Origin of the sequence: Rahnella bonaserana, assembly GCF_019049675.1 — a bacterium.
GTDB classification, from domain to species: Bacteria; Pseudomonadota; Gammaproteobacteria; order Enterobacterales; family Enterobacteriaceae; genus Rahnella; species Rahnella bonaserana.
This window is the reverse complement of the sequence record NZ_JAFMOW010000065.1, coordinates 56966-113159: the sequence shown is the minus strand read 5'-3', so window position 1 is coordinate 113159 and position 56194 is coordinate 56966. Positions and strand designations below refer to the sequence as shown.

Here is a 56194-nt window from a genome sequence, read left to right as displayed (position 1 = left end):
TCCTGATCGACAGTCGCGATACCGAAACACAATCGCGCCTTGACGATCTGAACGATGCTTTCAGCGTATTCCGCTGCCACAGCATCATGAACTGTGTGAGTGTGTGTCCTAAAGGGCTGAACCCGACCAAGGCGATCGGCCATATCAAATCCATGCTTCTACAGCGTGGTGCCTGAGTGGTGTAGGTGACGCAACCAGCGGGAACTCAGGTTCCCGCTGTTATTTAGTTACCCCCGGTTTTGCACTTTCTTTAGTTACAAATGCGTTAACTGAGGCGACGATAGCAAATAAGTAATTTTTTAATAACAAAGTAGCAACAAGTGCAACAAAGTTGCGCCTGACTGGAGTAAGATAGCCGGGTCAAAATGAGGGGATAAAGGAGCAGTAAGGAGCAGAGAATAAAAAGCAGGGCAACTTCAAAAATCAGTCATGCATCTGGCGGATTTCTGAAGGTTCCTTGAAGAGCCAAACGCTCAACCAGCGAACTGTTTTAGTAAGGAAAACCGTTTTACCGCGGTGTATCACGGTCAATATTATTAACCACGGCGAAAACTAAAGCTTCAAAGCTTAAGGGATCACGATGCAGAACGGCGCAATGAAGGCCTGGCTGGATTCCTCCTATCTGGCGGGTGCAAACCAGTCTTACATAGAACAACTCTATGAAGACTACTTAACCGATCCTGGTTCCGTTGACGATAGCTGGCGTTCAATTTTTAAACAGCTACCAACAGTGGGTGTGAAACCAGAGCAACTCCATTCTCAAACACGGGACTACTTCCGCCGCCTGGCGAAAGACGCGTCACGTTATAACTCCTCCATCAGCGATCCGGAAACGGATGCCAAGCAAGTCAAGGTGCTGCAGTTAATCAACGCCTTCCGCTTCCGTGGCCATCAGAACGCGAACCTTGATCCCCTCGGCCTGTGGAAACTGGACGACGTACCTGATCTGGATCCTGCGTTCCATCATCTGACAGAAGCTGATTTCCAGGAGACCTTCAACGTCGGTTCATTTGCCATTGGCAAGGAAACCATGCAGCTCGGCGAGCTGTATAAAGCCCTGAAGCAAACCTATTGCGGATCCATTGGTGCGGAATATATGCACATCACCAACACCGAAGAGAAACGCTGGATCCAACAGCGTATCGAATCCGTGGCCGGGCGTGCGAATTTCACCAATGATGAAAAGAAAACCTTCCTGAAAGAACTGACCGCAGCTGAAGGTCTGGAACGTTATCTGGGCGCGAAATTCCCGGGTGCAAAACGTTTCTCTCTCGAAGGCGGCGATGCGCTGGTTCCAATGCTCAAAGACATGATCCGTCATGCCGGCAAAAATGGAACGCGTGAAGTGGTGCTGGGTATGGCGCACCGCGGTCGTCTGAACGTGCTGATCAACGTGCTGGGGAAAAAACCTCAGGACCTGTTCGACGAATTCTCCGGTAAGCATAAAGAACACCTGGGTACCGGTGACGTGAAATACCACATGGGCTATTCGTCTGATGTGGAAACCGAAGGCGGTATGGTTCACCTGGCGCTGGCGTTTAACCCGTCGCACCTGGAAATCGTCAGCCCGGTTGTCATCGGTTCTGTTCGTGCCCGTCGTGACCGTCTGGACGAAGCGCGCAGCAACATGGTTCTGCCAATCACCATCCACGGTGACGCGGCAATTACCGGTCAGGGTGTGGTTCAGGAAACCCTGAACATGTCGCTGGCACGCGGTTATGAAGTGGGCGGTACCGTGCGTATCGTCATCAATAACCAGGTGGGCTTCACCACCTCGAATCCAAAAGATGCGCGTTCTACCGATTACTGTACTGATATCGCGAAAATGGTGCAGGCACCGATTTTCCACGTCAATGCAGATGATCCTGAAGCGGTCGCTTTCGTGACCCGTCTGGCACTGGATTTCCGTAACACCTTTAAACGTGACGTCATGATCGACCTGGTTTGCTACCGTCGCCACGGCCATAACGAGGCCGACGAACCTAGCGCAACCCAGCCGCTGATGTACACCAAGATCAAGAAACACCCGACGCCACGCAAGATCTACGCTGATGTCCTGACTGAGCAGAATGTTGCCAGCCTCGAAGATGCCACGGAAATGGTCAATCTGTACCGTGATGCGCTGGATGCCGGTGAATGTGTCGTGGAAGAGTGGCGTCAGAATGACATGCACACTTTCACCTGGTCACCGTATCTGAATCACGAGTGGGATGAGCCATACCCGAATAAGGTTGAGCTGAAACGTCTGCAGGAACTGGCGCGTCGCGTCAGCCATGTACCGGATGCGATCGAAATGCAGTCGCGCGTTGCCAAGATTTACGGCGATCGTAACGAGATGGCTGAAGGTAATAAGAAATTCGACTGGGGCGGCGCAGAAAATCTGGCGTACGCTACGCTGGTAGACGAAGGCATTCCGATTCGTCTGTCCGGTGAAGATACCGGTCGCGGGACGTTCTTCCACCGTCATGCGGTTATCCACAATCAGAAAAACGGTTCCGTGTACGTGCCGCTGGCGAATATTCATAACAGCCAGGGCGAGTTCAACGTCTGGGATTCCGTGCTTTCTGAAGAAGCGGTACTGGCCTTTGAATACGGTTATGCCACAGCTGAACCGCGCACCCTGACCATCTGGGAAGCGCAGTTCGGTGACTTCGCCAACGGTGCGCAGGTGGTTATCGACCAGTTCATCAGTTCCGGCGAACAGAAATGGGGCCGCATGTGTGGTCTGGTTATGCTGCTGCCGCACGGCTACGAAGGGCAGGGGCCGGAGCACTCCTCCGCGCGTCTGGAGCGTTATCTGCAACTTTGCGCTGAGCAAAACATGCAGGTGTGTATCCCGTCTACCCCGGCGCAGGTTTACCACATGATCCGTCGTCAGGCACTGCGCGGTATGCGCCGTCCGCTGATCGTGATGTCACCGAAGTCACTGTTGCGTCATCCTCTGGCGGTTTCTACGCTGGAAGAACTGGCCGACGGCAGCTTCCTGCCAGCGATTGGTGAAATTGACGAGCTGGATCCAAAACAGGTTAAGCGCGTGGTGATGTGCTCCGGTAAGGTTTACTACGACCTGCTGGAACAACGTCGCAAAAACGAGCAAACCGATGTGGCGATTGTCCGCATCGAGCAGCTTTACCCGTTCCCGCACAAAGCGATTCAGGAAGTGCTTGAGAAATTCTCACACGTTCATGATTTCGTCTGGTGTCAGGAAGAGCCGCTGAACCAGGGCGCGTGGTATTGCAGCCAGCACAATTTCCGTGAAGTGATTCCTTTCGGGGCTTCTTTACGTTACGCAGGACGCCCGGCCTCTGCCTCTCCGGCAGTCGGCTACATGTCCGTTCACCAGAAGCAACAGCAAGATCTGGTTAACGATGCGCTTAACGTTAAATAACGCGTTGGCGTGAGTTAACACTATGGAACATAAGAAGGATTTATAATGAGTAGCGTAGATATTCTGGTCCCTGACCTTCCTGAATCCGTTGCGGATGCGACGGTTGCCACCTGGCACAAAAAACCGGGCGACAGTGTTGAGCGTGACGATGTACTGGTAGAAATTGAAACCGATAAAGTGGTTCTGGAAGTCCCGGCAAGTGAAGCCGGTATTCTGGACAGCATCATCGAAGACGAAGGCGCCACCGTGATTTCCCGTCAGATTCTGGCGCGTATCCGTCCTGGCAACAGCTCCGGTAAGCCAAGCACTGAGAAAAGCTCCGAAAAAGAAGCGACTCCTGCGGCACGCCACACGGCAGCACTGGAAGAAGAGAACAATGACGCACTCAGCCCGGCTATCCGCCGCCTGATTGCTGAACATTCTCTGGATGCCAGCGCCATTAAAGGCAGCGGTGTCGGCGGTCGTCTGACCCGTGAAGATATCGAACAGCACCTGGCGAAAGCCAAAGACGCCAAACCGGCAGCCGCGCCAGCCGCAGCTCCGGCCGCCAGCGCCGCGCCTGCTCTGGGTTCACGTAGCGAAAAACGTGTTCCTATGACCCGTCTGCGTAAGCGTGTTGCCGAGCGTCTGCTTGAAGCGAAGAACAGCACTGCGATGCTGACCACCTTCAACGAAATCAATATGAAGCCAATCATGGATCTGCGTAAGCAGTACGGTGATGGTTTCGAAAAACGTCACGGCGTGCGTCTGGGCTTCATGTCTTTCTATCTGAAAGCTGTGGTTGAAGCGCTGAAACGCTATCCGGAAGTGAACGCTTCTATTGATGGCGATGATGTGGTTTACCACAACTATTTCGATGTCAGCATCGCTGTATCAACGCCACGTGGTCTGGTTACGCCAGTCCTGCGTGACGTAGATACCCTGGGCATGGCTGATATCGAGAAGCAAATCAAAGAGCTGGCGATTAAAGGTCGTGACGGCAAACTGAAAGTGGAAGAACTGACCGGCGGTAACTTTACGGTGACCAACGGCGGCGTCTTCGGCTCCCTGATGTCCACGCCAATCATCAACCCACCACAGAGTGCGATCCTCGGCATGCATGCCATTAAAGATCGTCCTATGGCGGTTAATGGTCAGGTAGTGATTTTGCCAATGATGTATCTGGCACTGTCCTACGATCACCGTCTGGTGGACGGCCGTGAATCGGTCGGCTTCCTGGTGACCATCAAAGAAATGCTGGAAGATCCGGCTCGTCTGCTGCTGGACGTCTAGTCCCGGCACAGCGAAAGATTAGAGATCGAAAAATCTGCGGCACAGCTCGCTGTGCCCTGATAAGCCTTCCTACTTACCGAATAAGAATGGATAGAACATCATGAATTTACACGAGTATCAGGCGAAACAGCTGTTCCTGCGCTACGGCCTGCCAGCACCATCAGGCTTCGCCTGTTCCACCCCGCGTGAAGCGGAAGAGGCTGCATCGAAAATCGGTGCGGGTCCGTGGGTGGTGAAATGTCAGGTTCATGCCGGTGGCCGCGGTAAAGCGGGCGGCGTGAAAGTGGTTAAAAGCAAAGAAGAAATTCGCGCTTTTGCTGAGCACTGGCTGGGTAAACGTCTGGTCACTTACCAGACAGACGCCAGCGGTCAGCCTGTTAACCAGATCCTGGTTGAAGCAGCAACGGATATCGATCAGGAACTGTACCTCGGTGCGGTAGTGGATCGCAGCTCCCGTCGTGTGGTGTTCATGGCGTCTACAGAAGGCGGCGTGGAAATTGAGAAAGTGGCAGAAGAAACGCCACATCTGATCCATAAAGTAGCTCTGGATCCGCTGGCAGGTCCGCAGCCTTATCAGGGTCGCGAACTGGCTTTCAAACTGGGTCTGACCGGTAAGCAGGTTCAGCAGTTCACTAAGATCTTCATGGGTCTGGCGAACATCTTCCTTGAGCGCGATCTGGCGCTGATCGAAATCAACCCGCTGGTGGTGACCACCGCAGGCGACCTGATCTGCCTCGACGGCAAACTGGGTGCAGACGGTAATGCCTTGTTCCGTCAGCCAGAATTGCGTGAAATGCGCGATTACAGCCAGGAAGATGCCCGTGAATCTCAGGCTGCGCAGTGGGAACTGAACTACGTTGCGCTCGACGGCAACATCGGTTGCATGGTGAACGGTGCCGGTCTGGCAATGGGTACCATGGACATCGTGAAACTGCACGGCGGCGAACCGGCTAACTTCCTGGATGTTGGCGGTGGTGCAACCAAAGAACGCGTGACCGAAGCCTTCAAAATCATCCTTTCTGATGAAAAAGTGAAAGCCGTCTTCGTAAACATCTTCGGCGGTATCGTACGTTGCGACCTGATCGCCGACGGTATCATCGGTGCGGTGGAAGAAGTGGGCGTCAGCGTACCGGTTGTGGTACGTCTTGAAGGTAACAATGCAGAGCTGGGTGCCAAAAAACTGGCAGACAGCGGTTTGAACATCATTGCAGCGACCAGCCTGACGAATGCGGCTCAACAAGTTGTCGCGGCAGTGGAGGGGAAATAATGTCGATTTTAATCAACAAGAATACCAAAGTTATCTGCCAGGGTTTCACTGGTAGCCAGGGCACTTTCCACTCTGAACAAGCTATCGCTTATGGCACAAAAATGGTTGGCGGCGTTACGCCAGGCAAAGGCGGCACCGAGCACCTGGGTCTGCCAGTATTTAACACCGTGCGTGAAGCGGTAGAAACCACCGGCGCAACGGCATCTGTGATTTATGTTCCGGCACCTTTCTGTAAAGATTCCATTCTGGAAGCGCTGGATGCAGGCATTAAACTGATCATCTGTATCACTGAAGGCATCCCGACGCTGGATATGCTGGTGGTTAAAGTGAAACTGGATCAAAGTGATGCCGTGATGATCGGGCCAAACTGCCCGGGCGTTATCACGCCTGGCGAATGCAAAATTGGCATCATGCCTGGCCATATTCATCTGCCAGGCAAAGTGGGCATCGTTTCCCGCTCCGGTACACTGACTTATGAAGCGGTTAAGCAGACGACTGATTATGGTTACGGCCAGTCAACTTGCGTCGGCATCGGTGGTGACCCGATCCCAGGCTCCAACTTCATCGATATCCTGAAGCTGTTCCAGGAAGATCCACAGACTGAAGTGATCGTCATGATCGGTGAAATCGGTGGTAACGCAGAAGAAGAAGCTGCCGCGTACATCAAAGCACATGTGACTAAGCCGGTTGTGGGCTACATTGCCGGTGTGACTGCACCTAAAGGCAAACGTATGGGCCACGCAGGTGCCATCATTGCCGGTGGTAAAGGCACTGCAGACGAGAAATTTGCAGCACTGGAAGCGGCCGGCGTTAAAACCGTTCGCAGCCTGGCAGACATCGGCGAAGCCGTGAAATCTGTCCTGCCGCAATAAGCATTACCTGTCGCGCCGGAAAAATTCCGGTGCGATTTAAGTCGATTTATATAAGAAACTGATTCGACATGTTGGCCGCCTTCGGGTGGCCTTTTTTATTTTAAGCGAAATATTTAACATTCGCTGAATTGAGCTACATTTATTAACACAGCACAATAGGTTCATTGGAAATGAAAGGTTAATAATTAGGTTTCGTCAGGTAGCGAAATAGATATTAATGACAACTATATAAACACAATTAATTAACATTAAAGCCACCCTTAAAGCTCAATGAAACCAACGGTTAACATCCTGAAATATTTTTTTAGAAATTGATGTGGGTAATATAGAAATAAACAAGGAGATAGGCTTAAATTGCGGCAGATCAATTACAGTGATTTTTACTGCTTTGTTCTTAAATTGACCTGTATACGGAAATCCGCTTTGGGTCACTAAAAAACCTATTTAATGTGTGGGATTACTGGCGTAACATATTGGTCCTGTAACATCAGTTTTTTGTATGTTTACTTTTCCCCGTGATTTCGCCTGTTCATCAGCCTTTTACAAGGCTTACTGACCGTGCGCTTTCCGGGTCCAGAGTGCCTGCCGCGGGCATCTCTGTTCTACACACATTTGAATATTGGTAGTCATGAGGCGTTCCGGCAACCGGTTCGTCAAAGATCGCAATTTGGGGTCTTCCTCCGAGGAGCAAGGGGTCAAGATGTTTGATATCGTTGAACTGTCGCGTTTACAGTTTGCTTTAACAGCCATGTACCATTTCCTATTTGTCCCATTAACGCTGGGTATGGCGTTTTTACTGGCAATTATGGAAACGGTTTATGTGCTTTCCGGCAAACAAATCTATAAAGATATGACCAAATTCTGGGGCAAACTCTTTGCAATTAACTTTGCGCTGGGCGTTGCAACCGGTTTAACCATGGAATTCCAGTTCGGTACTAACTGGTCATATTTCTCACATTACGTCGGTGATATCTTCGGTGCGCCTCTGGCGATCGAAGGTTTGATGGCGTTCTTCCTGGAATCCACTTTAGTCGGCCTGTTCTTCTTCGGTTGGGATCGTCTTTCTAAAGTTCAACACATGACAGTGACCTGGTTTGTGGCGCTTGGCTCAAACTTGTCTGCCTTGTGGATCCTGGTGGCGAACGGCTGGATGCAAAACCCGATTGCTTCCACCTTCAACTACGAAACCATGCGTATGGAAATGGTCAGCTTCTCTGAGCTGGTTCTGAACCCGGTTGCGCAGGTTAAATTCGTTCACACCGTAGCGTCCGGCTATGTGACTGGCGCGATGTTCATCCTGGCTATCAGCTCTTACTACCTGCTTAAAGGTCGTGACGTCGGTTTCGCGAAACGCTCATTTGCGATTGCTGCAAGCTTTGGTCTGGCTGCCGTACTTTCCGTTATCGTGCTGGGTGATGAATCCGGTTACGAAATGGGTGACGTGCAGAAAACCAAACTGGCGGCTATCGAAGCAGAGTGGGACACCCAACCTGCACCGGCCAGCTTCACGCTGTTTGGTATGCCTAACCAGGATAAAATGGAAAATGAATATTCTATTCAGATCCCATACCTGCTCGGCCTGATTGCCACCCGTTCTGTTGATACGCCTGTTACCGGGCTGAAAGACCTGATGGCGCAACACGAAGTGCGTATCCGCAATGGTATGAAAGCGTACACCCTGCTGGAAGAACTGCGTTCAGGTAACACTGACCCTAAAGTGCGCAGCGATTTCGAAAATGCTAAGCAGGATCTGGGCTACGGTATGTTGCTTAAGCGCTATACCGACAACCCGGCGGGTGCGACTGACGCACAAATTCAGAAAGCGACCAAAGATTCTATCCCGCGTGTTCTGCCGCTTTACTTCGCATTCCGTATCATGGTTGCCTGCGGCATCCTGATGTTCGTGCTGATTGCGCTGTCCTTCTACACCGTATTGCGCGGCAAGATTGGTCAGAAACGCTGGTTACATCGCGCGGTATTCATCGGCCTTCCATTGCCATGGATTGCTGTCGAAGCGGGTTGGTTCGTGGCCGAATATGGCCGTCAGCCTTGGGCTATTGGTGAGGTGTTACCGACTGCGGTTGCGCACTCTTCACTGACTGTGGGTGATGTACTTTCCTCGATGATCCTCATCTGTGGCCTGTACACCCTGTTCCTGGTTGCTGAAATGTTCCTGATGTTCAAATATGCGCGCCTGGGCCCAAGCAGCCTGAAAACTGGCCGTTATCATTATGAACAAACTTCAGCGCCACTTGAGCAAGCTCGGTAATAGGGAGTCCACTTATGTTTGATTATGAAGTTTTACGGTTCATCTGGTGGGTGCTGATTGGCGTGCTGTTTATCGGCTTCGCAGTCACCGATGGATTTGATATGGGCGTGGGCATTTTGGTGCGCATTATCGGTAAAACCGATACTGATCGCCGCGTGATGATCAACGCCATCGCCCCGCACTGGGACGGTAACCAGGTCTGGCTGATCACCGCCGGTGGTGCATTATTTGCTGCATGGCCGATGGTTTACGCGGCGGCATTCTCCGGCTTCTATGCCGCGATGGTGCTGGTGCTGTGCGCCTTGTTCTTCCGTCCGCTGGGCTTTGACTATCGTTCAAAACTCGAGAGCCCGCGCTGGCGTGGCATGTGGGACTGGGGCATCTTTATCGGCAGCTTCGTGCCTGCACTGGTCTTCGGTGTGGCGTTCGGTAACCTGCTGCTGGGTGTTCCGTTCCACATCGACAGCGATCTGCGTCTGTTCTATACCGGCAATTTGCTGGGCCTGCTGAACCCGTACGGCATTCTGGCCGGTCTGGTCAGCCTGACCATGCTTATCACGCAGGGTGCGACCTATCTGCAAATGCGTACCGTGGGTGAATTGCACCTGCGTACCCGCACCGCGTCGCAGATTTCTGCGCTGGTGATGATGGTGTGCTTCCTGCTGGCAGGTATCTGGTTAGTGAAAGGGATTGATGGCTTCACCGTGACGTCTGTTATGGACCACGCCGGCCCGTCTAATCCGCTGCGCAAAACGGTGTCTCATGAAGCAGGTGCATGGCTGGCTAACTTCAACAAGACCCCTGGTCTGTGGGCGATCCCTGCACTGGGTGTGATTTTGCCGCTGCTGACCATTTTGTTCTCACGCATGAACAAAGCGGCGCTGGCATTCATCAGTAACTCACTGACTATCGCTTGTGTGATCCTGACTGCAGGTATCACTATGTTCCCGTTCGTGATGCCGTCAATCACTGAGCCGAACGCCAGCCTGACTATGTGGGATGCGACATCCACCTTGCTGACGCTCAGAGTGATGACCGTTGTTGCCTGTATCTTTGTGCCAATCATCCTGATTTACACCTCATGGGCGTATTACAAGATGTTCGGTCGCCTCGATAAACACTACATCGAGAACAACAAGCATTCGTTGTATTAAGGAGAACACCATGTGGTATTTTGCCTGGATCCTCGGCACCTTACTGGCTTGCTCATTCGGTATCATTACCGCGCTGGCGTTTGAACACAGCGAAGCCAATAAAGCGGCTAAAGAAGAGAAGTAGAAATGAGTGTGATCGTGGATAAACTCTACGCCATCACAGACAAGGGCCCCTTGCGGGCCCTTTCGCTTGTGATGTCACTGGTGCTTGCCGGCTGTGTGTTCTGGAAACCGGGCATGTTTGCTTCGTCAACCAGTCAGCTCGAAGTCTGGCACGGTATCATTCTGATATGGGCAGTCTGTGCCGGTGTGATCCACGGCCTTGGCTTTCGTCCGCATAAATCGGTGTGGAAGGCGTTCTTCTCTCCGATACTTGCTATGATTGCGCTGGCCGCAGGACTTTTTTACTTTTTCAGCTGATTCTTTGCTGAAATAAAAGACAAATTTACAGTAATCGTCCTATGGGCCGCTCTGGCCCATAATTATTTTCGTTCCAGCAATGCAACCCATTCCCAACCCCAACTCACTTGAGTATAGTAGTGCCGTCAAATTGCATTACGGGATGTAGAGTGAGTAATTCGTTGTTCCGATGGCCGGTTCGTGTCTACTTTGAAGACACAGACGCGGGAGGTGTGGTCTACCATGCCCGATACGTCGCCTTTTATGAAAGGGCTCGCACAGAGATGTTGCGCCAACGCAATTTTCACCAGCAGCAGTTGCTGGGAGAACATGTCGCTTTTGCTGTCCGCCGCATGACGGTCGAATACTTTGCACCAGCTCGCTTAGATGACTTGCTGGATGTCCAGAGTGAGATTACGTCCATTCGCGGAGCTTCTCTTACTTTTGCACAACGAATTCTTGATTCGCATGGAAACCTTCTGAGTTCTGCGGAAGTGTTGATTGCGTGCATTGATCCACACCAAATGAAGCCACGTGCGCTTCCTAAGTCTATTGTCGCGGAGTTTAAGCAGTGACTGACATGAACATGCTTGATTTATTTTTAAAGGCCAGCATCCTGGTTAAGCTGATTATGCTTATCCTGGTGTGCTTCTCTGTCGCGTCCTGGGCGATCATCATTCAACGCACGAAAGTGCTGAATGCAGCCACCCGTGAGGCAGAAGCGTTTGAAGATAAATTCTGGTCCGGTATTGAGCTTTCCCGTTTGTATCAGGAAAGCCAGGGCCGTCGCGAAACCCTGAGCGGGGCAGAGCAAATCTTCCATTCCGGTTTTAAAGAGTTTGCGCGTCTTCATCGTGCCAACAGCCATGCGCCTGAGTCTGTGATTGAGGGCTCTTCACGTGCGATGCGTATTTCCTTTAACCGTGAACTCGAATCTCTTGAAATGCACATTCCTTTCCTTGGTACCGTCGGTTCCATCAGCCCGTATATCGGCCTGTTTGGTACGGTCTGGGGGATCATGCACGCCTTTATCGGTTTAGGTTCTGTAAAACAAGCCACCCTGCAAATGGTTGCGCCGGGTATCGCAGAAGCACTGATCGCAACGGCGATCGGTTTGTTTGCTGCTATCCCTGCGGTTATGGCGTATAACCGCCTGAACCAGCGTGTGAACAAGCTTGAGCAAAACTACGATAACTTCATGGAAGAATTTACGGCCATCCTGCACCGTCAGGCTTTCTCTCGCGAAACCAGCAGTAACTAAAGGGGGAGAGTATGGCTCGTTCACGAGGTCGTCGTAACCGTCGCGAAGGTAAGTCGGAGATCAACATTGTTCCGCTGCTGGACGTATTGCTGGTTCTGTTACTGATTTTTATGGCAACAGCCCCCATCATTACTCAGAGCGTGGAAGTGGATCTGCCAGACGCGACGGATTCCAAAACGGTATCCAGCGATGATAACCCGCCAGTGATTGTCGAAGTCTCAGGCGTGGGTCAGTACACCATAGTGGTGGATCATCAGCGTATGGAACAATTGCCTGAACAGCAGGTTATCGCGGAAGCGACCAGCCGAATTCAGGCCAATCCGAAAACGGTATTCCTGATCGGCGGCGCTAAAGATGTACCTTATGATGAAATCATTAAGGCGCTGAACATGCTGCATCAGGCTGGCGTGAAGTCTGTCGGATTGATGACACAACCTATCTGAGGATAGGTAATTTGTAACACTTATTTGAAACCCGGCATTCTCTGGCTTGTTAAAAGTATGACAGGCAATACAGGAAACCGGGTTTTTAGTAATCCTGTCTTGGGAAATCTATTTTGGTAAAGGCAACTGCAACTGAACAAAACGATAAGCTCAAACGCGCCGTTATTGTTTCGGTCGTTCTGCATATCATCATTATAGGCCTGCTGATTTTGGGATCGCTGGACGAAGATACCAGCATGAGTGGGGGCGGTGGCGGCAGCGATATCTCTGCCGTAATGGTTGATCCCAGTGCCGTGGTCGATCAGTACAACCGTCAGCAACAGCAACAGGCTGATTCCCAACGCGCTGCTGCAGCGCGTCAGAAAAAATCAGAACAACAGGCTGAAGAGCTTCAGCAGAAACAGGCCGCCGAACAACAGCGCCTGAAAGAACTTGAAAAAGAGCGTCTGCAAGCGCAGCAGGATGCGAAGCAGCAGGCTCAGGAACAGGCTCAGCAGCAAAAACAAGCTGAGCAAGCCGCTGAACAGGCGAAAGAACAACAGAAGCAGGCTGAAGCTGCCGCTGCACAAGCGAAAGCCGAAGCAGCAAAAGCGGCTGCACAAGCCAAAGCGGATGCCGCGAAAGAAGCGGCTAAAGCACAAGCTGATGCGCAGAAAAAAGCCGCTGCTGATGCTCAGAAAAAAGCAGAGGCTGAAGCGACTGCCGCTGCTGCCGCTGCGAAGAAACAAGCAGAAGCTGACGCGAAGAAAGAAGCGGCTGCAGAAGCGAAGAAACAAGCTGCTGCAGAAGCCAAAGCGCAGGCCGCTGCAGATGCAAAAGCACAGGCTGAAGCGGATGCGAAAGCAGCTGCCGATGCGAAAGCCGCTGCTGCTGCCGAGAAAAAAGCAGAAGCTGCCGCTGCAGCGAAGAAAGCCGCAGCCGATAAAAAAGCTGCTGCCGCCGCTGCTGCAAAAGAAGCGGCTGATGCGAATAACTTATTTGATGGCCTTGCTGACTCCAAAAATGCACCGAAAGGCGCAACAGGTGGCGGCGCTTCTGCTCCGGCAGGGAAGGGGACGCAGAAAAAGGCAGGCGCATCAGGTGCAGATATTGCTAACTATGGTAGCCAGATTAAGGCTGCTATCGAGAGCAGATTCTATGACGCGTCATCGTATGCAGGTAAGACCTGTTCGTTGCGCGTTAAAATGAACCCGGATGGCTCGCTAATCAGCGTGTCGGCGGAAGGTGGGGATCCTGCACTTTGTCAGGCAGCGCTTGCCGCGGCCCGACAGGCGAAATTCCCGAAACCGCCTTCTGAAGCAGTCTATGAAGTCTTTAAAAATGCTCCGATAGATTTTAAACCGTAGAAAGACGAAAATAATTTCTTTTCAGATTTTTACGATAGATTGCAAGGTGTAATTCTAGTTTTGTATGCGTTGGTTTGTTAAAATTCTGCTAAATTATCGCGGGCAGATACGTCCAGATAAGGGAGATACAATGAAGCAGGCATTTCGAGTAGCGTTCGGCCTTTTGATGATGTGGGCATCTGTAGTTCATGCAGAAGTTCGCATTGAAATTACCCAAGGGGTAGATACAGCTCGTCCGATTGGCGTTGTGCCATTCAAATGGGCTGGCCCGGGTACACCACCTGAAGATGTGGGTGGTATTGTTGCAGCTGACTTACGTAACAGCGGCAAGTTCAATCCTATTGATGCATCACGTATGCCACAACAGCCGACCTCTGCCGCAGAAGTGACTCCTGCTGCATGGACCGCGCTGGGTATTGATGCGGTTGTTATCGGTCAGGTTCAGCCTGCAGCCGATGGCAGCTACGTGGTGTCTTACCAGCTTGTTGATACCTCTGGAGCACCAGGTACCGTGCTGGCACAAAACCAGTACAAAGTGACCAAACAGTGGTTGCGTTATTCCGCCCATACCGCCAGTGACGAAGTTTTCGAAAAGCTGACCGGTGTTAAAGGCGCATTCCGTACCCGTATCGCTTATATCGTGCAGACCAACGGCGGTAAATTCCCGTATGAACTGCGTGTAGCGGATTATGACGGTTACAACCAGTTCGTGGTTCATCGTTCCCCAGAGCCTTTGATGTCTCCGGCCTGGTCTCCTGATGGCAGCAAGCTGGCATACGTCACGTTCGAAAGTGGTCGTTCAGCACTGGTTGTTCAGACTCTGGCTAATGGCGCGATCAAACAGATTGCTTCATTCCCGCGTCACAACGGTGCACCGGCGTTCTCACCTGATGGCAGCAAACTGGCTTTCGCTCTGTCTAAAGACGGCAGCCTGAACCTGTATGTGATGAATCTGTCTTCTGGTCAGATTAGTCAGGTAACAAACGGACGTAGCAACAATACCGAACCAACCTGGTTCCCGGACAGCCAGAATCTGGCGTTCACGTCGGATCAGGGCGGTCGTCCGCAGGTTTATAAAGTCAATATTAATGGCGGTGCGCCACAGCGTCTGACCTGGGAAGGCTCGCAGAATCAGGACTCTGACGTAAGTGCAGATGGTAAGTTCCTGGTGATGGTGAGCAGCGCCAGCGGTACACAGCACATCGCTAAACAAGATCTGGCAACGGGAGCCGTTCAAACATTGACGGACACGTTCCTGGATGAAACGCCTAGCCTCGCACCAAACGGCACCATGGTAATTTACAGCTCTTCACAGGGTCTGGGTTCCGTATTGCAGTTGGTATCGACTGATGGGCGCTTCAAAGCGCGTCTTCCGGCAACTGATGGACAGGTCAAATTTCCTGCCTGGTCGCCGTATCTGTAATGCATAGAAAACTATGTATGGCAAAAAATTATAAAAGGATCGAATAGATGCAACTGAATAAAGTGCTGAAAGGGCTGATGCTGGCGTTGCCTGTACTGGCAGTAGCTGCTTGTAGTTCTCACAAAAACGCAGACAACGACCAATCCAATGGTATGGGTCTGAACTCTGGCGCTGGCACTGAAAACGCTAACATGTCTTCAGAAGAGCAAGCTCGTCTGCAGATGCAAGAACTGCAGAAAAACAACATCGTTTACTTTGGCCTGGACAAATACGATGTGTCTTCTGAATTCGCTCAGATGTTAGACGCGCACGCAGCATTCCTGCGTAGCAACCCGTCTTACAAAGTGACTGTAGAAGGTCATGCTGACGAACGTGGTACTCCAGAGTACAACATCGCCCTGGGCGAACGTCGTGCTACTGCTGTTAAAATGTACCTGCAAGGCAAAGGCGTTTCTGCTGACCAAATCTCTATCGTTTCTTACGGTAAAGAAAAACCAGCTGTACTGGGCCATGACGAAGCGGCATACGCTAAAAACCGTCGTGCCGTACTGGTATACTAAGAGAATAGTATGAGCAGTAACTTCAGAACTCACTTGTTGAGTCTGTCGTTACTGGTTGGCGTAGCGGTCCCATGGGCCGCTACTGCCCAAGCGCCAATCAGTAATGTCGGCTCAGGCTCGATTGAAGATCGGGTCACCTCCCTGGAGCGTATTTCTAACGCTCACAGCCAGCTATTAACTCAACTCCAGCAACAACTTTCTGATACCCAACGTGATATGGATACTCTTCGTGGTCAAATCCAGGAGAACCAGTATCAGTTGAGTCAGCTTGGTGATCGCCAGAAGCAAATTTTTAATCAACTGGACAGCTTAAGCCAGGGCAATGCCGGAGCCGCCAGTACGGGCGCTGCCGCTGCCACAGGTGACGCATCCGGTTCTGCTGCCGCAACACCTGACTCGGGTGCTGCACAAGCGCCTGCAAGCACCGGTGACGTGAACAGCGATTACAATGCTGCGGTTTCCCTGGCGCTGGAAAAGAAACAGTATGATGAGGCGATCGCTGCCTTTCAGAGTTTCGTCAAAAAATATCCTGATTCAACTTATCAGCCTAACGCCAACTACTGGTTAGGACAGTTGTATTACAACAAGGGTAAAAAAGACGACGCTGCGTATTATTTTGCAGTTGTGGTCAAAAACTATCCTAAGTCTCCAAAAAGTTCTGACGCGATGTTTAAGGTTGGGGTGATCATGCAGGAGAAAGGTCAGGCTGATAAAGCCAAAGCCGTCTTCACGCAGGTTGTAAAACAGTACCCAAATACCGATGCGGCAAAACAAGCTCAAAAACGTTTATCTGCAAAGTAGTTCCTCATTCAGGTCTGGAAAATGTACATATCGTGCATTTTCTGGGCTTGAGTGTGTGAAACGCCATCAGTTAGCACTATTTCTGAAAATTAAAGTTGCACTGAAAAGTTAAATAAGTAATATATGCCGCCGTTGCCCAGACAACTCCAAACGGCTAACGCTGTCAGAGATTTAGGCAATATGCAGTAGGTTTAGAAGGGCCGTTAGCTCAGTTGGTAGAGCAGTTGACTTTTAATCAATTGGTCGCTGGTTCGAATCCAGCACGGCCCACCACTTTTAAAGTGGAAAATGTAGTGAAGCAGTGCAGGATGAGAACCAATGGTTCGAGCCGAGCGAAGCGAGACGACAACGCGCAAGCGTTGCCCGCAGGGCGAGGTGAAACCGAGTCAATCCAGCACGGCCCACCAAATCTAAACCATTATTGCATGTGGCTTGCACACCAACTGCAAGACACGCAGGCAGACAGAAGTATTCAGGAAGGGCCGTTAGCTCAGTTGGTAGAGCAGTTGACTTTTAATCAATTGGTCGCTGGTTCGAATCCAGCACGGCCCACCACTTTTAAAGTGGAAAACGTAGTGAAGCAGTGCAGGATGAGAACCCATGGTTCGAGCCGAGCGAAGCGAGACGACAACGCGCAAGCGTTGCCCGCAGGGCGAGGTGAAACCGAGTCAATCCAGCACGGCCCACCACTCTTTTAGAGTGAACGCCCTGAATAGTTTTAGACGCCGACAATAAAAAGTAGTACCCAGCATTTAGATGGGCCGTTAGCTCAGTTGGTAGAGCAGTTGACTTTTAATCAATTGGTCGCTGGTTCGAATCCAGCACGGCCCACCATCTAAAGCACACTTTCAGAGAAAAGCGCCTTTTGGCGCTTTTTTCGCATGTGATGCACGAAACCTCCTTCCATCGTTATCTTCAATTTTCCTGTATTTTGCTCAACTCACTCCTGTTTTAAGTGCAGTAAACATTTTTAGCCTTATGGCTAATATATGGACGACTTTCCCTGTGTTTTGCGGTATTTTGTTTAGCATACAAAACCAACGGGTTTCCGGACGGGATCTGTTGCGGCTTCTGGCTTTTCAGGCCTACTGCCTGACTGAATGAGATGACGAGTATGAGCGAAACATTGGATCTGAATGCGACGGTTTATCCTTTTCCTCCTAAACCCGCGGTTCTGAGTGCAGATGAAAAGACCTTTTATAAAGAGAAGATCAAAAAACTGCTGAAAGAACGTGATGCCGTAATGGTGGCGCATTACTACACTGATCCTGAAATTCAGGCGCTTGCTGAAGAAACCGGGGGCATTGTCGCAGACTCGCTGGAGATGGCGCGCTTTGGCAGCCAGCATCCCGCATCCACGCTGCTGGTGGCCGGCGTGCGCTTCATGGGCGAAACGGCGAAAATCCTCAGCCCGGAAAAAACAGTGCTGATGCCGACACTCAATGCGGAATGCTCGCTGGATCTGGGTTGCCCGGAACAGGCTTTCTCAGATTTTTGCGACCAGCATCCCGATCGCACCGTAGTGGTCTACGCTAATACCTCGGCGGCGGTAAAAGCCCGGGCTGATTGGGTCGTGACTTCGAGCATCGCGGTAGAACTGATTGAACATCTTGATAGTCTGGGTGAAAAAATCATCTGGGCACCGGACCGTCACCTCGGAAATTACGTTCGCAAGCAGACAGGGGCGGATGTTCTTTGCTGGCAGGGCGCCTGTATCGTCCATGACGAGTTTAAAACCCAGGCCCTGACCCGAATGAAAGGTTTGTATCCAAATGCCGCTGTTCTGGTGCATCCTGAGTCTCCTCAGGCCATTGTGGATATGGCCGATGCCGTGGGTTCCACCAGTCAGCTGATACAGGCGGCAAAAACGCTGCCTCAGAAACAGCTGATCGTAGCCACCGATCGCGGAATTTTCTACAAAATGCAACAGGCGTGTCCGGATAAAGAGTTATTCGAAGCGCCAACGGCAGGTGAGGGAGCAAGTTGCCGTACCTGCGCGCATTGTCCGTGGATGGCGATGAACGGTCTGAAAGCCATTGCAGAAGGTCTGGAGTACGGTGGAACAGAACACGCGATAGAAGTAGATGAGGCGCTGCGTGTGAAGTCATTGATTCCGCTGAACCGCATGCTGGATTTTGCGGCGCAACTTAAATTACGCACGCAGGCCAAAGCCCTGTAATCACAAGCGATGTGACTGACGAAAAAGGAAGGACGTGATGATGGATTTTTTCAGTACCAGCAATATTCTGGTTCATATTCCTATCGGGAAAGGCGGATATGACCTGTCGTGGATTGAAGCGGTTGGCACCATTTTTGGTTTGCTGTGTATATGGTATGCCAGCAAAGAAAAGCTGATCAACTATGCATTCGGACTGATCAACGTCACTCTGTTTGCGATCATTTTCTTCCAGATCCAGCTTTATGCCAGCCTGCTGCTGCAAATTTTCTTCTTTGCCGCCAATATTTATGGCTGGTACGCGTGGAGCCGTCAGACAGCGGATCAGGAAGCCGAATTACAGATCCGCTGGTTACCGCGTCGTAAGGCGCTGATCTGGGGCGCAGTGTGCGTTGCCGGTATTCTGCTGATGACGTTTAACATTGATCGCGTATTTGCCGCCCTTACGCTGGTGGCGGTCAGTCTGATGCAGGCGCTGGGGCTGAACGTGCAGATGCCTGAACTGCAGCCGGATGCTTTCCCGTTCTGGGATTCATCGATGATGGTGCTGTCGATTGTGGCAATGCTGCTGATGACGCGCAAATACGTTGAAAACTGGTTGCTGTGGGTGGTGATTGACGTGATAAGCGTGGCGATTTTTGCCTATCAGGGCGTGTATGCCATGGCGCTCGAATACGTGCTGCTGACGCTGATTGCGCTGAACGGTTCGTGGTTGTGGATCAAAAGTGCGAAGCAAAACGGCTCGCAGCCACTACAAACCGTCTGAATCCGTTTAAAACTAAAACGCCTCCACTACGGAGGCGTTTTGCTTTCTGCCGTTTGTGAACGATCAGTGGTGATGATGTGCGTGGCTGTGCCCGTGATGGTCGTGCCCGGCGCTGGCCGTCGGAATTTCATTTATCTCGCAGTCTGGAGATTCACAGCGACCATATTCCATCTGGATAGTCGCATGGCCAATACTGCATTTCTCCCGCAAATGATGCTGAATTCGGTCTAACAGCGCATCGTGATCGTGCGGTGGCACCACCTGCACATGCAACGTCATCAGCCTCTGTTCGCCAATCTGCCAGACATGGACGTGATGAACATTGCGGACTTCAGGAATACTCATCGACAAATCGCGGCGCAATTTATCGATATCAATTTCCTCCGGCGTACCTTCGAGCAGCTCATGAAAGCTTTCACGCAGCAGCCGCCAGGCATTGTTCAGCACCAGACAGGAAACCAGCACCGACAGAATCGGGTCGATGGGTGTCCAGCCGGTATACATGATGATCAGTGCTGCAGCCACCGCACCTATTGAGCCCAGCAAATCCCCCAGCACATGCAGTGCCGCAGCGCGCACGTTAATGTTGGCCTTTTCCTGCCCCTGATGCAGTAACCAGAACGCCAGAATATTGGCAAACAGCCCGGCGATTGCGATAACCAGCATCGTGGTGCCCATCACCGGCTGTGGATTAAAGAAACGTGCAATAGCTTCCCAGACAATCAGCACCACTATTACCAACAGCGCGGCGGCATTAACAAAAGCCGCCATGGTGGTCAGGCGCAGATATCCGAAAGTATGACGTGAGTTCGGCTTACGTTTCGCAAAACGTACCGCCATTAAAGCTACCAGCAATGCAGCAGCATCCGTCAGCATATGACCGGCATCCGCCAGCAACGCCAGAGAGCCGGAAATCAGCCCGCCAATGACTTCCGCAACCATAAAAACAACAGTTACAAGGAAAGCCAGCAACAGACGGCGGCTATTTTTATCCTGCGGTAACAGGTTAGAAGACATAGTTATATTCACAAAGATGATGAACAGAGACGATCACAATAGCGTAATCAGATGACGTTGCAAGAAAGGGAAGTTCAGGAATAAGGAGGAACCGAAGTTCCTCCTGAGCGAGAGACTACCGGCGTATTTATTTACCGGTTTCTTTTGATTGCGTGGTTCCAGGTGCCTGGTCAGGACAACGACCGTCTTTGCACATCGCTTTCTTGTGCTGTTTGTCCTTACTCATGTGATGCTGAGTGGTATCTGTTTTGGTATTCACTTCATCTGCTGGCTTGTTCGTGTTGTTAATCTGGTCATTATCAACACTTTTAGGTGCCATATTCTGAATTGAGCCAGGTGAACCGGACTGATTGGCCTGACCGTTGTTATCACCAGCCGAGGTTTCACCGGCAGCAAAGGCCGCGCCCGTTGTCAGAGCCATAGTGGCAGTCAGTAACATGATTGCGAGCTTTTTCATAATTTCATCTCCATTGTTTCAGAAAGGTCCGTGGTCGTGTTTCATGTGTCTGCTTAAAGCCTAGCTAAATAAATTATGTCCTAAATCAAAATGAGACTAATCGTAAGTGTAAAAGCAGGTTTACACTGACCCCCATTACGGCTAGATTGAACGCGGTCAGCGTTTCGCTTTGTCTCTTATGAACACCCGAATGGAACTGTTATGAATTATCAAAACGACGATTTACGTATCAAAGAAATCAAAGAACTTTTACCTCCGGTTGCCCTGCTCGAAAAATTTCCCGCCACTGACAAAGCGGCAAAAACAGTTTCTCAGGCTCGTAATGCCATTCATAAGATCCTGAAAGGCAACGATGATCGTCTTCTTGTTGTCATTGGTCCTTGCTCTATTAATGATCCTAAAGCGGCAAAAGAATATGCCGCACGTCTGCTCAAAATGCGTGAAGAATTGCAGGGTGAGCTGGAAGTGGTGATGCGTGTTTATTTTGAAAAACCGCGTACTACGGTGGGCTGGAAGGGGCTGATCAATGACCCGCACATGAACAACAGCTACCAGATTAACGACGGTTTGCGCATTGCCCGCAAATTGTTACTTGATATTAACGATACCGGTTTGCCTGCCGCAGGCGAGTTCCTCGACATGATTACGCCACAATATCTGGCGGATTTAATGAGCTGGGGTGCAATCGGTGCGCGTACCACGGAATCTCAGGTTCACCGTGAGCTTTCCTCCGGTTTATCCTGCCCGGTCGGTTTCAAAAATGGTACCGACGGCACCATCAAAGTGGCTATCGACGCCATTAACGCCGCAGGCGCACCGCATTGCTTCCTGTCTGTGACCAAATGGGGCCACTCTGCCATCGTGAATACCAGCGGGAATAACGACTGCCATATCATTCTGCGCGGCGGCAAAAAGCCAAACTACAGCGCTCAGGATGTGCTTGAAGTGAAAGAAGGTCTGAAAAAGGGCGGTCTGCCAGCCCGTATCATGATCGACTTCAGCCATGCAAACAGCAGCAAGCAATTCAAAAAGCAGATGGAAGTTTGTGAAGACGTCTGCGGGCAGATTGCTGGCGGTGAACAGGCAGTCATGGGCGTGATGGTTGAGAGCCATCTGGTTGAAGGTAACCAGAGCCTCGACAGCGGCGAGCCACTGGTTTACGGCCAGAGCGTGACCGATGCCTGCATCGGTTGGGAAGATACCGAAGTGCTGCTGCGTAATCTCGCGAACGCCGTTAAAGCGCGTCGCGGGTAATTCTTTAACGCCAGCACATCTTTCTGAGCCCCGCTTTTGCGGGGCTTTTTATTACCTGAACTTTTTATTACCTGAATATGTTCAGAGCGTGCATTTCATATCCATGCAACGCAAATCGGCATTCGCCATTTCAGACCGGTACAGACTCTCTTTCACCAGTCTGAATCCGTTCCTCTTATAAAACTCAAAAGCATTGGGCGTGGATGACAGGATAATCTCTTTAAACCCCCGCGATTTTGCTTCGGTTTTTAGTGTATTGAGAATTTGCGTGGCGAGTCCTTTTCCTTCGAATTCTGGCAAGGTGAATATCGCCTCAACGCTGCCATTTTTCAGGTCGAGATAACCCGTTGCAGCGGGTGTGCCGGGGCCGGGCGCTTCAGCCACAAAAAAAGGATTCTCAGCAATGGCTTTACGGTAACCGGGCGGCATCTGTTCCGGCGTCCACGCCATCACAATGTCAGCGCCATAGGTATTTTTACATCCGTGGCGGATAGCCAGATTTCTGATTTCCCAGAGTATTTCCGCTTCATCGGGGCAGGCGAGTCTGACGGGCATTTTTATCTCCTTTTTGATGGCGTTCAGAAATAACTTACATGAATTCATCGCTCAATGTGTTGAATATGAAGTTTATTTTTTCACCACGAGGTGTAACATTATCTTTTGCTAACAATAAAAAACTGACAGGGATGAGAGATGAACGCAGTACAGATAAGAACAATAGAAATCCGAAAAATCACCGCCGGGACTGTCTATAAATTGGTGTCTGTCGGCATGCTGTTTGCAGCCTTACCTGTGGGTTTGCTGATGGGAATTATGGGGGCTTTTGGGTATGACGTGATTTTACTGAATGGCGAATACGTCTATGGCATTACAGCGTTTATCACCGCGCCGGTCCTCGCCTGCTTAATGTCACAAGTGTTCACGCTATTCTTTGGAACATTTATTTGCCTGGGATTGTGGATTTACTCACGTATTAAACGGATGAATATCAGGATAGTAGAAGATTCAAATACCTGATACAGCAAGAGCAGGATGATGACAGAAGACGAACTGGATAAAGCCATTCAAAAAGCTAATGAAAGGGAACGCTATCTCTGGCGGTACGCTCGCTGGTTTATCAAAATCTTGTGGTTTGGCTTGTTTATGGCTTTCCTTGTGCAATTAATCCAACGTTATTTTCAGTGCTAACGTGTTTTATGATTTTGCCGGATGAGAAAGTAAAAGCCCCGGTTAATTTTCGGGGCTTATTGTTTTATGCATTACTGAAAACGTAGCCGCGGAGTTACTTCTTCAGCCCTACGCCCAGCCGTCCGTTAGCGTTGAGATCTCGTTCAAGGAATCGGCCTGTCCAGTTTGCTTCATAGTTTTCGCGGGGGAAATCCGCGGGTGAAGCGCCTGTCTTCAGCGCTTCGTGTACCTTACGGGCATAAGCGACATTCTTTTCGCACAGCGGCGCGGCTGGAATGTACATCACATTTCCCCATCCTTGCTGATCTTCAACCGGCGCGACGGAATGAATGACGTCACAATGCCACCATACCGAGTCGCCCGCCTGAAGTTCCGGAATACTGCACAGGCCTTTAATCAGATGCGGATGCCATTTTTCTGAAACAGGTAAAACGCGGCCAGGCGCAACGCCACAGAGTTCATCTTGCGGCACATCATCAAGCAGCGGACGCAGCAGCACATACGCCATCGCCTCAGGCACCGGAACAACGTGCAGCAAGCCCTGTCCGGTTTGCATATCAGATAGCGCAGTCCAGCCCTGGAATGTCCGGAACGCTGAGCATTTCGTCGTGTTTTCCACATCGTATTCATTGACGTCGGGTCTGAAAGCCGCATCCCATGGATCGTATTCCTCAAAACGGTTGGTGAAAATCTTGCGGAAGACTTTCTGATACGCCGGTAACAGCCAGCGTTCTAACGCGCCGGAATCGGTATGCGCGCCCAGCCCCTTAGAAGTGGTGCCCGGAAGACGCCTGCGGATCCTGTCCGGATAGATAATATTTACGTCAGGATTAAACCATGCGCCCTGATGGTCGCCGAACTTCCAGAGACGGTTTAAAAATGACTGAACCGTGCCGATTTCCTGGCTCTGTCTGGCTTCCATTTGCGCGTGAGACCAGTAGATCGGATAAATTTCAGGCCGGGAAGCTTCAAGCGACCCGAAGAAATTATCCCCCGGCCCGCGGTAGACCTCATCGAAATGGTTAGCATCGAGGTAATGCAGCATGGATTTATCCATCGCCAGTGCGTCATCGCGGTCAAATGTCTGCCGGACCACCAGACAGCCGCGGCGTTTCACCTGAGCAATTTGCGCATCAGAAACCCGGCCTTCCGCCAGTGCTGCCCAGCTAATTTGTGGCCATGCAGTCCCGTTCGCTGCCTCCTCCGCCCGTGCTGCGGCGATCTCCGTTTCAATTTTTTCGCATACCTGACGGAAGAGTCCTTCAACATCGCCAATCTGTGCGCGGAGTTGTTTTTTCATCTCGATAATATTCTTTTTATAATCAACAGGTAATGTCGTTGACGTAAATCTGTTATCCATAAAACCTCCGGCAGGTTGCTGAAATGATTATTTCGTACGAATATTAAATGACTTTCATTCGAAAGTTTAAATGAATGTAGCAAAACTGTTATCTGAAAATCCTGCGTTGGATCACGATTTTCACAACAGGGAGGATTTACCGGAAATCCGGAGAAGCGCGGGGGAGTGTCGGATTCAGAAAACAAAAAAGGCACGCGTGTGCGTGCCTTTGCCAATCTTCCTGCTTAACGCAGAAGAAAACGCGAAATTACTTCGCTTTACCCTGGTTTGCCACGGCTGCTGCTTTCGCTGCGATTTCGTCGGCATTACCCAGATAGTAACGTTTGATTGGTCTGTAGTTTTCGTCGAATTCGTAAACTAATGGAACACCGGTAGGGATGTTCAGTTCCAGAATTTCGTCTTCGCTCAGGTCATCGAGATATTTGACCAGTGCACGCAGGGAGTTACCGTGCGCAGCGATGATCACGCGCTCGCCGCTGGCGATACGTGGTTTGATCACGTCAGTCCAGTAAGGGATAACACGTTCGATGGTCAGCGCCAGGCTTTCAGTCGTTGGCAATTCAGCCGCAGTCAGTTTTGCATAGCGTGGATCGTGGCCAGGGAAACGCTCATCAGCGCGATCCAGTTCTGGCGGAGTCACAGCGAAGCCACGACGCCATTGTTTAACTTGCTCATCACCGTATTTCTGAGCGGTTTCTGCTTTATCCAGACCCTGCAACGCGCCGTAATGACGTTCGTTCAGTTTCCAGGATTTCTCAACCGGCAGCCATGGCTGGTTCAGTTCGTCCAAAACGCTCCACAGAGTGTGGATGGCACGTTTCAGCACAGAGGTATAAGCGAAGTCGAATTGGAAGCCTTCGTCTTTGAGCAACTGACCAGCAGCTTTTGCTTCAGTGCGACCCTTATCGGACAGTTCAACATCATGCCAACCGGTAAAACGGTTTTCTTTGTTCCACTCACTTTCACCGTGTCTTACCAGCACCAGCTTGGTTACAGCCATAGCTAAACTCCTCAGTTAACTGAATTTTCAATGATAACGGTTATCATTATAGGGGCTTGGCCTCCCGGACAGCAATCTGAAACTTCCTCAGGAAGCCTTTGCGGGACACCGTTTGTATTAAACATAACGAATTTGCTGCGGCGATGTAAAACAAAACGCGCGAACGGTCTCCCGGACAGCGCGTTTTGTGCAAAAGGACAGCAGTTAGCTGGCTTTTTTCAGGCAGGTACTCATGAAGGTTTTACGTGCATCGCCTTTAAGCTCTTTCTTCGCCGCGTCTGCGTTACAGGTTTTCATTTTTTCCTGCTGAGGTGTCATATTTGCCGTCGCTGGTTTGGTTTCCGCCTTCAGGCACTGACTCATGAATTTTTTACGGTCATCGCCTTTCAGGGACTGCGTGGTGGCCTGCTGATTACAGTCGGTCATCTTTTGGCGTTGCTCGGTCTGAGCAGGGGAAGGCACTTTCACAGGATCAGCCGCCAGAGCGGAGCCAGCCGCGCACAGCGTTGCCAGCAGGGATAACACAACGGGTAAACGCATATCGAACTCCTTATTAAACGTCCTTTTATGCAGGACACTCTCTAAGAGTAGATGCGGGAAATACCTTTAGCTGAAAATGTGCTGATACAGATGCGCCGTAAGTCACAAATTCGCAGAAGTCGGAATAGATGAAGACAGGGCCGGGCGACCCTGTCTGACAGAGTTTACAGCGCGAAGAACTGATACGTGGTAGCAGATTTGTACGTCTGTCCCGGTTTTATCCAGCAGTCAGGCTGTGGCCAGGTCGCGTGGTTCGGGCTGTCTGGCAGGAATTCACTCTCCAGCGCCACACCGCTGTAGCTGGCATATTCGCCGCCGCTGCGATTTGGCGTTCCGCCGAGGAAATTACCACTGTAAAGCTGAACGGCCGGGGCCGAGGTAAACATGGTCATTTTCACTTTGCCGTCCGCCGACCACAAATGGGCTGCCGGATTTGTAGCGGCATTGCATGAGCGGTTAAGCAGATACGCGTGGTCATAACCTTTCACCCGTTGCTGATCGCGGTCCTTGAGGAAATCTTTCGCCAGCGTTTTTGCGGCATTGAAATCCATCCCGGTATGTTCAACCGGTGTCGGATCGGCGCACGGAATGCCGTCGCTGTCGACCGGCAGGAAACGATCCGCAAACAGTTGCAGTTTATGCTGGCGCGCGTCAGTCCCTTCGCCGTCGAGGTTGAAATAGGCGTGATTGGTCAGATTAACCGGACACAGCTTATCGACAGTGGCGTCGTAACGGATTTCCAGACGGTTATCGTCAGTCAGCTGATAATGCACTTTGGCTGTCATATTGCCGGGATAACCCTGGTCGCCATCGGCAGAAAACAGCCCGAACGTCAGTTTCTGCGCGGTCTGCTCCAGGATCTTCCAGCGGCGCGCATGGAAACCTTCCGGCCCGCCGTGCAGCTGATGAACGCCCTGATTGGCGACCACCAGATGTGGTTTACCGTCAATTTCAAATTGCGAGCGGGCGATGCGGTTGGCGTAACGCCCCACGGTAGCACCCAGATACGCGCTCTGATTCATGTACTCAGCCGGTGACTGGCAACCCAGCAGCAGCTCACGCGTGCTTCCGTCTGCCAGCGGCAGGGTGAAGGATAACCAGGTTGCGCCCCAGTCCATGAATGTGGCGGTAGCGCCCGCCGCATTCTGTAGCGTCACCTGTTCAAACGGCTGGCCATCGGGCGCCAGCTGTGTGTTTTCAGGTTTTAACATATGCCTGCTCCCTGTGATGCGGTGCAAACGTAGAAGGTTTCTTTCAGGCCACTGTGGGCGTGATATTGCTGTTCAACGGCATGACGGACTTTTTCTACCATGTCTTCCGGAACCAGCGCTACGATACAGCCGCCGAAACCGCCACCGGTCATACGCACGCCGCCTTTATCGCCAATGACTTCTTTGACGATTTCTACCAGCTTGTCGATCTGCGGAACGGTGATTTCAAAATCATCGCGCATGGAAGCGTGAGATTCCGCCATCAGTTCACCCATACGTTTCAGGTCACCGCTGGCCAGTGCATCCGCTGCCGCCAGTGTGCGGTCGTTTTCAGTGATCACGTGACGCGCACGGCGGGCAACCACCGGATCCAGTTCATCCTGAATGGAGAAGAACAGGGCAGGATCCACGTCACGAAGCGCTTTCACACCAAAGAAACGAGCTGCCACTTCGCATTGTTCGCGACGTGCATTGTATTCGCTGTCGACCAGGCCGCGTTTCACGTTGGAGTTGATAATCACCACCGCGGCGTTTTTCGGCATAGACACCGCGCGGGTTTCCAGTGAACGGCAGTCGATCAGCAGGGAATGATTTTCCTTGCCGAGTGCGGAAATCAGCTGATCCATAATGCCGCAGTTACAGCCGACAAACTGGTTCTCCGCTTCCTGACCGTTCAGCGCCAGCGCAACGCCGTCCAGCGGCAAATCGTATAACGATTTCAGCGCCTGACCGACCGCCACTTCCAGCGATGCCGATGAACTCAGGCCTGCGCCCTGCGGCACGTTGCCGCTGATCACCATGTCTGCACCGGAGAAATCTTTGTTACGCAGCATCAGATGTTTCACCACGCCACGCACGTAGTTGGCCCACGGATGCGCGTCGGTGTGCAGAATTGGTTCGTCGAGAGAGAAACTGTCTTCGTCATTATCGTAATCGGCGGCGATCACGCGGATTGTGCGGTCGTTGCGCTGCGCACAGGCGATCACCGTTTCGTAGTCGATCGCGCACGGCAACACGAAACCGTCGTTATAGTCGGTGTGTTCGCCGATCAGGTTTACGCGGCCCGGTGCCTTGATGGTAATGGTGGCAGGGTAGCCAAATTTATCGGCAAAGATTTCAAGGGTTTTGGTTTTCAGTTTCATTGTTTTTCTCCGGCCTCACGATAATGAACATCACTCACCGCCCGCAGACGTTCTGCGGCTTGTTCCGCTGTCAGGTCGCGTTGGGTTTCAGCCAGCATTTCGTAGCCGACCATGAATTTGCGCACAGTCGCTGAACGCAGCAACGGTGGATAGAAATGTGCATGCAACTGCCAGTGTTCGTTGTCGCCTTCGGTAAACGGCGCGCCGTGCCAGCCCATTGAATAAGGGAAGGAGCACTGGAACAGATTATCGTAGCGGCTGGTCAGCTTTTTCAGCGCCAGCGCCAGATCACTGCGCTGTTCATCAGAAAGCTCAGTGATGCGTTTCACATGCACTTTCGGCAGTAAAATCGTTTCGAACGGCCACGCCGCCCAGTAAGGCACTACCGCCAGCCAGTGTTCGGTTTCGACCACGGTACGGCTTCCGTCCGCCAGCTCGCGCTTAACGTAATCGACCAGCATCGGCGAGCCCTGTTTTTCCAGATAGGCACGTTGCAGGCGGTCTTCACGCTCGGCTTCGTTAGGCAGGAAGCTGTTGGCCCAAATCTGGCCGTGCGGATGTGGATTCGAGCAGCCCATCGCGGCGCCTTTATTCTCGAAAACCTGCACCCACGGATAGTTTTTTGCCAGATCCGCACTCTGTTCCTGCCAGGTTCTAACGATTTCCGTCAGTGCTTCAACGGACAACTGCGGCAAAGTCTTACTGTGATCCGGCGAGAAACAAATGACACGGCTGGTGCCGCGGGCGCTCTGAACGCGCATCAGCGGATCTTCGCTTTCAGGCGCAAACGGCGTGTCCGGCATCAGCGCGGCATAATCATTGGTGAACACAAAGGTGCCGGTGTATTTCGGATTCACATCACCGGTTACTCGGGTATTTCCCGGACACAGGAAACAGTCCGGATCATGCGCTGGCAGCACTTCCTGCGAAACCGCTTCCTGCTGACCCTGCCACGGGCGCTTGGCGCGGTGCGGACTGACTAAAACCCACTGATCGGTCAGCGGATTGTAGCGGCGATGTGGATGATCAATCGGGTTAAACGTTGTCATAAACTTTCCTTAGTGCTCCTTAATCCGGGTAGCCCTGCGGGTTTTTCGACTGCCACAGCCAGGTGTCATTGGCCATGTCTTCCAGTGTGCGCGTGACTTTCCAGTGCAGCTCTTTCTCTGCTTTCGTCGGATCCGCCCAGTACGCCGGTAAGTCGCCATCGCGACGTGGTGCAAACTTGTAATTCACCGGCTTGCCGCAGGCTTTGCTGAAGGCGTTAACCACGTCCAGTACGCTGTGACCAAAGCCCGCACCCAGGTTGTAAATATGCACGCCTGCTTTGTTATGCAGGGTTTTCATCGCTGCGATGTGGCCGTCAGCCAGATCCACCACGTGGATATAGTCACGTACGCCGGTACCGTCCGGTGTCGGATAATCGTTGCCGAAAATAGCCACGGACTCGCGACGGCCTACCGCGACCTGCGCGATAAATGGCATCAGGTTATTCGGCACGCCCTGCGGATCTTCGCCCATCAGGCCAGACGGATGCGCGCCGACCGGATTGAAATAACGCAACAGCGTCATGCTCCATTCCGGTTCCGCACGCTGTACGTCTTCCAGAATTTGCTCGACCATCAGTTTGCTGCGGCCATACGGACTGGAAGGATTGCCGGTCGGGAAGTCTTCGACATAAGGTGTTTTTGGCTGATCGCCATACACGGTTGCCGAGGAGCTGAAAATCATGTTTTTGACGCCTGCAGCGCGCATCGCTTCGAGCAACACCAGCGTGCCGGTGACGTTGTTGTCGTAATACGCCAGCGGTTTTGCCACAGATTCACCCACGGCTTTCCAGCCCGCGAAATGAATGACGGAATGAATATGATGTTCACTGAAAATTTTATCGAGGAGGGCGCGGTCGCGGATATCCCCTTCATAGAACAGCGGCGTTTTGCCGGTCAGCGTATTAATGCGTTCAAGCACGCTGACTTTACTGTTGTGAAGGTTATCCAGAATGATTGGCGTATAACCTGCGTCAATCAGTTGCACGCAAGTATGACTGCCGATGTAACCGCTACCACCTGTGACTAAGACGTACATAAGAGCTCCCCGATGATTATCTTGATGCAACGATATCACGCTGCAAGGCTGAAAAAGGTGATCCATCCCCAATAAAATGGAATCGCTTACACAAACAGTTTAGCACCTTTCTGGGTGACCAGACAGGTGCGGTGCGACGTACAGAAAGCCAGCGACATCCTGCGTTAAGTCAGAATTGATGGCGAGTGTAATCGCTTACACTGATTTAATTGCATTATCTTAATCAGCGTTTTTTGTGATTTTTCGGACTACATCCTGGGGATAGTGCTCATTTTATCCAGCAGCCAGCGCCTCAGAATGACGATATCTGCCCGTTCCGCTTTCTCTTTCGTCGTCACCAGATAGTAATTGGCACCGGGAAGATGGTGCAGGAACGGGGTTGAAAGGATGCCTTTTTCGATGAAATCATGGGCCAGCAAACTGCTGACAATCGCCACGCCCTGACCCGCAATCGCCGCCTGAATCGCATGCGTTTCATCGGTGAAACGCAGCCCGCTGTCGAGTTTTAATGTCGCCGGACCGAAATGCTGACGCCAGTTTTCCCAGTCGGGGGAAGGTTGCGGAATGTGGCGATTTTCCACATGAAATAACGTCGCGCCAGCCAACTCTTCCGCCGTGGTCAGACGAAGGGAAGGGCTGGCGACCAGCACAAACGTGTCCTGATACAACAGTGTTGAATTCAGCGTTTCGTCTGCCGACTCGCTGTAACGGATAGCGACGTCCACCGTATTGCGGGACAAATCCACCAGTTCGATACCGGTGTGTAGCCGTAAATCCATGTCCGGCGCCGCATTTTTCAAATCCGCCAGCCTTGGCACCAGCCAGTGAGTCAGAAAATTGGACGTGGTGGTGAGTGTCAGCGCCGCAGGTCTTGCTGCGTGATGAATATCTTCTACCGCCGCCTGTAATCCGGCAAAAGCCTGCCGCGTTGCCTGGCGCAAAATCTCCCCGGCCGCCGTCAGCCGGACTTCCCTCGCACTGCGCTCAAAAACAGCGGTGCCCAGCGCCTCTTCCAGCACGCGGATCTGATGGCTGATGGCGGTGGCGGTCACGCCGATTTCTTCTGCCGCGCGCTTGAAGCTGTTCTGCTGTGCCACGACATCAAATGCCCTGAGCGAGCCAAGTGGTGGCAACCGGACTTTTTTCATGATGAGTTATTTTCATCCTTTGCTGAAATCTATGACTTTGAACAGCCTAAAATAGGCGGTGTAAGCTCCTTTATCAAGATGCTGAGGATGAGATTGAATCATCTTTCATGGCAAAGGTTTTTTGCAAGATTCTGACAGAGGAAAGATTAATGATGATCCGTTTCCGTTCGCCCTTGTGGTCCCTGATCCCGGGTGTGGTGTTTATTGTGAGTCTGGTTCTGACGCTGTTAAGTGTTGCTTTTTACGGGCTGGATACGCCGCTGAGTCACTCGCTGGCGGGAGCCGCTGCGCTTTTTTTCGTGCTGTTTATCATTAGTGAAAATTATCATCCGGATCCGCTGCTGCCGCGTTCGTTACGTTCGTCGCTGCCGTTACAGATAAGCCTCTGGACGTGCATTTTCTCTCCGGCGGTAACCTATACTGCGGGTTTTTTGCTGGCAGTGGCGATGTATCAGCTTTATGCCGTGAGCGTACCGGGCATTATTTTCAGCTTTCTCCCCTGGCTGCTGATGCGGCTGGCGGGTACGGCGCTCGGTGAAAAACTCGGGCAGGGCATATCATCCTCCACGGTTTTACTTTGGGGTTTCATGCTGGCGGCGGGCGGTCTGGGACTGATATCCATGATGCCGGCAGCAGCGCCGTTCTGGCTGGCGCTGCTGCCGGGCATGCTGCTGACAGGTTTCGGGGCAGGGCTGACAGGTCACGCAGCACGTGCTGGCAGAGAGGGGCTTACCGGTGATGAATATCATTATTCTTTACGGCTGGGCGTGCTGGCGCAGGTCAGCAGCACCGCGGTGATCCTGGCGCTGCTGACGTTGCTGCTGAGGAATAATCCCGGTCATCAGGGTGTTATAACCGGGTTTTCATTGCTGGGGACACTGGCGCTGGCGGGCGGAGTGACGGCGCTGATGGCCCCCGCAAAGCAGAGAAAAGTTACAATGCGTCAATCTGATAGCGGTAAATATCGCCGTCAGGGATAAAGCTCAGGCGATGCGTAATGCATTGCGGGGCGTCTTCGGCGTGATGCGAAACAAACAGCAGCTGTGTTTCCCCTTCGCCAATCAAAATATCGACAAAACGGCGCACCAGCTGACGGTTGATCGGATCCAGACCCTGCAATGGTTCATCGAGAATTAACAAGGCAGGATGTTTAACCAGCGCGCGGGCAATCAGCGCCAGCCGCTGTTGTCCCCAGGATAAACTGTGGAATGGCGTCTCACCGGCATTGCCACCCAGACCGAGCAGTTCCAGCCATTGTGAGGTCAGGAACCGCTGGCGATCTGAGACTGCCTGATAAATACCGATGGAGTCGAAGAAACCGGAAGTAATGACATTGCGCACGCTGGTGCTGACGCGGTAATCCAGATGCAGGCTGCTGCTGACATAACCGATGTGGCGTTTGATATCCCAGATGGTTTCACCGCTGCCACGGCGACGGCCAAACAGCGTCAGATCGTTACTGTAGCCCTGCGCGTGGTCGCCGGTAATCAGACTCAGCAACGTAGATTTTCCGGCGCCGTTCTGTCCGGTGATCTGCCAGTGCTGACCGTGGTCGACCAGCCAGGTCAGGTGATGCAAAATCGGTTTGTCGTTGTACTCCACCACGCCGTCACGCAGCACGATCAGCGGACTGTCAGCAGGCGGGCTGACGCGGGCAGTCGGATCTTCAGCTTCCGGCACGGCCATGCCGCTGAGGCTTTCGCTGTGCGCCAGTTGCGCCACCAGCGCATCGGCCAGCACCTGTTCACGCGGTCCCACCGAGGCCAGCGTACAGTCAGCCAGCACGCCGACATTTTTCACAAACGCAGGAATGTCGTCGAAGCGGTTGAGCACCAGCACCATCGTCTGGCCTTCATCGGAAAGTTTCTCAAGCAATTCTGCCAGCTGGGCGCGGGCGTTAACGTCAAGGCCGTCAAAGGGCTCATCCAGCACCAGCAAATCGGGTTGTTGCATCAGCACCTGACACAGCAACGTTTTGCGGGTTTCACCGGTCGATAAATATTTAAAGCGGCGGTCGAGCAATTTCTCAATACCAAACTGTGCGGCAAGTGCGGCACAACGGGCGGGATCGCGCACTTCATCCTGAATGATTTCAGCGGTCGTACGGCCTGTATCGTCTTCACCTTCACTCAGCAAATCGGTGTTGTTGCGCTGCCACTCATCGGAGACCAGTTTCTGTAACTGCTCAAACGACAGACGGACTATATGCGCAAAACTGTTTTCGCGGGTGCCTTTCAGCAGGGTTAAATCGCCAGCCAGCGCACGGGCGAGAGCCGATTTACCACTGCCATTTGAGCCGACAAACGCCCAGCTGTCGGCCTGCCGGATAGTCAGATCGGAAAGTGTGAGGGTTTGGGTATCACTGAGGCGGAAAACGCCTTGCGAAATATGCAACGACGACATTTTTTATCTCTCATTTTGAAATGATTATAAAATAAGGGATAAGCGCTGCACCTTCGCAAGTCAATTGACAATTCTGCAAAATGAAAACGCTTATTTTGCAAGATACTGATTAGTTGTATTTTTTTAGCACAGAGTGGCGATGATGACTTTGTCGTCGTCAAACTGAGCAAACACCGTCTGGCCGGTTTTCAGCGCCAGTTTATCCATTCCGGCATTAGGCACCGTGGCGCACAATGTCTCGCTACTGAGCAGTTTCACCAGCACTTCGCTGTTTGTTTCGCCGCGCTGAATACTGATGACATCACCGCGCAACGCGTTGTGGGCATTTTCAGCGTTAAATCCAAGAGTTATCCATGGCGCTTTAATCAGGACCAGCACTTCTTTACCCGGCGTCAGCGCCAGCCGGTCGGCACTTTGCTCGGTAATGGCCGCGCGGATTTGCGTTTTTCCGTCTGCCAGCAGGATATCGATATGCTGCTGGACGGTCTGATGGGTGCGCTCAACGACGGTGCCGAAGAACTGATTACGTGCGCTGGTTTGCAGTGAGAAACGCGAAATCGCCGCCAGCAGGCTGTCCAGTGGCAGGGAATCTTCTTTAAGCACATCAAAGGCTTTTTGCTGGATTTGCGCCAGCAGCTCATAAAGTTGGATCAGGCGCTCGCCGTAAGGCGTCAGCACGGCGCCACCGCCGCCTTTGCCGCCGGTACTGCGGTCAACCAGCGATTCATCCGCAAGCTGATTCATCTCATTGATGGCATCCCAGGCACTTTTATAACTGATCCCCGCGAGTTTCGCGCCCTGGCTGATTGAACCGGTGTGACGCACCTGTCGCAGTAATTCAATACGACGTGGATCGGCGAACAAGCGTTGCTGGAGCTTGAGAGTTAAGAGAATTTCGGCTTGCATTGCAGCTTCCTTAAATGAATCATGCTTTATTGTCGCCGCTAAACCTGCAGGCAGGCAAGTTGGCTAAATGCTAAAGTAATTACAGTCTCGTGCTGTTATTATCTGCCACAGTTTGATTTACGTTTTTGACTTCATACAAGAAGTCCTACACCGTCTCTGGGCGGTTCAGCCAGCTAAGTGAGGCTATCATGTTAGAACTATTAGAAAGTTTGCTTTTCGCTGCCATCATGGTGCCAGTCTTCATCGCTGTGATCCTGGGTCTGATCTGGGGACTGGGTGAAGTCTTCAACCTCATCTCCCACGTGGGTCACTCTAAAGAGTCCCGCGAGAAACCTCATTACTAAAAGATGAGTGTTTTCTGAGAACGCATTTTCAGAAGCCCGGCCACTGTGCCGGGCTTTCTATTTTTGGAAACAGACTCATTTTGGAAACAGACTCAATTTCCCGCCTGAGATCAAAAAACTTCTGCTTCTTCAGCTGAGTGCGGAAAAACCGGATGACATCGTGTTTTTTATCGTTATATTCATCTCTACATAACGTATCCGCATCTATAACAGCAGAGGAAATCCGATGAAATACACATGGGGCAGATTACTTACCGCGACCGTGCTGGTGGCAGGCGTCAGCATGCACGCGCAGGCCGCCGAAAAAATCACTGTTTTCGCCGCGGCGTCCCTGACCAACGCATTACAAGATATCGCCACCCAATATCAGAAAGAAAAAGGCGTGCAGGTGGTTTCTTCTTTCGCGTCATCTTCAACACTGGCTCGTCAGATTGAGCAGGGCGCGCCTGCGGATCTGTTTATTTCTGCCGATCAGCAGTGGATGGATTATGCGATCAGCAAACAGCAAATGGTTGATAACACCCGTTACACCTTGCTGGGCAATGAACTGGTGCTGATTTCTGCGGCCAGCAGCAAAATTGATAAAGTCGACATCTCTGATAAAACCGGGTGGACCAAACTGATTGGCGACAGCCGTCTGGCGGTCGGGGATCCGGATCACGTTCCGGCCGGTATTTACGCCAAAGAAGCGCTGCAAAAACTGGGTGCCTGGACCACGCTGGAGCCTAAACTGGCGCGTGCCAGCGACGTTCGTGCCGCAATGGCGCTGGTTGAGCGTGAAGAAGCACCGCTTGGGATCGTTTACGGTTCTGACGCTGTGGCCAGTAAAAAAGTGAAAGTGGTGGGCGTCTTCCCGGCATCCAGCCATAAACCGGTTGAATACCCGATGGCGATTGTCAAAGACCATGACAACGCCACCGTGAAAGGTTTTTATGATTATCTGAAAACCCCTGCTGCGGCTGAAATCTTCAAAAAATACGGTTTCACTCCGCGCGGATAAGCTGGTTTGCCCGTGCAACGCAACGCAACACAACACCTAAGCCATCGCCGGAAGGGATGGCTTTTTTGTCTCAACGCCACTCCGTCACGGTTTATACTTTGCAGACGCAGGAACCCGTGATTAAAGGCTTTTAAATTTTTGCCGATATTTTATCTTTAGCAGCACATTTACTTCAGGATTAACAAACCGACATGATGTTGAGTGAATATGAGTGGCAGGCGGTACTTCTCAGTCTGAAAGTATCGAGTCTGGCCGTAGTTTGCAGTCTGCCGCTTGGCATTCTGATGGCGTGGATCCTGGTCCGCTGCCGCTTTCCCGGCAAATCCCTGCTCGACAGCATTATTCATCTGCCCCTGGTATTACCGCCGGTGGTCATCGGCTATTTGTTGCTGGTGGTGATGGGGCGACGTGGCTTTATCGGCCAGCGTTTATATGAATGGTTTGGTTTCAGCTTCAGTTTCAGCTGGCACGGCGCTGTGCTGGCATCCGCCGTGGTGGCATTTCCGCTGATGGTCCGCGCGATACGTCAGTCGCTGGAAGCCGTTGATCCTAAACTGGAGCTCGCCGCCCGCACGCTCGGGGCTTCACCGTGGCGGGTCTTTTTCACCATTACATTGCCGCTCTCAATGCCCGGCGTCATTGTCGGTGTCGTGCTGGCCTTCGCCCGCTCACTGGGGGAGTTTGGCGCAACCATTACCTTCGTGTCGAACATTCCCGGCGAAACCCGCACCATTCCGCTGGCGATGTACACCCTGATTGAAACGCCGGGCGCGGAAAGTGCCGCCGCGCGCCTTTGCGTGCTGGCCATTTTGCTGTCTCTGGCAGCGTTACTCATTTCTGACTGGCTGGCAAAACGCAGCCGTATCCGGCTGGGAGGCTGAAATGCTCGAACTCGATTTCAGTCAAAAGCTGGGCGATCTGGATTTGCAGATCACCCAAACTTTACCCGCGCAGGGCATTACGGCCATTTTTGGCCTGTCAGGTGCAGGAAAAACGTCGTTGATCAACGCCATCGGCGGGCTGACAAAACCCGATCATGGCCGCATCACCTTAAACGGCCGTATCTTGTCGGATGCGCAAAATAACATTTTCCTGCCGCCTGAAAAACGCCGCGTGGGTTATGTTTTCCAGGATGCGCGGCTGTTCCCGCATTATCGCGTAAAAGGAAATCTGCAATACGGCATGGCTGCCTCGATGCGCGGTCAGTTCGACAGCATCGTTCGTTTGCTGGGTATTGAATCCTTACTGGATCGTTTTCCGCTCACCTTATCCGGGGGCGAAAAGCAGCGTGTGGCGATCGGCCGCGCATTGCTGACTGCGCCGGAAATTTTGCTGATGGACGAACCGCTGGCTGCACTGGATATCCCGCGTAAACGGGAACTGATGCCTTATCTGGAGCGTCTGGCGCAGGAAGTCAGCATCCCGATTTTATACGTGACGCACAGCCTGGACGAGATTTTGCGTCTGGCGGAAAAGGTGCTGGTTCTGGATGCGGGTAAAGTGCTGGCGATGGGCGCGCTGGAAGATGTCTGGGCGAGCAATGTCATGCGTCCCTGGCTGCCAAAAGCAGAACAGAGTAGCGTGCTGAATGTCAGTGTGCTGGAACATCATCCGCGCTATGAAATGACGGCGCTGGCGGTGGGCGATCAGCGGTTGTGGATCAGCAAAGTGGAAGAAGAACCTGGCACACCGCTGCGCATTCGTGTGAACTCCACGGATGTTTCACTGGTGCTGCAACCGACGGCTAATAACAGCAGTATCCGTAATATTCTGCCGGCAAAAGTGCTGGAATGTCTGGATATCGGCAATCAGGTGGAAGTGAAACTGGCGATGGCCGACCACATCATCTGGGCCCGCATTACGCCGTGGGCGCGGGACGAACTGATGATCCGCGCCGGACAGTGGCTGTATGCGCAGATCAAAAGTGTGTCGGTAAACCGGTAATTTTGGCGTGCGTTATTTGACCGGTGCGCGGAACACTTCGTAAAGCGCCAGAACCTCTTCGGCAAACGCATCGTCAATGATATAGAAATAACATTCCGGCACGTTCAGTACGCGGGCGAAATGACACATGGTGTCGAAGTTCGGGCTGTACGTGCCGCTTTCATATTGAGAAACCCGCGAGCGTGCGGTGCTTTCATCAATACCCGCTAAAACACCTAATTTTTCCTGCGTAAGTTTTGCTTTTGCTCGTGCTGACTTCAGTCGGTGAGGGATCATAGCCAATAACCATAAAAACTGTATTGACGTTATGTTAAGCATCCCTTAACATCATTGTTGTTTAGAGTTACTGAACGTTGTAACCGAAAAGTGTAGTGCAGATTTCTGAAGACTGTATCAATGACGAAAGGAAGAACGATGAAAATGGAAAATGACTGGCATCCCGCAGATATTATTGCCGGATTACGTAAGAAAAGAACCACGCTGGCCGCCGTATCACGCAAGGCAGGGTTGGGGTCTTCCACGCTGGCAAATGCGCTGGCGCGGCCCTGGGCAAAAGGGGAAATGCTGATTGCTGAGGCGCTGGGTGTTCCGGCTTCAACCATCTGGCCAAGCCGTTACTTTGACGAAAAACACTGTCTGATCCCGCGTTCTGTCAGATCACCGAAGGTGAAAGCCGGGAAAACAGAATAGCCCATGCTGGGTTCAGAAGAACAACGCCTTCCCTTGATGAAAAGGGAAGGCGTACAACGCTAATCAGTTCAGCACTTTACTGCGGATAACGTCAGCGATCCCCGGCGTTTCATGGTCGCCAATCACCAGCGCAGCGCGCTCTTTGATAGCATCCGCCGCATTACCCATTGCCACCCCAAGACCGACATTTTCCAGCATGCTCAGGTCATTGTAGTTATCACCAAACGCCACAACATCCTGCATGCTCATGCCCTGAGATTCGACCCATTCCTGCAAACGACGGCCTTTGCTGTTGCCGCCTTTGGCGACATCCACCTGATCGTGCCACGACCATTCGCACGCCAGACCGAGATCGTTTTCCACCTGTGCCGCAAAAGTATGCAACGCATCGAGATCCTGATGGGAAGTCGCGAATTTCCAGATGGACTGCGCTTCATCCGCCGCCTCGCGCAGGCTGTTAACCTGAATGATATTCGGGCGCTGATTCTCCGGCAGGGTTTGTCCCCAGGCGATGGAACGGCTGACATGACCGCTTGGCTGCTGATACAGCATGGCGTCATCGACATACAACAGACCGTGAATACCGTGATACTCCAGCAGGTCGATCACTTTTTTGGCTTTCACACTGTCGAGCGGATCAGAGGTTAAGACCTTACGTGCCTGATAATCATACAAATACGTTCCGTTACAGCAGATAGCAGGTGTGTCGAGCTGCAATGCCTGATAAAACGGGTGTATCGCCACGTGATGACGTCCGGTGACCACGACCACTTTGACACCCTGGGCGCGGGCATCCGCCAGAGCGGCGAGGGATTCAGGAAGGATACGTTTTTGGCGGTCCAGCAGTGTACCGTCGAGATCGAGCGCGATAATGCGATAAGTCATGAGCAGTCCGTCGTAAGTGGAGAAAGATCGGGGAAATTATCGCCATATTACCTTTTTTAGCCTGCTAATTAAACCGCGTATCCGGCACTAAAGGTGCCGCCAGAGCGTTGGGGAATCGTGTTAACCTGAGCTACGCTTAATACCCGGCATATTTCAAGTTGCAGATGCGTTGGCTGCGCTCGGTCACCCGAATCACTTACTTTAGTAAGCTCCCCGGGATTATCTCGTTTGCCGCCTTCCTGCAACTCGAACTATTTTGGGTATTACAGCTATTTGATTCTTAATAAGGAGATGTGATGAAGCAAGTTGTCTACGTTGCCAGCCCTGAGAGCCAGCAAATCCACGCTTTTCGTCTGGCGGACAATGGTGAGCTGAGCCTGCTGCAAACAGTGGAAGTGCCGGGACAGGTTCAGCCGATGGTTATCCATCCTGATGGTCACCGTTTGTACGTTGGCGTTCGTCCAGAGTTTGGCGTGCTGACGTACCATATTGATGGTGAAGGCAAACTGGAAGAGGGGGCGATGGCGCCATTACCGGGCAGTCCGACGCATCTGGGCATCGATCTGCAAGGGCGTTTCGTATTCTCGGCTTCTTACAGCTTCAACAATGTCAGCATTCATCCTTTGGATGAAAAAGGTCATGCGCTGGCACCGGTTCAGGTTCTGGAAAATATTCAGGCGCCGCATTCCGCCAACATTGACCCGACCAATCACCTGCTGATGATCCCTGCGCTGAAAGAAGACCGTATCCGCCAGTTTGATTTCAGCGTGAAAGGTGAAGCGACACCTCATGCTTCTGCTGAGCTGAAAACGGTTGAAGGTGCCGGTCCGCGCCATATGGCATTCCACCCGAATCATCATTTTGCCTACTGTGTCAATGAGCTGAACAGCACTGTGGATGTGTATCAGAAAGATGTCGCCAGCGGCGAATATCGTCAGGTACAGACGCTCGGCATTATGCCGGCTGATTTCTCCGGCACCTGCTGGGCGGCCGATTTACATATCACGCCGGATGGCAAATTCCTGTATGCCTCTGATCGTACTGCGAGCCTGATTTCCATCCTGACCGTATCAGCGGATGGCAGCGAACTGGAGCTGGTCGGGCATCACGCCACTCAGACACAGCCGCGCGGTTTCAATATCGATCATTCTGGTCAGTACGTGATCACTGCTGGTCAGAAATCTGATGCGATTGAAGTGGCGAAAATTGATCCGAAAAACGGTCAGCTGACGACGCTCAAAACCTACCCGGTGGGCAAAGGCGCGATGTGGGTAAGCATTCTGGAAATTAATTAATCACATTGAGTGACTGGTCAGTTTTGCTTATGTTTGCTTTTTAGCTGATCAATAATCCCGTCGTGATATTATGATCAAGCCTCTGTAATAAGGGGCTTTTTTATTGCCTGACGCTTCCCACTAATAGTTAAGAATAATTTCCACTTTCCACTAAATGTTATTCCGCACTGGTCGATAACTCTCCCGTATTTCACTCATTCTTCGGTGGCATCTGCCGCTTCAGAGTCAGTCCTTTTGGAAATCAGGGAGAAGAAAATGAATGTACTTTCAGGGATCGCTGGCCGGTTTCGCCACGCCACCATTGCTCACAAGCTCGGCGCAGGCTTTGCGCTGGTGTTGCTACTGGGATCCTCAATCGCCTTATCCGGTATTTACCATCTCACCAGCATCAATCAACGCGCCGAAAAATCCACGCTGCTTAAAAGCATGAACGACCTGCTAAACGAGGCCAAATTTTCACGTCTTTCCTATATGGCAAGCAAAGACATGAAATTTGTTGAAGAAAACCGTCTGGCGCTGGATAAACTCGACACCGTCCGCGCCGATGTTGCGGCACATTCCTGGGCCAGCGGCGACCAGTTACTGGTCGATACCATGCCGGATAACATCCGCCGTTATCGGGAAAGCTGGCAGCAGACGCTCAATCCTCCCGCAGGCAGTGATCCGCAGCAGATAAGCGCACAACTTGCCGCCGCCGGACTGGCCCTGACTTCGGCGTCGAACACCTTGCTCAATCATGAAATGACCAACCTTCACCATGAAGTAAGCCGTACCATTTCGGAGATGCTGGCGATTATTGTGGCGACCATTATTGCCGGGGCGCTGATTTCGTGGCGCATGACCCGTCAGCTGACACTGCCGCTGCGCCGCACGCTGCAAACCGCCGAGCGTATCGCCGCCGGGGATTTATCAACCCACGCCTCCAGCCATAGCTTTGACGAAGTCGGACAGTTGAGCCGCGCTATCGAAACCATGAACCAGAACCTGCACGGCATCATTGGCAATATCCGCGAAGGGGTGAGGCAGGTGACACGCGCTTCAGGCGAGATCGCTGCGGGCAATATTGACCTGTCGGCGCGCACCGAAGAACAGGCTGCCGCACTCGGGCAAACGGCGGCAAGCATGGAGCAACTGACATCAACGGTGAAACAGAATGCCGACAATGCCACTCAGGCCAGCCAGCTGGCATCTGATGCGGCCAGCACTGCCGCACGCGGTGGCCAACTGGTGGCGGATGTCGTCGGTGTCATGAAGGAAATTACCGTCAGCTCGAAACAGATTTCGGAAATCACCACCGTCATCAACAGCATCGCTTTCCAGACCAACATTCTGGCACTGAATGCGGCGGTCGAAGCGGCGAGGGCGGGCGAGCAGGGGCGCGGATTCGCCGTCGTCGCCAGTGAAGTGCGCAGCCTTGCGCAGCGCAGTGGTCAGGCGGCGAAAGAGATTGAAGGGCTGATCGGTAAATCGGTCGCCAACGTCAACAACGGCTCGCAACTGGTGGCGAAAGCCGGTGACACGATGGAAGAGATTGTCGGTTCCGTGCGTCACGTGACGCAAATCATTCATGAGATTGCCTCAGCTTCTGACGAGCAAAGCCGCGGCATCAGCCAGATTGCGCTGGCGGTGGCAGAAATGGATACCGTCACGCAACAAAACTCCGCGCTGGTTCAGCAGTCAGCCAGTGCGGCGGCCTCGCTCGATGAACAGGCGGTGAATCTGGAACGTACGGTGTCGGTATTCCGTCTGAGTAACGAAGCTCTGTAATCTTTATTCAGTACGGCAAACCAGGAACGAAAAAAAACCGCCGGAGTGAGAGCTCCGGCGGTTTTTCATGACGTTAAATCACAGTATCAGACGACATTACTTCGCAGGCTGAGTCAGCACGTTGTTGTACTGCCACAGGCGGTTGAAGTTGGTGTCGTTCAGATTACGCTGTTGTTTCTCATCTTTCGGCACGTTGCCTGCAAACGGCTGGCCGGAGAACACGGATGCGCCCCATGGGTTCATCTGGTCATAGCTGTTGTCGAAGCTGCTGTCGCGGATAACCAGCTGGCTGCTCGCGCCCTCAGCATCCCACGCGCGACCCATTTTCGCTTTTGCTGCCTGCTCGAAACCACGGTCACCGGTCAGATTACTGTCGATCACCAGGAAGCCGTATGGTGCGGCGGCTGGCGTATTTGGAGCAAAGACGGATGCCTGTTTCACGCCACGGCTGCTGACAGTGTGGAATTCAACGTGATCGAACACCGCATTGGCGCGACCAAACACGTAATCCACATCACCGACAATCAGGCTGTTATGCACGTAAACGCGGCTGTAACGACTGTTGTCAGTCTGGTTGTGGATATTGGCGGTGTTGGCCATAAAGGTATTCTGGCGGCCAATCAGACGCACGTTATCCAGAATGATGTTATCCCCGTCGGTACGCAGTGCCACAGCGGAGTGATCGCCGCCATCAACGGTATCCAGCAGAGAGTTACCAATGGTCAGATTCTGCAATTGCAGGCTGCTGCTCTGTGACCAGACAGTCGCGGTACAACCAGTGCCGATGGTATCAGTGGTCAGCGTTGCGCAGTTCTGGAACATATAGAACGCACGGTCACCTGGCAGGAACTGACCGGCAGGGCTGACGGTTGAACGGTAAACGGCTGGCGCGGCAGACGCTTCCAGGCCTTGTGCCAGGGTGACATCAGCGGAGCTGTTACCGGCACCGAACAGGGTGATTGGCGGTGCGCCGGCAGGAATGTAGACCGCGCCGTTATAGGTGCCCGGCAGAATTTTAATGAAGATACGTTCGCCGTGGTTACGCACTGCCAGCGCGGCATTGACTGCCTGCTGAACGTTAGAGTAAGCCGCGCCGTCGGTGCCTAACTGCGGGCCGACCACGAAGTCGGTTTTTGCACCGTCAGTGCTTGCCAGTTTAGGGAACCAGCCCTGCTGCTGAACCTGCATAGAAGGGCCGCCAAAGGCCAGATAATTTTTCGCTGTAAAGTTGGCCGCTTCGTCCGCAGATAACACGGGCAGTGACGCGGTGCCCGGAGCAACCTGGCTGGATAAGCCTTGATGGCTGCTGCTACATGCCGCCAGGATCAGGCTGGCAGACAACATAGCGCACGCGCGCGACAGGGTGGAAATTTTCACTGTGACTGACTCCTTGATGAAGAAGATTGTTCTTTTTTTCAATGTTGCGGTCATCGCCGCAATAAAAAAACGGTGGCCAGTAAAACTGACCACCTTTTCTGCGTCTTTTATACCACAGGAATCAGCTGTATATCACTGTCAGTGATGCTTTGCCGAGAGTATGGAAATGCACATTGAAGCCAAGATATGCGCCGGAGGAATTTTCATCCACTTCCAGCGTTTCTGTATCGATGGCGTAAACGGTGAAATGATAGTGATGGTGTTCGCCCTGCGGAGGTGCTGCGCCGCCATAACCGGCTTTGCCGAAGTCTGTGCGGGTCTGAACGGCACCGGCAGGTAAACCGCCTTTCCCGGAGCCTGCGCCTTGCGGCAATTCGGTGACGTCAGCCGGAATATTCGCTACGCCCCAGTGCCACCAGCCGGAGCCTGTCGGTGCATCGGGGTCATAAACGGTTATCACAAAACTTTTGGTGCCTTCCGGGGCGCCGGACCAGGCCAGATGCGGCGACAGGTTGTCGCCGTTGTAGCCCATGCCGTTAAAAACCTGCGTTTCCGGCATTTTTTCGCCATCGCGCAAATCATTACTGGTCAGTGTAAATGCCATAAAATCCTCATTTTTTGGTGAAGGGGTATCCGCAGATTACTTGCTGATTTCAGCCCCGCCCAGCATTTTCAGCAGGGCCTGCGCGACGGCTTTGGAAGAGGCCGGATTCTGGCCGGTGATAAGCTTACCGTCGGTGATGGCATAAGGACGCCAGTCAGCGGCTTTGCTGTAATCGCCGCCGTTTTTCTTCAGCTCATCTTCGACCAGGAAGGGGACGATATGAGTCAGGCCGACGGCGTCTTCTTCGCTGTTACTAAAACCAGTCACGCGTTTGTCTTTGACCAGCGGCGTACCATCAATCAGCACATTGCGCAGAACGCCCGGTGCATGACAAACGGCAGAAACCGGTTTGTCTGCCTTCCAGAACGCCTCGATCAGCGCAATGGAATGGGCATCTTCTGCCAGATCCCACAACGGCCCGTGGCCGCCGGGATAGAAAACTGCATCAAAGTCATCAGCGCTGACGTCACTGAGTTTCACGGTATTTGCCAGCGCCTGTCTGGCTTTCTCATCCTGGTGAAAACGTGCCGTGGTTTCCGTCTGGGCATCCGGCTCAGAACTTTTTGGATCCAGCGGCGGTTGCCCGCCTTTGGGAGAGGCCAGCGTCAGTTCAGCGCCTGCATCGAGAAATTCATAATAGGGTGCAGTGAACTCTTCCAGCCAGAAGCCGGTTTTCTTGCCGGTTTCGCCGAGCTTATCGTGTGATGTCAATACAATCAGTAATTTCATGTTACCTCCTGTGGACGTCGTCAGCTGAAGTGAGTGAAATCAGTCCTGACCGACACGAACAACCAGTTTGCCAAAGTTTTTACCTTCCAGCAGACCAAAGAATGCCTGCGGCGCGTTCTCTAATCCTTCCACAATGTCTTCGCGGAATTTGATCTTTCCGGCTTCAAACCATTCGCTCATCTGTTTTGCAAACTCAGGATAGCGATGGCCGTAATCATCAAAAATAATAAAGCCCTGCACGCGCATGCGTTTCTTCAGGATAGTCCCGGTCAGCAGCGACAGGCGATCTTGTCCGTCTTTGAGCCCGGTCGCGTTGTACTGTGAAACCAGTCCGCACACCGGAACACGTGCTTTGGTATTAAGCAGCGGCAGCACCGCGTCGAATACCGCGCCACCGACGTTTTCGAAGTACACGTCGATACCGTCCGGACAGGCCGCCTGCAGGCGTTTATCCAGATCCGGTGCGCGGTGATCCAGACATTCATCGAACCCGAAATGCTCAACGGCGTAACGGCATTTTTCCTCGCCGCCCGCGATACCCACCACGCGGCAGCCTTTAATTTTACCAATCTGCCCGACCAGCGAACCGACCGGCCCGGTCGCTGCGGCAACGGCCAGCGTTTCGCCCGGTTTAGGTTCGCCGATATCCAGCAGACCCATAAAGGCCGTAAAGCCTGGCATGCCTAAAACGCCGAGCGCGAGGGAAGGTTGTTTGAGCGCAGCGCCTTCCAGTTTCTTCACAGCTTTGGCGTCGGCCACGGAATAGTCCTGCCATCCGGTACTGCCGACCACTAAATCACCGGCTTTGAAATCCGGGCTTTTTGATTCAACAACGCGCGAAACCGCACCACCGGTCATCACTTCACCGATTTGTACCGGTGCGGCGTACGAAGGCGCGTCACTCATCCGTCCGCGCATGTACGGGTCGAGCGACAGCCAGACGGTGCGCAGCAGTAACTGGCCGTCTTTCGCTTGGGGTAACGGGGATTTTTCCAGACGGAAATTATCATCGACAGGTTTGCCGTGAGGACGTGAAGCCAGCACGATGCGGCGGTTTTCAGACTGTAACTGGGGCATAGTCATTCCTTTTCGTTTTCTTATAAGAAAGTTAAAAGCTAACGTAATTGGGAATAAGTATAGGACGCTAAACAGTTTTCGAACCAAGCGCTTTATGCCATGGGTGAATAATTCAGACGCTTTTACCTGGAAATGTGACCATCATCTTTTCCTATGACATCCGCCGGAAAATTCCTTTAAATCTGGAAGTTACGCAGGTATGGTCGTTAAGATTTTTGACCAGTTGCTCCACTTTATCTGCAAGATTAATAAGCATAAAAAAGGGATCCGAATGCGTAAAACTCCTCTGGCACTGAGTGCCATCTTCCTGCTGCTCAGCCTGAATCAGTCTGCTGTCGCTAAAGACACCACGCCTGCACCGCTTTATCCGGGTGTAAATGTCGCGCAACTCGCGCAGCAAGCTCCCATTCACTGGGTGTCCGTCGCTCAGATTGAAAACAGCCTCAACGGCCGCCCGCCGATGGCAGTGGGTTTTGATATTGATGACACAGTGCTGTTCTCCTCGCCGGGCTTTTACCGCGGTCAGGTCGAGTTTTCTCCGGGTAAACAGGATTATCTGAAGAACCCGCAGTTCTGGGAAAAAATGAATAACGGTTGGGATGAATTCAGCATGCCGAAAGAGGTGGCGAAGAGCCTGATTGCCATGCATCTCAAGCGTGGCGACAGCATTTACTTCGTGACGGGACGCAGTGAAACCAAAACTGAGACCGTGACTAAAACCCTGCAGAACGATTTCCAGATCCCGCAGAACAAAGTGAATCCTGTGATTTTCGCCGGTGACAAAGCCGGGCAGAACACCAAAGTCCAGTGGCTGAAAGACAAGCAGATTAAAATGTTTTACGGCGATTCTGACAATGACATCACTGCCGCCCAGTCCGTGAGCGCGAGGGGGATCCGCGTACTGCGCGCCTCCAACTCAAGCTATAAACCATTGCCGCAGGCCGGTGTGTTTGGCGAAGAAGTGATTGTGAATTCAGAGTATTAAGCAGCCCCGTCCTTCGCATGAAAGAAACAGGGCGCTGAACTGCACCCTCCCCGCGAAGGGGAGGGTTGGGGTGGGGTATAAATGGCCTCTCAAACTGACCCTCTTTTTTGCGCCATCTCTAACTCATTGATTTTACTGAATCACGCGAGCTACACAAAAAAGAGGGTATTTCATCCCATAAAGGGATAATCTTTTGCAGTTCAAAGCGTAAACCTGAAAATTCAACAGTTCACTGCCGTACAGGCAGCTTAGAAATCCGATAATAGCTGTGGATTCTGACGAACGCAGTTCACTGCCGTACAGGCAGCTTAGAAAGCCAACTCGCTGTCTACTGCGCCACCCTGCAAGTTCACTGCCGTACAGGCAGCTTAGAAATGAAATTTCAGCATCAGGAAATCATCTGCAAAGTTCACTGCCGTACAGGCAGCTTAGAAACTCGACGGCGCAATGCTGATGTCGCTGCTCGGGTTCACTGCCGTACAGGCAGCTTAGAAAATACGGCTAACGCACTGCAACAGCAGCAGTTCACTGCCGTACAGGCAGCTTAGAAAGAGGGGGTTTTGTTTTTTTAGCTTCCGGCGAAGTTCACTGCCGTACAGGCAGCTTAGAAAGACAACTGGGCGTTCTTGAAACCACATTGCTTGTTCACTGCCGTACAGGCAGCTTAGAAAATGAATAACGATTTAGAGCAGTTCAGCGAAGAGTTCACTGCCGTACAGGCAGCTTAGAAATGTTCGTGCGGCAGTGCGCATACGCTGCCACCGTTCACTGCCGTACAGGCAGCTTAGAAAAATTGGGCGTAATAATATTGGGCGTTTGAAATAAGCCCGTCTGCCGACCGGGCTTTGACAGAAGGTGTATTACTTTTTCAGTTTGTTGTTGCCCGCTTTCCACTCCTCATAGGTGGCTTCGAGAACCCAAAGGCAAACCGCACCTTTATCAGTACTCAGCAAAGACAGGCGCGTTCTTTGATAAAACGCCTCAATTTCAGCTGCTGATTTATTTATGGGTCCCATACAAACCAGGTCAGTGCCAACCAAATGAGGCCAATCATGGGAATCAATAACCTCAAGTGTCTTCAGCGCACCGGCGGTGTTTGTTGACAGTGCCGACGATAAAGCAGTTTCGACGTCTTGTGATTGCTTTACGTCAGCGATGGCGGCCAGTTTGGGAACTTTATCCAGCCAAAATTGTTCCCCGGCGGTAATCCCCTTTAAAGCGACCGGCCAGTCAATATTTGCTGCCATTGAATTCGTGGTTATGCCCGAGAGTAATAGCCGCAATATTAAAAACCTCATCGGATCCTTACGGCCGTCCTTTAACCACAAATAAGCTGGAATTGCCATTTCATTTGCCCTCAATTGGATGAAACAGCAGGCTAGCCATTTAAATAGCAAACATTTGTGTTTTGGCATTCAAATTATTATTTTTCAGAATGTTAGTACAACGGACCGATAAGTAAATCATCGTCAAATTACGCCTACAAACTTAGTTACCTTCAGGTACGCCTCTTTTTATGCTATCGCTAATTCATTGATTTCAAATCACTGAATTATCCATTCAAAAAGAGGATGTTTCTGCCAAAAAAGGGATAACCTTTTGCGGTTTAAAGCGTAAAACTGAAAACCTAACTGTTCATTGCCGTACAGGCAGCCGCTTGCAAATTACTGCAAACCATAAAAACTCCCTGGAAGCAGTATCTCATCTCCACGATTTGCCCATTTTTAATGTGTGGATATCCAGTTATTGTCTGCTCGCTGCGGCAAAATCCGCAGCCGGGCTTAGGAACCTGTGCATAAAGGTGGCACGTTCATCGTGTCGGCGCTTAGTCTCAACTTTATAAAGTAGTTTCAATACTGCATTATGACGTTCTGGTGACTCAGGCGGGGCAGCCTTTTGGCTGGTCGGTAACCTTTGGCCGATTCCTAACCTTGTCTGAGTTACCACCTGCGGGCTTAGGAACTCCGGTGGTAACTATTGTTACCTAAAGGAGAATTTGTGATGGAAATACGTACTAAAGACACATCCCCGGATTCATGGACACTCACTGATCGTTGCCGTTTGCTGGCGAATGCACTGGTGAACCCGCAAAACAGAGGTTCGCAGGATCTGCTGTGCATCATGCTGCAAAACGAGCTCGAATACCTTGAAGCGACGTTATCGCAACCCATTCCCGAGCACCGCAAGAATTTGGGGATCCCGATGGACGACGGCTTATTTGATTACGCCGATCTCGAACCTGATGAACTTTGCGATCAGTGCATGGCGCTGAATTTCACCCTGATGACGCTGCATGACAGAAAGATAAAAGAGATCATCACGTATATCTTGTGGGAACGGTTCGAGATGCTGCGCTGCTCGCTGTATGCCTCCGGTGAGGTGATCGCATGAACAAAGACTGGCATCAGGCCGATATCATTGCGGCAATCAAAAAGAAGGGCACTACAATAGCGGCAGTCTCACGCCGCGCCGGTTTAAGCTCTTCGACGCTCTCAAATGCCTTAACCCGCAAATGGCCGAAAGGCGAAAGACTGATCGCTGAAGCGATTGGCGTCAAAGCCGAAACCATCTGGCCGAGCCGGTACACCGAAATTAATTAAAACTGAGAACGGCTCCCTCCCCTGCGAAGGGGAGGGCTGGGGTGGGGTATTAAATAAAAATCAATGAGTTGAAGTTTTCTTTGATAAGGTTTTAGCCCTTAAAACTCCCTCCCAGACTCCTCCTTCAAAGGAGCAAAAGCAAAACCTGTCTTCCTGACGGCGTTACTTCACACTGACATCAATGTTGCCAAAGTATTTCTTCGAAAGCTCTTTCACCACGCCGTCTTTTTGCACTTTAGCGATCGCCGTATCCAGCTTCTCTTTCAGCTGGGTATCGCCTTTGCGCAGGCCGAACGCGATACCGCTGCCAAGGATTTTGTCATCACGCACGGCGTCGCCGACAAAACCGTAATCTTTACCGTCCGGACGTGACAGGAAACCGCTCTGACCGGCCGGAGCCAGCACTAAAGTCCCGTCCAGACGACCGGAAGACAGATCCAGATACACCTGGCTCTGATCCTGATATGACACAATATCTACGCCTTCAGGTGCCCAGTGTGCCTGCGCATAGCTTTCCTGAATCGAACCCTGCAACACGCCGATATGCTTGCCTTTCAACGACCCGGTAGTTGGCAGCAGGCCGGAATCTTTCTTCGCAATCAGTTTGCTGGGTACGCGGTAAATTACGTTAGTGAAATCAATCGCCTGACGACGTTTTTCTGTCACGTTCATCGCCGAGTTAATCGCATCAAATTTACGCGCCTGCAATGCTGCAATCAGCCCGTCGAAAGAGGTGTCAACCCATTCACATTTCACGCTGGCAGCGGCGCAGACGGCATTGCCCAGATCGATATCAAAACCTTGTAACTCGCCGGTTGCGCTTTTGGATTCAAACGGCGGATATTGCGCTTCCAGACCAAATTTCAGTGTGGAACCGTCCGCCAGCGCGGAGAAAGAGGCCACGGCACAACCTAACAGCAATGCGATTTTCAACTTTTTCATTATTCACAATTCCCCGGCGTGATTTAGATAACGTGATTTAAATAACGTAATTTAAATAAAAACATAGGCTCAGACGCGACACAGGCGGCGGGCGCCTTCGTAAAGTGTGTCGTCATCTTTGGCGAAACTCAGGCGGATAAGCCCGGTGGGTTTGTTATTGCTATAAAAAGCTGAGAGCGGGATGGTGGCAATCTGATGATCGCGGATCAGGCTCAGCACAAATTCGTCGTCGGTCAGCGGGCTGAAATGACTAAAACGCGCCAGCATAAAGAAACTGCCACGGCTTGGCAGTAATTCAAAGCGGGATTCACTGAGCGCTTCGGCCAGCAGATCGCGTTTTTGCTGATAAAAATCCGCCAGACCTAAATAACTTTGCGGATCAGCCAGTGCTTCGGCGAAAGCCACCTGCATCGGCGTATCCGCGGAGAACATCATAAACTGATGCACTTTACGGATTTCACCCATCAGCTCTGCCGGTGCCAGGCAATAGCCCACGCGCCAGCCGGTGACGTGGTAAGTCTTGCCGAACGAGGACACAATTACACTGCGTTCTGCCAGTTGCGGATGGCAGGCCATGCTTTCGTGGCGCTCACCGTCGAACACCACATGTTCATACACTTCATCGGACAAAATCACGATATCTGTATTCCGGGTCAGCGCGGTCAGACGCTCGATATCAAAATCCGTGAAAATTGCTCCGGTCGGGTTGTGCGGACTGTTGATGATGATCATTCGTGTGCGGCTGTTGATGGCGCTGGCAACCTGATCCCAGTCGATGCTGAAATCGTCCATCGACAGGCCGATGGCCACCGGTTTCGCCCCCTGCAGACGGACAATCGGCGCGTAGCTGTCAAACGACGGTTCGAAATAAATGACCTCATCGCCCGGATGTACCAGCGCGCTGATGGCGGAATACAGGCCTTCGCTGGCGCTGGCAACCACGGTCACTTCACTGTCAGCGTCATATTTGCATCCGTACAGGGCGTCGACTTTAGCGGAAAGTGCATGACGTAATGCCGCCACGCCGCTCATCGGCGCGTACTGGTTATGACCTTCGCGCATGGCTTTGGCGACGCTTTCAATCAGCGCCGGCTGACAGGAAAAGTTTGGCGCACCTTGAGATAAATTCAGGGCATTATGCTCGGCGCTGAGCTGGCCGATAACGGTAAAAATAGTGGTGCCGACGTCCGGTAATTTAGACTGCGGCGACATGGCGCTCTTCATAGCATTTCCCCACAAAAAACAGGCCGGGCGGCCATAAGAAGGTAAAAACAGGGTTTGAATGATTAAGCAACAGTTCCCCTGTGCCGACAATGGAAAGTTTGTCATACTCGTTATGATCTGAAGTCATGGCTCTTTCCCGCTCCCAGTGAGGTCGTTGTGAACCTTTTACCTGAAATGTCTCACCTGAATTTACCGTCACTGAATGTGCTGAAAACCTTTGTGGTTGTAGCGCAGACGCTGAATCTGACCCATGCCGCCTCGCTGCTGCATATCACGCAGGGCGCGGTCAGCCGGCAGATCACCGGGCTTGAGGCCACGCTGGGGTATCCGTTGTTTTTGCGTCAGGCCAGAGGGCTGACGCTGACCCCGCGCGGCGCGCAACTTTTACCGCCGGTACAACAGGCGCTGGCGCTGATGAGCGAAGCCCTGAAACGCGTCGGTTCGCACCCGGACACGCTGCGCATTAAATGCCCGACCTGTTCAATGCGCTGGCTGCTGCCACGTGTTATCCAGCTGCAAAACGATCGGCCGGATATGCAGATTGAGCTGACGGCATCTATCGCGCATGGGGTGGATTTCAGCAGTGAGCATTTTGATGCAGCCGTGGTTTTTGGCCGCCCGCCTGAATCATCGCGGCGCGCACATCATTTGTTTGATGAAGTGCTGACGCCGGTCTGTGTGCCTGATTTCTTACCGCGTCATAAAGGGCAAACTGCGGTGGCGGATCTTGAGGATAAAACGCTGTTGCATCCGACGCGGGATCGCCGCGACTGGCTGTTGTGGCTGCGGGAAGAGGGCGTTCAGGGACTGCCTTCGGCCAAATCCCAACATTTCGATACGCTGGATCTGGCCATTAATTCTGCGTTGCAGGGATATGGCGTGGCGATGGGCGATCTGACGTTAATTGAGGACGATTTGCAGGCGGGGCGTATTGTCGCCCCGTTCCCGCTGTGCGTGGCGAGCGGTGCGTCTTATACGTTGCTGTATCCGGAAAATCCAACGCCCGCACTGAAAGTAGCGATTGATTTTCTCAATGAAGAAGCGCGGCTCAGCCGGGAAAAACTGAGCGCGCTGTTATCGACTTCGCACCGGTTAGTCAGCGCAAACTGATCAGTACAGCGCAACCAGTGCGCTGGCGATGGCGCCGGTCAGTCTGCTCAGTTCTTCTGCCGAAATGATGTACGGAGGCATCAGGTAAATCAGCTTGCCGAACGGACGGATCCACACGCCTTGCGCCACGAAGTGCTTCTGCAACTGCGCCATGTCCACCGGCTGGCGCATCTCTACCACCCCAATTGCGCCCAGCACCCGCACGTCGGCGACGGCAGGATGTTCGGCCAGAGGCTGTAATTCGGCTTTCAGTTGTTTCGCGATATTCAGAACCTGCGCCTGCCAGCGGTTTTTGGCTAACAACCGCAGGCTGGCATTGGCGACCGCACAGGCCAGCGGATTGCCCATAAAGGTCGGGCCATGCATGAAACATCCCGCCTCGCCGTTACTGATCACTTCAGCGACGTGACGCGTGGTTAAAGTGGCGGAAAGCGTCATATAGCCGCCGGTCAGCGCTTTGCCGAGACACAGAATATCCGGCGAAATCCCGGCGTGATCGCAGGCAAACAGCTTGCCGGTACGGCCAAATCCGGTGGCGATTTCATCGGCAATCAACAGCACACCGTATTCGTCGCATAACTTGCGCACGCGTTTGAGATACAACGGATGGTAGATCCGCATTCCGCCTGCGCCCTGAACCACCGGTTCCAGAATGACGGCCGCGATTTTGCTGTGGTGCTCGTCGAGCATTTTGGCGAACGGCGTGATATCCGTTTCATCCCATTCGCCGTCAAAACGGCTTTGCGGCGCATCGGCAAACAGATGCTGCGGCAGATAACCCTGATACAAACTGTGCATCGAATTTTGCGGATCGCACACTGACATCGCGCCAAAGGTATCGCCGTGATAGCCGTTGCGCAGCGTCAGCAAGGTCTGACGTTTTTCACCGCGCGCCTGCCAGTATTGCATCGCCATCTTCAGCGCCACTTCTACGGCCACCGAACCTGAATCTGCCAGAAACACGCATTCCAGCCCGGCCGGGGTCATTTCCACCAGACGTCGCGACAGCGCGATAGCCGACGGATGCGTGATCCCGCCAAACATCACATGTGACATTTTTCCGATTTGTTCAATGGCCGCCTGATTGAGCTGCGGGTGATTGTAACCGTGGATCGCCGCCCACCAGGATGACATACCGTCAACCAGCTGACGGCCATCGGCCAGTTGCAACATCACGCCGGACGCGGATTCCACGGCATACGCGGGCAGCGGTTTGGTCATAGATGTGTACGGATGCCAGATGTGGCGCTGATCGAATTCAATATCGGCGGGGGTCATAAATGAGTCCTGCAGGAGCTAAGTTGTAAACTAAAAAATAATTTTAACGTTGACGGTAAACCAAAACAAATCAAAAATGGTTTACTAATCATAAAACATTAACCCCAAAATCATTCGGGTTGCATCAAGGCAGCCTGAAGGAAGACGGGGGAGCATTATTTGGAGATGTCGTCATGTCCCACTGGACGCTGGAAAAAACTCAGGCACTGTTCGATAAGCCATTCCTGGAGCTGATGTTTGAAGCTCAGCAAATTCACCGCCAGCATTTCGACCCGCGTCAGGTGCAGGTCAGCACCTTGCTGTCGATTAAAACCGGCGCCTGTCCGGAAGACTGTAAATATTGTCCGCAGAGTTCCCGTTACAAGACCGGTCTGGAATCTGAACGTCTGATGCAAGTCGAGCAGGTACTCGAATCTGCCCGTCAGGCGAAAGCCGCCGGTTCGACCCGTTTCTGCATGGGCGCAGCGTGGAAAAACCCGCACGACCGTGACATGCCATACCTGGAGCAAATGGTGCAGGGAGTGAAAGAAATGGGTATGGAAACCTGCATGACGCTGGGTACGCTGAACACCACACAGGCGCAGCGTCTGGCGCACGCTGGTCTGGATTTCTACAACCATAACCTCGATACCTCGCCGGAATTTTACGGCAGCATCATCACCACCCGCAGCTATCAGGAACGTCTGGATACGCTGGCGGAAGTGCGCGGTGCGGGCATTAAAGTCTGTTCCGGCGGAATTGTCGGGCTGGGCGAAACGGTCAAAGATCGCGCCGGTTTGCTGATGCAACTGGCGAACTTGCCGGTACCGCCGGAAAGCGTGCCGATCAACATGCTGGTGAAAGTCAAAGGCACGCCGCTGGCCGATAATGACGATGTGGATCCGTTCGATTTCATCCGCACCATCGCGGTCGCACGCATCATGATGCCGCAATCCTACGTGCGTCTTTCCGCAGGTCGTGAACAGATGAGCGAGCAGACGCAGGCGATGTGCTTTATGGCCGGTGCTAACTCGATTTTCTACGGCTGCAAACTGCTGACCACGCCGAATCCGGCGGAAGATAAAGACTTAATTCTGTTTGGCAAACTGGGGCTGAATCCTCAGTCCTTCGAAACAGAAATGGGTGATAACCAGCAACAGGCCGCGCTGGCCGAACAACTGGTTCATGCTGATACCGATCAGTTCTACAACGCTTCGGTATAACCGGTGAGCTGGCAAACGCGGATTAATGAAGCG

At 52.2% G+C, this 56194-nt stretch carries 57 protein-coding genes, 3 tRNA genes, 2 other RNA genes and 1 CRISPR repeat array (2 of these 63 cut by a window edge); of the genes, 39 read left to right on the top strand and 23 right to left on the bottom strand.

Annotation, left to right across the window (positions count from 1 at the left end; translation table 11 throughout):
- The 23 genes from J1778_RS16275 to pnuC all read left to right on the top strand — a co-directional run.
- Positions 1–176: the 3' portion of a succinate dehydrogenase iron-sulfur subunit gene (locus J1778_RS16275; protein WP_013576440.1), read on the top strand. 541 nt of this gene lie to the left of the window's left edge; only the last 176 of its 717 coding nucleotides appear in the window; the start codon falls outside the window, past its left edge; it ends in the stop codon at positions 174–176.
- 404 nt (positions 177–580) lie between these two features.
- Positions 581–3388, top strand: coding sequence for a 2-oxoglutarate dehydrogenase E1 component (gene sucA / locus J1778_RS16270; protein WP_217174067.1), 2808 nt, complete (start codon positions 581–583; stop codon positions 3386–3388).
- 45 nt (positions 3389–3433) lie between these two features.
- Entirely contained in the window at positions 3434–4660 is a 1227-nt protein-coding gene (gene odhB / locus J1778_RS16265) for a 2-oxoglutarate dehydrogenase complex dihydrolipoyllysine-residue succinyltransferase (protein ID WP_217174066.1), read from the top strand.
- Between the two features lie 100 nt (positions 4661–4760).
- Positions 4761–5927, top strand: coding sequence for an ADP-forming succinate--CoA ligase subunit beta (sucC, locus tag J1778_RS16260; protein ID WP_113876027.1), 1167 nt, complete (start codon positions 4761–4763; stop codon positions 5925–5927).
- A complete protein-coding gene (gene sucD, locus J1778_RS16255) occupies positions 5927–6799 on the top strand; it encodes a succinate--CoA ligase subunit alpha (protein ID WP_101077378.1) in 873 nt (290 codons plus the stop codon). Before sucC ends, sucD begins: the two co-directional genes overlap by 1 nt.
- Positions 6800–7499: 700 nt before the next feature.
- A complete protein-coding gene (gene cydA, locus J1778_RS16250; protein ID WP_013576435.1) occupies positions 7500–9068 on the top strand; it encodes a cytochrome ubiquinol oxidase subunit I in 1569 nt (522 codons plus the stop codon).
- Between the two features lie 14 nt (positions 9069–9082).
- Positions 9083–10222: a cytochrome d ubiquinol oxidase subunit II gene (cydB, locus tag J1778_RS16245; RefSeq protein ID WP_200227033.1), complete on the top strand. Its 1140-nt coding sequence runs from the start codon at positions 9083–9085 to the stop codon at positions 10220–10222.
- A 10-nt stretch (positions 10223–10232) separates the two neighbouring features.
- Entirely contained in the window at positions 10233–10346 is a 114-nt protein-coding gene (gene cydX, locus J1778_RS16240; RefSeq protein WP_013576433.1) for a cytochrome bd-I oxidase subunit CydX, read from the top strand.
- A gap of 2 nt (positions 10347–10348) precedes the next feature.
- Positions 10349–10642 (top strand): cyd operon protein YbgE, encoded by a 294-nt coding sequence (gene ybgE / locus J1778_RS16235; protein WP_217174065.1) that lies wholly within the window; start codon positions 10349–10351, stop codon positions 10640–10642.
- A 149-nt stretch (positions 10643–10791) separates the two neighbouring features.
- Positions 10792–11196, top strand: coding sequence for a tol-pal system-associated acyl-CoA thioesterase (ybgC, locus tag J1778_RS16230; protein WP_015698108.1), 405 nt, complete (start codon positions 10792–10794; stop codon positions 11194–11196).
- On the top strand, positions 11193–11882 hold the full coding sequence (gene tolQ, locus J1778_RS16225; protein WP_056771666.1) for a Tol-Pal system protein TolQ: 690 nt from the start codon (positions 11193–11195) through the stop codon (positions 11880–11882). Before ybgC ends, tolQ begins: the two co-directional genes overlap by 4 nt.
- Positions 11883–11893: 11 nt before the next feature.
- Positions 11894–12325: a colicin uptake protein TolR gene (gene tolR, locus J1778_RS16220; protein ID WP_013576429.1), complete on the top strand. Its 432-nt coding sequence runs from the start codon at positions 11894–11896 to the stop codon at positions 12323–12325.
- A 113-nt stretch (positions 12326–12438) separates the two neighbouring features.
- Positions 12439–13671 (top strand): cell envelope integrity protein TolA, encoded by a 1233-nt coding sequence (gene tolA / locus J1778_RS16215; RefSeq protein ID WP_120160393.1) that lies wholly within the window; start codon positions 12439–12441, stop codon positions 13669–13671.
- 130 nt (positions 13672–13801) lie between these two features.
- Positions 13802–15094 carry a Tol-Pal system beta propeller repeat protein TolB gene (tolB, locus tag J1778_RS16210; protein WP_112289187.1) on the top strand — a complete coding sequence of 431 codons (1293 nt, stop codon included), beginning with the start codon at positions 13802–13804 and terminating at the stop codon, positions 15092–15094.
- Between the two features lie 47 nt (positions 15095–15141).
- Positions 15142–15654, top strand: a complete 513-nt coding sequence (pal, locus tag J1778_RS16205) for a peptidoglycan-associated lipoprotein Pal (RefSeq protein WP_013576426.1) — start codon at positions 15142–15144, stop codon at positions 15652–15654.
- 9 nt (positions 15655–15663) lie between these two features.
- Positions 15664–16455 carry a cell division protein CpoB gene (gene cpoB, locus J1778_RS16200; RefSeq protein ID WP_217174064.1) on the top strand — a complete coding sequence of 264 codons (792 nt, stop codon included), beginning with the start codon at positions 15664–15666 and terminating at the stop codon, positions 16453–16455.
- Positions 16456–16652: 197 nt separating this feature from the next.
- Positions 16653–16728 (top strand) — tRNA-Lys (locus tag J1778_RS16195).
- 14 nt (positions 16729–16742) lie between these two features.
- A non-coding RNA gene (locus tag J1778_RS16190) (RtT sRNA) lies at positions 16743–16862 on the top strand.
- A gap of 72 nt (positions 16863–16934) precedes the next feature.
- Positions 16935–17010, top strand: a tRNA-Lys gene (locus tag J1778_RS16185).
- 14 nt (positions 17011–17024) lie between these two features.
- A non-coding RNA gene (locus tag J1778_RS16180) (RtT sRNA) lies at positions 17025–17144 on the top strand.
- 69 nt (positions 17145–17213) lie between these two features.
- Positions 17214–17289 (top strand) — tRNA-Lys (locus J1778_RS16175).
- A 280-nt stretch (positions 17290–17569) separates the two neighbouring features.
- Positions 17570–18634 carry a quinolinate synthase NadA gene (gene nadA, locus J1778_RS16170; protein WP_217174063.1) on the top strand — a complete coding sequence of 355 codons (1065 nt, stop codon included), beginning with the start codon at positions 17570–17572 and terminating at the stop codon, positions 18632–18634.
- A gap of 40 nt (positions 18635–18674) precedes the next feature.
- The gene (gene pnuC, locus J1778_RS16165; RefSeq protein WP_217174236.1) at positions 18675–19397 is read left to right on the top strand and encodes a nicotinamide riboside transporter PnuC; all 723 of its coding nucleotides are present in this window, start codon (positions 18675–18677) and stop codon (positions 19395–19397) included.
- Positions 19398–19460: 63 nt separating this feature from the next.
- On the opposite strand, the gene zitB is transcribed toward pnuC, so the two are convergent.
- On the bottom strand, positions 19461–20414 hold the full coding sequence (zitB, locus tag J1778_RS16160; protein ID WP_217174062.1) for a CDF family zinc transporter ZitB: 954 nt from the start codon (positions 20412–20414) through the stop codon (positions 19461–19463).
- Positions 20415–20541: 127 nt separating this feature from the next.
- Positions 20542–20871 carry a YbgS-like family protein gene (locus J1778_RS16155; RefSeq protein WP_217174061.1) on the bottom strand — a complete coding sequence of 110 codons (330 nt, stop codon included), beginning with the start codon at positions 20869–20871 and terminating at the stop codon, positions 20542–20544.
- A gap of 201 nt (positions 20872–21072) precedes the next feature.
- Between J1778_RS16155 and aroG the strand changes: the two genes are divergently transcribed.
- A complete protein-coding gene (gene aroG, locus J1778_RS16150; protein WP_217174060.1) occupies positions 21073–22125 on the top strand; it encodes a 3-deoxy-7-phosphoheptulonate synthase AroG in 1053 nt (350 codons plus the stop codon).
- A gap of 81 nt (positions 22126–22206) precedes the next feature.
- Here the strand turns inward: aroG and J1778_RS16145 are convergent, their stop codons facing one another.
- Positions 22207–22680, bottom strand: a complete 474-nt coding sequence (locus tag J1778_RS16145) for a GNAT family N-acetyltransferase (protein ID WP_217174059.1) — start codon at positions 22678–22680, stop codon at positions 22207–22209.
- Between the two features lie 138 nt (positions 22681–22818).
- On the opposite strand from J1778_RS16145, the gene J1778_RS16140 reads away from it, so the two are divergent.
- A complete protein-coding gene (locus J1778_RS16140) occupies positions 22819–23142 on the top strand; it encodes a hypothetical protein (protein ID WP_015690247.1) in 324 nt (107 codons plus the stop codon).
- Between the two features lie 265 nt (positions 23143–23407).
- Here J1778_RS16140 and J1778_RS16135 read toward each other — a convergent pair whose 3' ends face one another.
- The 8 genes from J1778_RS16135 to J1778_RS16100 form a co-directional block, all read right to left on the bottom strand.
- Positions 23408–24673 carry a DUF1479 domain-containing protein gene (locus tag J1778_RS16135; protein WP_217174058.1) on the bottom strand — a complete coding sequence of 422 codons (1266 nt, stop codon included), beginning with the start codon at positions 24671–24673 and terminating at the stop codon, positions 23408–23410.
- Between the two features lie 247 nt (positions 24674–24920).
- Entirely contained in the window at positions 24921–25673 is a 753-nt protein-coding gene (gpmA, locus tag J1778_RS16130; protein WP_217174057.1) for a 2,3-diphosphoglycerate-dependent phosphoglycerate mutase, read from the bottom strand.
- Positions 25674–25877: 204 nt separating this feature from the next.
- On the bottom strand, positions 25878–26213 hold the full coding sequence (locus J1778_RS16125; protein ID WP_217174056.1) for a PsiF family protein: 336 nt from the start codon (positions 26211–26213) through the stop codon (positions 25878–25880).
- A gap of 164 nt (positions 26214–26377) precedes the next feature.
- Positions 26378–27424, bottom strand: a complete 1047-nt coding sequence (gene galM / locus J1778_RS16120) for a galactose-1-epimerase (protein WP_217174055.1) — start codon at positions 27422–27424, stop codon at positions 26378–26380.
- Complete coding sequence (gene galK, locus J1778_RS16115) at positions 27418–28566, bottom strand: galactokinase (RefSeq protein WP_217174054.1); 1149 nt, start codon at positions 28564–28566, stop codon at positions 27418–27420. Before galK ends, galM begins: the two co-directional genes overlap by 7 nt.
- The gene (gene galT / locus J1778_RS16110; protein WP_217174053.1) at positions 28563–29615 is read right to left on the bottom strand and encodes a galactose-1-phosphate uridylyltransferase; all 1053 of its coding nucleotides are present in this window, start codon (positions 29613–29615) and stop codon (positions 28563–28565) included. The genes galK and galT overlap by 4 nt, the downstream gene beginning before the upstream one ends.
- A gap of 19 nt (positions 29616–29634) precedes the next feature.
- Positions 29635–30651 carry a UDP-glucose 4-epimerase GalE gene (gene galE, locus J1778_RS16105; RefSeq protein ID WP_113877919.1) on the bottom strand — a complete coding sequence of 339 codons (1017 nt, stop codon included), beginning with the start codon at positions 30649–30651 and terminating at the stop codon, positions 29635–29637.
- Between the two features lie 248 nt (positions 30652–30899).
- Positions 30900–31799, bottom strand: a complete 900-nt coding sequence (locus J1778_RS16100; RefSeq protein WP_217174052.1) for a LysR substrate-binding domain-containing protein — start codon at positions 31797–31799, stop codon at positions 30900–30902.
- Positions 31800–31948: 149 nt separating this feature from the next.
- Here J1778_RS16100 and J1778_RS16095 point away from each other — a divergent pair, with 149 nt between their 5' ends.
- Positions 31949–32779 (top strand): hypothetical protein, encoded by an 831-nt coding sequence (locus tag J1778_RS16095; protein ID WP_238484752.1) that lies wholly within the window; start codon positions 31949–31951, stop codon positions 32777–32779.
- Here J1778_RS16095 and modF read toward each other — a convergent pair.
- A complete protein-coding gene (gene modF / locus J1778_RS16090; RefSeq protein ID WP_217174051.1) occupies positions 32733–34202 on the bottom strand; it encodes a molybdate ABC transporter ATP-binding protein ModF in 1470 nt (489 codons plus the stop codon). The two genes, J1778_RS16095 and modF, sit on opposite strands and share 47 nt — an antisense overlap.
- Positions 34203–34325: 123 nt before the next feature.
- Positions 34326–35108, bottom strand: a complete 783-nt coding sequence (gene modE / locus J1778_RS16085) for a molybdenum-dependent transcriptional regulator (protein WP_217174050.1) — start codon at positions 35106–35108, stop codon at positions 34326–34328.
- 188 nt (positions 35109–35296) lie between these two features.
- On the opposite strand from modE, the gene J1778_RS16080 reads away from it, so the two are divergent.
- From J1778_RS16080 to modC, 4 genes are all read left to right on the top strand, one after another.
- Complete coding sequence (locus J1778_RS16080; protein ID WP_217151106.1) at positions 35297–35452, top strand: AcrZ family multidrug efflux pump-associated protein; 156 nt, start codon at positions 35297–35299, stop codon at positions 35450–35452.
- 226 nt (positions 35453–35678) lie between these two features.
- Positions 35679–36452: a molybdate ABC transporter substrate-binding protein gene (modA, locus tag J1778_RS16075; RefSeq protein ID WP_217174049.1), complete on the top strand. Its 774-nt coding sequence runs from the start codon at positions 35679–35681 to the stop codon at positions 36450–36452.
- Between the two features lie 191 nt (positions 36453–36643).
- Complete coding sequence (gene modB / locus J1778_RS16070) at positions 36644–37333, top strand: molybdate ABC transporter permease subunit (RefSeq protein WP_217174048.1); 690 nt, start codon at positions 36644–36646, stop codon at positions 37331–37333.
- 1 nt (position 37334) lies between these two features.
- Positions 37335–38396, top strand: a complete 1062-nt coding sequence (gene modC / locus J1778_RS16065; protein ID WP_217174047.1) for a molybdenum ABC transporter ATP-binding protein ModC — start codon at positions 37335–37337, stop codon at positions 38394–38396.
- Positions 38397–38408: 12 nt separating this feature from the next.
- Here modC and J1778_RS16060 read toward each other — a convergent pair whose 3' ends face one another.
- On the bottom strand, positions 38409–38672 hold the full coding sequence (locus J1778_RS16060; RefSeq protein WP_217174046.1) for a helix-turn-helix transcriptional regulator: 264 nt from the start codon (positions 38670–38672) through the stop codon (positions 38409–38411).
- Positions 38673–38816: 144 nt separating this feature from the next.
- Between J1778_RS16060 and J1778_RS16055 the strand changes: the two genes are divergently transcribed.
- Positions 38817–39086, top strand: coding sequence for a helix-turn-helix domain-containing protein (locus J1778_RS16055; protein ID WP_217174234.1), 270 nt, complete (start codon positions 38817–38819; stop codon positions 39084–39086).
- Between the two features lie 63 nt (positions 39087–39149).
- On the opposite strand, the gene J1778_RS16050 is transcribed toward J1778_RS16055, so the two are convergent.
- Positions 39150–39971, bottom strand: a complete 822-nt coding sequence (locus J1778_RS16050; protein ID WP_217174045.1) for a pyridoxal phosphatase — start codon at positions 39969–39971, stop codon at positions 39150–39152.
- Between the two features lie 296 nt (positions 39972–40267).
- Between J1778_RS16050 and pgl the strand changes: the two genes are divergently transcribed.
- Both pgl and J1778_RS16040 read left to right on the top strand, forming a co-directional pair.
- On the top strand, positions 40268–41266 hold the full coding sequence (gene pgl, locus J1778_RS16045) for a 6-phosphogluconolactonase (RefSeq protein ID WP_217174044.1): 999 nt from the start codon (positions 40268–40270) through the stop codon (positions 41264–41266).
- 255 nt (positions 41267–41521) lie between these two features.
- Positions 41522–43033: a methyl-accepting chemotaxis protein gene (locus tag J1778_RS16040; protein ID WP_217174043.1), complete on the top strand. Its 1512-nt coding sequence runs from the start codon at positions 41522–41524 to the stop codon at positions 43031–43033.
- A gap of 96 nt (positions 43034–43129) precedes the next feature.
- On the opposite strand, the gene J1778_RS16035 is transcribed toward J1778_RS16040, so the two are convergent.
- The 4 genes from J1778_RS16035 to J1778_RS16020 form a co-directional block, all read right to left on the bottom strand.
- Positions 43130–44410: a putative acyl-CoA thioester hydrolase gene (locus J1778_RS16035; protein ID WP_217174042.1), complete on the bottom strand. Its 1281-nt coding sequence runs from the start codon at positions 44408–44410 to the stop codon at positions 43130–43132.
- Positions 44411–44531: 121 nt separating this feature from the next.
- Positions 44532–45014: a kinase inhibitor gene (locus J1778_RS16030; protein ID WP_217174041.1), complete on the bottom strand. Its 483-nt coding sequence runs from the start codon at positions 45012–45014 to the stop codon at positions 44532–44534.
- 36 nt (positions 45015–45050) lie between these two features.
- The gene (locus J1778_RS16025; RefSeq protein ID WP_217174040.1) at positions 45051–45743 is read right to left on the bottom strand and encodes a type 1 glutamine amidotransferase domain-containing protein; all 693 of its coding nucleotides are present in this window, start codon (positions 45741–45743) and stop codon (positions 45051–45053) included.
- 39 nt (positions 45744–45782) lie between these two features.
- Positions 45783–46820, bottom strand: a complete 1038-nt coding sequence (locus tag J1778_RS16020; protein ID WP_217174039.1) for an NADP-dependent oxidoreductase — start codon at positions 46818–46820, stop codon at positions 45783–45785.
- Positions 46821–47091: 271 nt separating this feature from the next.
- On the opposite strand from J1778_RS16020, the gene aphA reads away from it, so the two are divergent.
- Complete coding sequence (gene aphA, locus J1778_RS16015; protein WP_217174038.1) at positions 47092–47805, top strand: acid phosphatase AphA; 714 nt, start codon at positions 47092–47094, stop codon at positions 47803–47805.
- Between the two features lie 227 nt (positions 47806–48032).
- Positions 48033–48596: a CRISPR direct-repeat array (repeat unit 28 nt; unit sequence GTTCACTGCCGTACAGGCAGCTTAGAAA).
- 69 nt (positions 48597–48665) lie between these two features.
- Here aphA and J1778_RS16010 read toward each other — a convergent pair.
- Positions 48666–49151 (bottom strand): hypothetical protein, encoded by a 486-nt coding sequence (locus tag J1778_RS16010; protein WP_338019648.1) that lies wholly within the window; start codon positions 49149–49151, stop codon positions 48666–48668.
- 655 nt (positions 49152–49806) lie between these two features.
- Between J1778_RS16010 and J1778_RS16005 the strand changes: the two genes are divergently transcribed.
- Together J1778_RS16005 and J1778_RS16000 are read left to right on the top strand one after the other, a co-directional pair.
- Entirely contained in the window at positions 49807–50196 is a 390-nt protein-coding gene (locus tag J1778_RS16005) for a hypothetical protein (protein ID WP_217174037.1), read from the top strand.
- Entirely contained in the window at positions 50193–50405 is a 213-nt protein-coding gene (locus tag J1778_RS16000; RefSeq protein WP_217174036.1) for a helix-turn-helix domain-containing protein, read from the top strand. The genes J1778_RS16005 and J1778_RS16000 overlap by 4 nt, the downstream gene beginning before the upstream one ends.
- A gap of 162 nt (positions 50406–50567) precedes the next feature.
- Here the strand turns inward: J1778_RS16000 and J1778_RS15995 are convergent, their stop codons facing one another.
- A complete protein-coding gene (locus J1778_RS15995; RefSeq protein WP_217174035.1) occupies positions 50568–51347 on the bottom strand; it encodes an ABC transporter substrate-binding protein in 780 nt (259 codons plus the stop codon).
- 69 nt (positions 51348–51416) lie between these two features.
- Positions 51417–52571, bottom strand: a complete 1155-nt coding sequence (locus J1778_RS15990) for a methionine aminotransferase (protein ID WP_217174034.1) — start codon at positions 52569–52571, stop codon at positions 51417–51419.
- Positions 52572–52745: 174 nt separating this feature from the next.
- On the opposite strand from J1778_RS15990, the gene J1778_RS15985 reads away from it, so the two are divergent.
- Entirely contained in the window at positions 52746–53681 is a 936-nt protein-coding gene (locus J1778_RS15985; protein WP_217174232.1) for a LysR substrate-binding domain-containing protein, read from the top strand.
- Here the strand turns inward: J1778_RS15985 and bioA are convergent, their stop codons facing one another.
- Complete coding sequence (gene bioA, locus J1778_RS15980) at positions 53682–54959, bottom strand: adenosylmethionine--8-amino-7-oxononanoate transaminase (RefSeq protein WP_217174033.1); 1278 nt, start codon at positions 54957–54959, stop codon at positions 53682–53684.
- 173 nt (positions 54960–55132) lie between these two features.
- Here bioA and bioB point away from each other — a divergent pair, with 173 nt between their 5' ends.
- Entirely contained in the window at positions 55133–56161 is a 1029-nt protein-coding gene (bioB, locus tag J1778_RS15975) for a biotin synthase BioB (RefSeq protein ID WP_217174032.1), read from the top strand.
- 3 nt (positions 56162–56164) lie between these two features.
- Positions 56165–56194 carry the start of an 8-amino-7-oxononanoate synthase gene (gene bioF, locus J1778_RS15970; RefSeq protein WP_217174031.1) on the top strand. Its footprint extends 1122 nt past the window's final position, so the window shows 30 of its 1152 coding nt (coding positions 1–30); the start codon lies at positions 56165–56167; its stop codon lies off the right edge, out of view.

What these genes read in the sequence shown, in the direction of transcription:
- ybgE (WP_217174065.1), top strand. Translation starts at nt 10,349, where the DNA reads ATGAGTGTGATCGTGGATAAACTCTACGCCATCACAGACAAGGGCCCC.
- modE (WP_217174050.1), bottom strand. Translation starts at nt 35,108, where the DNA reads ATGCAAGCCGAAATTCTCTTAACTCTCAAGCTCCAGCAACGCTTGTTC.
- nadA (WP_217174063.1), top strand. Translation starts at nt 17,570, where the DNA reads ATGAGCGAAACATTGGATCTGAATGCGACGGTTTATCCTTTTCCTCCT.
- pnuC (WP_217174236.1), top strand. Translation starts at nt 18,675, where the DNA reads ATGGATTTTTTCAGTACCAGCAATATTCTGGTTCATATTCCTATCGGG.
- galE (WP_113877919.1), bottom strand. Translation starts at nt 30,651, where the DNA reads ATGTACGTCTTAGTCACAGGTGGTAGCGGTTACATCGGCAGTCATACT.
- J1778_RS16125 (WP_217174056.1), bottom strand. Translation starts at nt 26,213, where the DNA reads ATGCGTTTACCCGTTGTGTTATCCCTGCTGGCAACGCTGTGCGCGGCT.
- modC (WP_217174047.1), top strand. Translation starts at nt 37,335, where the DNA reads ATGCTCGAACTCGATTTCAGTCAAAAGCTGGGCGATCTGGATTTGCAG.
- galM (WP_217174055.1), bottom strand. Translation starts at nt 27,424, where the DNA reads ATGTTAAAACCTGAAAACACACAGCTGGCGCCCGATGGCCAGCCGTTT.
- cydA (WP_013576435.1), top strand. Translation starts at nt 7,500, where the DNA reads ATGTTTGATATCGTTGAACTGTCGCGTTTACAGTTTGCTTTAACAGCC.
- J1778_RS16025 (WP_217174040.1), bottom strand. Translation starts at nt 45,743, where the DNA reads ATGAAATTACTGATTGTATTGACATCACACGATAAGCTCGGCGAAACC.
- galT (WP_217174053.1), bottom strand. Translation starts at nt 29,615, where the DNA reads ATGACAACGTTTAACCCGATTGATCATCCACATCGCCGCTACAATCCG.
- pgl (WP_217174044.1), top strand. Translation starts at nt 40,268, where the DNA reads ATGAAGCAAGTTGTCTACGTTGCCAGCCCTGAGAGCCAGCAAATCCAC.
- cydX (WP_013576433.1), top strand. Translation starts at nt 10,233, where the DNA reads ATGTGGTATTTTGCCTGGATCCTCGGCACCTTACTGGCTTGCTCATTC.
- sucD (WP_101077378.1), top strand. Translation starts at nt 5,927, where the DNA reads ATGTCGATTTTAATCAACAAGAATACCAAAGTTATCTGCCAGGGTTTC.
- J1778_RS16055 (WP_217174234.1), top strand. Translation starts at nt 38,817, where the DNA reads ATGGAAAATGACTGGCATCCCGCAGATATTATTGCCGGATTACGTAAG.
- J1778_RS16135 (WP_217174058.1), bottom strand. Translation starts at nt 24,673, where the DNA reads ATGGATAACAGATTTACGTCAACGACATTACCTGTTGATTATAAAAAG.
- J1778_RS16005 (WP_217174037.1), top strand. Translation starts at nt 49,807, where the DNA reads ATGGAAATACGTACTAAAGACACATCCCCGGATTCATGGACACTCACT.
- tolR (WP_013576429.1), top strand. Translation starts at nt 11,894, where the DNA reads ATGGCTCGTTCACGAGGTCGTCGTAACCGTCGCGAAGGTAAGTCGGAG.
- sucC (WP_113876027.1), top strand. Translation starts at nt 4,761, where the DNA reads ATGAATTTACACGAGTATCAGGCGAAACAGCTGTTCCTGCGCTACGGC.
- bioA (WP_217174033.1), bottom strand. Translation starts at nt 54,959, where the DNA reads ATGACCCCCGCCGATATTGAATTCGATCAGCGCCACATCTGGCATCCG.
- J1778_RS16010 (WP_338019648.1), bottom strand. Translation starts at nt 49,151, where the DNA reads ATGGCAATTCCAGCTTATTTGTGGTTAAAGGACGGCCGTAAGGATCCG.
- odhB (WP_217174066.1), top strand. Translation starts at nt 3,434, where the DNA reads ATGAGTAGCGTAGATATTCTGGTCCCTGACCTTCCTGAATCCGTTGCG.
- J1778_RS15995 (WP_217174035.1), bottom strand. Translation starts at nt 51,347, where the DNA reads ATGAAAAAGTTGAAAATCGCATTGCTGTTAGGTTGTGCCGTGGCCTCT.
- zitB (WP_217174062.1), bottom strand. Translation starts at nt 20,414, where the DNA reads ATGTCTTCTAACCTGTTACCGCAGGATAAAAATAGCCGCCGTCTGTTG.
- J1778_RS16095 (WP_238484752.1), top strand. Translation starts at nt 31,949, where the DNA reads ATGATGATCCGTTTCCGTTCGCCCTTGTGGTCCCTGATCCCGGGTGTG.
- J1778_RS16140 (WP_015690247.1), top strand. Translation starts at nt 22,819, where the DNA reads ATGAACGCAGTACAGATAAGAACAATAGAAATCCGAAAAATCACCGCC.
- pal (WP_013576426.1), top strand. Translation starts at nt 15,142, where the DNA reads ATGCAACTGAATAAAGTGCTGAAAGGGCTGATGCTGGCGTTGCCTGTA.
- J1778_RS16050 (WP_217174045.1), bottom strand. Translation starts at nt 39,971, where the DNA reads ATGACTTATCGCATTATCGCGCTCGATCTCGACGGTACACTGCTGGAC.
- J1778_RS16155 (WP_217174061.1), bottom strand. Translation starts at nt 20,871, where the DNA reads ATGAAAAAGCTCGCAATCATGTTACTGACTGCCACTATGGCTCTGACA.
- J1778_RS16060 (WP_217174046.1), bottom strand. Translation starts at nt 38,672, where the DNA reads ATGATCCCTCACCGACTGAAGTCAGCACGAGCAAAAGCAAAACTTACG.
- cpoB (WP_217174064.1), top strand. Translation starts at nt 15,664, where the DNA reads ATGAGCAGTAACTTCAGAACTCACTTGTTGAGTCTGTCGTTACTGGTT.
- gpmA (WP_217174057.1), bottom strand. Translation starts at nt 25,673, where the DNA reads ATGGCTGTAACCAAGCTGGTGCTGGTAAGACACGGTGAAAGTGAGTGG.
- galK (WP_217174054.1), bottom strand. Translation starts at nt 28,566, where the DNA reads ATGAAACTGAAAACCAAAACCCTTGAAATCTTTGCCGATAAATTTGGC.
- modA (WP_217174049.1), top strand. Translation starts at nt 35,679, where the DNA reads ATGAAATACACATGGGGCAGATTACTTACCGCGACCGTGCTGGTGGCA.
- J1778_RS15990 (WP_217174034.1), bottom strand. Translation starts at nt 52,571, where the DNA reads ATGAAGAGCGCCATGTCGCCGCAGTCTAAATTACCGGACGTCGGCACC.
- aroG (WP_217174060.1), top strand. Translation starts at nt 21,073, where the DNA reads ATGAATTATCAAAACGACGATTTACGTATCAAAGAAATCAAAGAACTT.
- J1778_RS16020 (WP_217174039.1), bottom strand. Translation starts at nt 46,820, where the DNA reads ATGCCCCAGTTACAGTCTGAAAACCGCCGCATCGTGCTGGCTTCACGT.
- modB (WP_217174048.1), top strand. Translation starts at nt 36,644, where the DNA reads ATGATGTTGAGTGAATATGAGTGGCAGGCGGTACTTCTCAGTCTGAAA.
- J1778_RS16040 (WP_217174043.1), top strand. Translation starts at nt 41,522, where the DNA reads ATGAATGTACTTTCAGGGATCGCTGGCCGGTTTCGCCACGCCACCATT.
- sucA (WP_217174067.1), top strand. Translation starts at nt 581, where the DNA reads ATGCAGAACGGCGCAATGAAGGCCTGGCTGGATTCCTCCTATCTGGCG.
- J1778_RS16000 (WP_217174036.1), top strand. Translation starts at nt 50,193, where the DNA reads ATGAACAAAGACTGGCATCAGGCCGATATCATTGCGGCAATCAAAAAG.
- J1778_RS16145 (WP_217174059.1), bottom strand. Translation starts at nt 22,680, where the DNA reads ATGCCCGTCAGACTCGCCTGCCCCGATGAAGCGGAAATACTCTGGGAA.
- J1778_RS16080 (WP_217151106.1), top strand. Translation starts at nt 35,297, where the DNA reads ATGTTAGAACTATTAGAAAGTTTGCTTTTCGCTGCCATCATGGTGCCA.
- J1778_RS16100 (WP_217174052.1), bottom strand. Translation starts at nt 31,799, where the DNA reads ATGAAAAAAGTCCGGTTGCCACCACTTGGCTCGCTCAGGGCATTTGAT.
- aphA (WP_217174038.1), top strand. Translation starts at nt 47,092, where the DNA reads ATGCGTAAAACTCCTCTGGCACTGAGTGCCATCTTCCTGCTGCTCAGC.
- modF (WP_217174051.1), bottom strand. Translation starts at nt 34,202, where the DNA reads ATGTCGTCGTTGCATATTTCGCAAGGCGTTTTCCGCCTCAGTGATACC.
- J1778_RS16030 (WP_217174041.1), bottom strand. Translation starts at nt 45,014, where the DNA reads ATGGCATTTACACTGACCAGTAATGATTTGCGCGATGGCGAAAAAATG.
- tolB (WP_112289187.1), top strand. Translation starts at nt 13,802, where the DNA reads ATGAAGCAGGCATTTCGAGTAGCGTTCGGCCTTTTGATGATGTGGGCA.
- J1778_RS15985 (WP_217174232.1), top strand. Translation starts at nt 52,746, where the DNA reads ATGTCTCACCTGAATTTACCGTCACTGAATGTGCTGAAAACCTTTGTG.
- bioB (WP_217174032.1), top strand. Translation starts at nt 55,133, where the DNA reads ATGTCCCACTGGACGCTGGAAAAAACTCAGGCACTGTTCGATAAGCCA.
- cydB (WP_200227033.1), top strand. Translation starts at nt 9,083, where the DNA reads ATGTTTGATTATGAAGTTTTACGGTTCATCTGGTGGGTGCTGATTGGC.